Raw genomic sequence first — 56,928 nt, 5'->3', positions numbered from 1 at the left:
GAGCACGGACTCACCGACCGCGTGCTCGACGATCCGCGCGAACCCTATACGCAGCTGCTCGTCTCCTCGATCCTGCAGGTCTGAGCTCCGAAACCAAGGAAGAAGAAATCATGGCAACGCCCCTCGTCGTTTCCGAAGTCTCGAAGAGCTTCACCATGCATCTGCGCGACGGCATCAGGCTGCCGGTCGTCTCCGATGTCGCCTTCTCGGTCGCGTCTGGCGAATGCGTCGTGCTCGGCGGCCCGTCGGGTATCGGCAAGAGCTCGCTGCTCAAGATGATCTACGGCAATTATGCCGTCGACACCGGCCAGATTCTCATCCGCCACGACGGCCGCATCGTCGATCTCGCCGCCACCGATCCGCGCACCGTGCTCAAGGTGCGGCGCCATACGCTCGGCTATGTCAGCCAGTTCCTGCGCACCGTGCCGCGCGTCGCGGCGATCGACGTGGTTGCCGAGCCGCTGGTGGCGCGCGGCGAGGACGCCGGCACGGCACGGGAAAAGGCCGGCGCTCTGCTGGCCAGGCTCAACCTGCCGGAAGCCCTCTGGCAGCTTCCGCCCGCCACCTTCTCCGGCGGCGAGCAGCAGCGCGTCAACATCGCCCGCGGCTTCATCACCGAACACACGATCCTGCTTCTCGACGAACCGACAGCCTCGCTCGATGCCAGGAACCGTGCCGTCGTCGTTGGCATGATCGCGGAAAAGAAGAAGGCGGGTGTCGCCCTTCTCGGCATCTTCCACGACGAGGAAGTGCGCGAAGCGGTCGCCGACCGGATCCTCGACGTCCAGCAGTTCTCACCGAGAAAGATCGCCGCATGAGCCGCAAGCTTGGTATCGAACCCTACTTTCATGAGACGGCATCCATCAGCGATTCCACCTTCGGGCGGTATACGGAGGTCTCCGAACGGTGCCGCATCAGCGAGGCTACGTTCGGCGATTATTCCTACATCATGCAGGACGGCTCCGTCTGGTGCGCGACGATCGGCAAGTTCGTCAATATCGCCGCCGCCGTGCGCATCAACGCCACCAACCATCCGACCTGGCGGGCGACGCTGCATCATTTCACCTATCGCGCCGCCGACTACTGGCCGGACGGCGACATGGAGACCGACTTCTTCGCCTGGCGCCGTGCAAACCGGGTGACGATCGGCCACGACGTCTGGATCGGCCACGGTGCGACCATCCTGCCGGGTGTGACCGTCGGCAACGGTGCGGTGATCGGGGCCGGCGCCGTCGTGTCGAAGGATGTTGCGCCCTACACGATCGTCGGCGGCGTGCCGGCCAAGCTCATCCGCGAACGCTTTCCGAAAGAGGTCGGCGAACGGATGGACAGCCTTGCCTGGTGGGACTGGGAGCACGATCGGCTGCGTCTGGCGCTAGCCGATTTTCGCAACCTGAGCGCGGAAGATTTCCTGTCCCGCTACGGCGGCTAAACCCCCGATATAGGGGCGGAGAATTGTGACAGGACTTACACAAATGTGACACGCGAGGTTCATCAAGCGGGACTAATGCGATGCTGACCAAGGCCTGGATCGCAAGGGAAGAGCATGATGTTCGAGCTGAAGAATGTCACACGTCGTTTCGGAAAGAAGCTCGCCGTCGATTCCGTCACGCTCGCCATTCCCCAGGGCCAGATGGTCGGCATCATCGGCCGCTCCGGCGCCGGCAAGTCGACGCTGCTGCGCATGATCAACCGCCTTCAGGAGCCGAGCTCCGGCACCATTCATTTCGCCGGCGTCGCGGTCTCCGGGCTTCGCGGCCGGGCGCTGCGCAACTGGCAGCGCGACTGCGCGATGATCTTCCAGCAGTTCAACCTAGTGCCGCGCCTCGACGTTCTGACCAATGTCATGCTCGGCCGCCTCAACCACCGCTCGACGCTGATGAGCCTGCTCAACATCTTCACCCGTGAGGAACGTGTGCATGCCATCGCCGCGCTCGAACGCCTCGGCATCGAGCAGACGGCGCTGCAGGCAGCCGGCACGCTTTCCGGCGGCCAGCAGCAGCGCGTGGCAATCGCCCGGGCGCTGATGCAGAACCCGAAGATGGTTCTCGCCGACGAGCCGATCGCCTCGCTCGATCCGCTGAACGCCAAGATCGTCATGGATGCGCTGCGCGATATCAACGAGCGCGAAGGCATCACCGTCATCACCAATCTCCACACGCTCGATACCGCCCGCAGCTATTGTGAGCGCATCGTCGGCATGGCCGGCGGCCGCGTCGTCTTCGACGGCAAGCCCTCGGAGCTCACCGCCGAGGCGGTGAAGGAAATCTACGGGACGGACAAGGACGGCGCCGGCATCGACGAAACGATGACCTCGACATCCATCAATATCGCCCCCGAGCGGGCAGACAATCAATCCGCCGGCACCCAACCGCTGGCGCTGGCCGGTCTCTGAGAGAGGCGGCCGCGATCGAGCGCCCGCGTCAAGGGCACACTTCTTCGTAACGGGAAGACCGGGGACACCGGTCAATAGGAGAGACATATGTTGAAGAAAGCACTCTTTGCAGCAACGGCGCTCTTCGCGCTCGCCGGCGCTGCCCATGCTGTCGACCTCAAGGAATTCCGCATCGGCATCCTCGGCGGCGAAAACGAAACCGACCGCCTGCGCAATTATGCCTGCCTTGCCGACCACCTGAAGCAGGAATTCGGCTTCGAGAAGGTTTCGCTTTTCCCGGCTGCTGATTATGACGGCGTGATCCAGGGCCTGCTCGGCGGCACGCTCGACTTCGCCGAACTCGGCGCCTCCGGCTATGCCGCCGTCTACATCAAGGATCCGAAGGCTGTCACGCCGATCCTGACGACGCAGCAGAAGGACGGCTCGACGGGCTACTACTCGATCGGCCTCGCCCTGAAGTCCTCCGGCATCAAGTCCATCAAGGACGCCAAGGGCAAGAAGCTCGGCTATGCCGATCCGGATTCCACCTCGGGCTACCTCGTTCCGCTGACGCAGATCCCGAAGGACACCGGCATGCCGAACGACAAGTTCTTCGCCTCGACCCAGTTCAACGGCGGCCATGAGAACAACCTGCTTGCTGCCTATGACGGCAAGGTCGACATCGCCGTCGACGACTCGTCGGGCATCGGCGATTTCAAGGACGGCTACACCTCCGGCACCTTCCGCAAGGAAGTCGACAAGGGCGCCGTCGATCCGAACAAGCTGGTCGAAGTCTGGCGTTCGCCGCTGATCCCGAACGGCCCGCTCGTCGTTCGCAACGCTCTCGGTCAGGAGTGGCAGACGAAGCTTGCAGCCTTCTTCACGGCTCTGCCGGCCAAGGATCACAAGTGCTTTACCGCCGTCGAAGGCGGCGACTACCAGGGCTACTCGCCCGTCAAGCACGACTTCTACAACGCTGTCGTTGAAGTCCGCAAAGCTGCCATCGGCGGCTGATCGGATCCTTGAATGCGGGCGGCCGGGAACGGCCGCCCTTGTAACCGGACGAGGCCTTGATGACCATTGCCGACACACAGCCGCAGATGCAGAGCACCAAGGACATCGGCACCGCCTGGGACCGCATGGTCGCCAAACGGCGCTTCTACACCATCCTCGGCCTGGTCATTCTGATTGCGGCTTTCGTCAGCTCCGTCCGTTTCGCTGACGAGAGCAACGCCGGCCATTTCTTCGACCGCCTGCCGCATCTCTTCGACTTCCTGAGCTGGCTCATCCCCAAGGATTGGCATGATGTCTGGCGGGCATTGTTCGACATTGCGAGCGTCAACGACAAGGGCGGCGAGGAATTCAATTTCGACAAGGGCCGCGTCTACGTCTGGGGCGCCTTCTACATTCCCGAATATTTCGAACTGATGATCGTCACCATCAACGTGGCGCTGATCTCGACGATCATCGGTTTCGTCTTCGCCGTTCCCTTGAGCTTCTTTGCTGCCCGCAACCTGACGAATTCATGGCCGCTGCGCATCTTCTCCAAGCGGCTGATGGAGTTCCTGCGCGCCTTCCCCGAGATCGTCATTGCCGGGCTGTTTTCGGCGATCCTGTCGATCGGACCGGTCGCCGCCATCATTGCCATCAGCCTGCACACGGTCGGCGCACTCGGCAAACTTTTCTACGAAGTGGCCGAGAATATCGACATGAAGCCCGATGAGGGCATGAAAGCCGTCGGCGCCAACTGGTGGGAGCGCGTACGCTTCGCCGCCCTGCCGCAGGTGCTGCCGAATTTCACCTCCTACGCGCTCTTACGCCTCGAGATCAACGTGCGCGCCTCGACCATCATCGGCGCCGTCGGCGGCGGCGGCATCGGCGAGGAGCTGAAGCTTTCGATCTCGCGGGGATTCGGCGCCAAGACGATGGCGCTCGTCCTCCTGCTGTTCGTGACGATCGTCGCCGTCGACCAGTTCTCCGCCTGGCTGCGCCGCCGCCTTGTCGGCGAGCACGCCTTCCTCCTGCAACATTGAGGCCGCCATGACGGTGATCGACGCAAACCGCATGCACGAGATAGAGACGCGCTATCCGGAATATTTCCATCGCTCGTTCCGCCAGCGTTTCGGTGGGCTGATGATCCTTATGGCGACGCTGCTCTACGGCCTCTACGCCGCCTGGTTCTTCGACCTGTCCAAGCTCTTTGCCGAAGCGCATTGGGAGCGCGTCGGCATCTATCTCAGCCAATGGGTGAGCTACGACGTCCAGCCGGAACTCCGCATTCAGGACGACGGCTCGATCGAGGTGCGTTATCCGCGTTTCTCGCCGCTCGGCGACAATCCGCATCCGGATTGGCTGGTCAACAATCCCGACGGCAGCATCAGCGTTTCGATCAGCGGCACCAGCCGCAGCGTCACTGTCTCGAAGAGCGAGACGATCGTCACCGCGCATGGCGTCAGCGTCCCGATTGAGCTTTCCAGCGGTGCGCCGAAAGTCGTCGGACCGGTGCCCGGCTGGATGACGGTCTATGACGACAACGTGCTGGCCGATCTCGGCTTTGCCGGCAATGTCAGCATATCCGTCGACCGGGTGAAGATCCGCAAGCGTTTCATCGGCTGGGCGAATTTCATCTTCGACACGCAATCCTCCTTCTTCGACAAGCCGGTCGGCGAAGTCGTCAGCCTCATCGTCTCCGGTCCGCGCATTAAGCCCGATCAGTCCAACCTGTCGCTCGCCTTCGACGATATCTGGAACAACAGCGAATGGCAGCACGGCGACGTCTGGACCAAGCTTTTCCAGACAATCGTCATGGCGTTCCTCGGAACGCTGCTCGGCTCGCTTACCGCCTTTCCGCTCGCCTTCCTGGCAGCGCGCAACATCACGCCGAACCGGCTGCTGAACCAGATCCTGAAACGCTTCTTCGATTTCCTGCGCTCGGTCGACATGCTGATCTGGGCGCTGTTCCTGACGCGCGCCTTCGGCCCCGGCCCGCTTGCCGGCAGCGGCGCGATCTTCCTCACCGAGACCGGCACGCTCGGCAAGCTCTATTCCGAAGGATTGGAGAATATCGACAACAAGCCGCGGGAGGGCATCAAATCGACTGGTGCTCAGACGGTGCTCGTTCATCGTTATGGCATTATGCCGCAGATCGTTCCCGTCATCGTCAGCCAGACGCTCTACCAATGGGAATCGAACGTGCGCGGTGCGACCATCATCGGCGCTGTCGGTGCCGGCGGCATCGGCCTCAAACTCTGGGAGGCCATGCGCACCAACGCCAACTGGGAAAATGTCGCCTATATGGTCATCCTGATCCTGATCGTCGTCTTCCTTTTCGACACAGCCTCGAACGCGCTGCGCCACCGGCTGATGGGCACGAGAACCCACTGATCCACCCATCAAAGGCGGCGGCGGCGCTGCCGCCATCATCATTCTGTCACGGAAATCTTTTAGCCGGAGCCTGCTTGCGGTTCGCCGCCAAATCACTGCACATTGCGCTCCCCCGTTTCGAAGATCCCCAGGATAAAAGCCTTGCGCTACGCTCTCTATTTCTCGCCGCCGAAGGATCATCCCCTGACCGGCGCGGCCTCGCTCTGGCTCGGCCGCGACGCTTTCACCGGCGAGACCTATCCGGCACCGGACCATGAGCGACTGGGTGCGGCAGAGCAGTTCGAGCTGACCGCCGACCCGCGCCGCTACGGCTTTCACGCCACGATCAAGGCGCCGTTTTCGCTCGCTGCCTCCGTCACCGAGAAGGATCTCCTGGGGGTTGCCGAGGATTTTGCCCAGCGCACGCCAGCCTTCGAGATTCCGGAACTCGTGCTCGGCCAGCTCGGCCGTTTTTTTGCCCTCGTTCCCGGTTCTCTTCATCAACCTCTTCAGGATTTCGCCGCGAAGGTGGTAAGGTCGTTCGAACCGTTCCGTGCCGCGCTTTCCGAGGCCGATATGGCGCGGCGCAACCCGGATAAGCTCAGCGACAGCCAGCGCGCCCATCTGCAGCGCTGGGGTTATCCCTACGTCATGGAGGATTTCGGCTTTCACATGACGCTGACCGGCCAGGTGCCCGAAGCGCGCGCCGCGGTGATGAAAGCGATTCTGACCGAGCGTTTTGCCGATTTCACCGGCCGTCCGCTTCCGATTTCCGGCCTTGCCGTCTTCACCGAGGAGACGCGCGGTGCCCCGTTCAAAGTTCATTCCTGGCTGCCGCTTGCCGGCGCCAAACGCTGAAAGACCTGACGAGATGAGCAAAGAGACCGTGTTTTCCAATGCCCGCATCGTTCTCGAGGATGACATCCTCTCAGGATCGATCCTCATTCGCGACGGCAAGATCGCCGACATCTCCGAGGGCAGCTCGGTAGCCGGCGAAGATTTCGAAGGCGACTATGTCATTCCCGGCCTCGTCGAGCTGCACACCGATCATCTCGAAGGCCATTATCAGCCGCGTCCCGGCATACGCTGGAACAAGACCGCCGCAGTCCAGGCGCACGACGCCCAGATCGTCACCTCGGGCATCACCACGGTGTTCGACTGCCTGCGCATGGGTGCGGATGAGGACGGCGGCTTCGAACATGGCGAGATGCGTGAGATGGCCGATGCCATCCAGTCGGCGGAGAAGGAGGGCAGGCTGCGCGCCGAGCACCTGCTCCACCTGCGCTGCGAGGTCTCGGCCGACAATGTGCTCGAACATTTCGCCGATTTCGAAAACGACCGGCATGTGCGGCTCGTTTCGCTGATGGATCATGCGCCCGGCCAGCGTCAGTTCCAGACGATGGACCAATATATCTTCTACTACCAGAAGAAGCGCGGCCTGAGCGACGAGGCCTTCGCCCGTTTTGTCGCCAAGCGCCAGGCAGAGTCGGCCCGCAATTCGACGCCGCACCGCAACGCCATCGCCAAGGTCTGCGCCGAGCGCGGCATCACCGTGGCAAGCCATGACGACGCCACACTCTCCCATGTCGACGAGGCGATCGACAACGGCGTGCGCCTGGCCGAATTTCCGACCAGCTTCGATGCCGCCCGGGCATCGCACGGACATGGCATGAGCGTGCTGATGGGGGCGCCGAACATCGTGCGCGGCAAATCCCACTCCGGCAACATTGCCGCCCGCGATCTTGCCGAAATGGGCGTGCTCGACGTGCTTTCCTCCGACTACGTGCCGCTCAGCCTGCTGCACGCGCCTTTCATCCTCGCCGACGAGGTGGAGAGCATCAGCCTGCCGAGGGCGATCGCCATGGTGACGTCGACGCCCGCCCGCACCGTCAGCCTCGACGATCGCGGCCGGATCGCGACGGGACTGCGCGCCGATCTCGTCCGCGTCCACCGCGCGCATGGCGTGCCGGTGACACGCTCCGTCTGGCGCCAAGGACGCCGTGTCGCATGATGCCGCACGAACCCCATCCCGGAGCCGGAGCCGAGCGCGGCATCATGGTCGTCGTCGTCGGGCCGAGCGGCGCCGGCAAGGATACCCTGATGAACCTTGCCGCCCGGCATTTCACCGGCCGCACCGACGTTCATTTCACCCGCCGCGTCATCACCCGTCACCGTGACGCCGGCGGCGAGGATCATCTGTCCATCTCCCTCGAAGGCTTCGCCGCCATGGAGCAATCAGGCTCCTTTGCCGTCTGGTGGGAGGCGCACGGCCTGAAATATGGGATTCCCGCCGAGGTTTCGGTGGCGCTGTCCAGAGGCCATGTCGTCGTCGCCAACGGCTCGCGCTCGGCGCTTCACCGTTTCCAGGCCGCCTTCCCGCGGCTGAAGGTCATCAACGTCACCGCCCGCCCCGAAGTGCTCGTCGGCCGGCTGGAGGCGCGCGGACGCGAGACGCATGAGGATATCATGGCCCGGCTCGCCCGCGGACCGCTGACGGTGCGCGGCGAATATGACGTGACGGAACTCGACAATAGCGGCTCGCTCGAAGAGGCCAAGCAGAAGATGATCGCGATCCTCCAGGGATTGCTGGCGGAGACGCACTGACGGGAGAGGCAGGGCATGCGCGCCATCAGAGTGGTCGACTACGATCCTTCCTGGCCGCGGCTCTTTGCCGAAATCAGCGCCGAGGTGTCCATCCTGCTCGGCGACCTCGTGCTTTCCACCGATCATATCGGCAGTACGTCGGTCTCTCTTGTTTTCACGCAATTCCGGACGCAAAATCGCTGCACACTTTTGCTGGATTGCTCTTTCACCCCGGCCGGCTGGTTTCATCAGAGGCGTGACCGCCCATGGTTTCACCGATTGACTGTTGCATCCACGCGCGGAAACGCGCCAATGTCACCTCATTCCAGCGCTCTCGCGATCCGACGAAGTAATAGCCTCCAAGCCGGACATCCGTTCCGAGCAATTCGACGAGCCGCCCGGCACGCAGGTCGTCTGCAGCGATCAAACGCGTGGCAAGGGCTATTCCTTGGCCTGCGACAGCCGCGTCGACCGTCAGATTGGCCGACCACAGCCGTGGACCATTCAAAATTACTTCATGCTCGAAGCCAGCCTTGCGAAACCATTGCCGCCATTGATCGCGGCTTTCCTCGTGGATCAACGGTTGGCGCACCAGATCGTCGAGGGTGCGTATTGGCGCATTCCTGCTGATCCATTCGGGGCTTGTGACCGGAAACATGCGAGGCCTTTCCAGCAGGATCCAACGGACATTCCCTCTTGGCTCCTCCGAGTAGCGGATGTCGACATCGGCCTCATAGCGCGTGAAATCCGGTTCGAGATCGGTCGCGCGCATCACGAAATCGATCCCGGGCAACGCAAGCTGGAGCTGATTGAAGCGCGGTGTCAGCCAACGCGTTGCGAGGCCGGGCACGCACCAGATGCGCAAGACAGTGCGGTTGACTGCTGGGCGCAATTCCGCCGTCGATTTGGCAATGAGGTCGAAAGCCGTTCCCACGGTCTCGGCAAAAACCCTGCCTTCCGCCGTCAGCCTGATGCCGCGCGGTCCGGCATCGACAAGCCGCGTGCCAAGCCAGGCTTCGAGGTTACGGACGTGGCGGGATATGACGGTATGGCTGAGATTGAGATCGTCCGCGGCCCTGCGCATTGAGCCCAGCCGGCTGACAGCCTCGAAGGCGCGCACCATGGATAACGGCGGCAAACGTCCGCGTTTCTGAGCACCTTCCGGTTCATCTGCTAACGATTTCCCTCTGCGCAATCCCGTCCCCCAAAGGAAAACCAAAATCGGAATGCCGTGTACACATCCATATGCCATAGGCTTCGGAACTTGGGTGTAACGAAGAGTGGTGCACGGTGGTGCATATGGTGCACCACTAACCTATCGATTGGCAATTGCCAAATCCGACCTTTTCATAGGCGAGTCGTGTCGAATTTGCCGGCTGGTGCGACGCCTGGCCAGAAACACCGGTTGGGAGTGGTGCATCGACGTGTCCACCGGGGGCAACAAAAAGCGCCTTTCCGCCCCTTGGGACATACGCCAGCATTGTTCGCAGCAAAACCGTCCGCCTGTTGGAGATGACACACGGCAAGCCCGCTGAAGCCGGCCTTGCCTACCCCACGGACGCGGCCGGCGATCGCCACCGATCCCGAAGATCGTGGTTGTCAACCAAGCATCGGGCAGATGCTCAACAAACAGGGGAAAGCGAATGAAACTCAAGAACACGTCGACGATTGCAGCTCTGGGATTGCTGTCACTGGCGGTTGCTACGGGGCCGAGCGTGGCCAGGGACCTCACCATAGCTTCCTGGGGCGGCAACTTTCAGGATGCTCAACGAAAGATTTTTTTCCAACCCTTCGCCGAGGATACCGGCAAGCCTCTGCTCGATGAGGCCTGGGATGGCGGCATCGGTGTCCTTCAGGCGAAGGTCAAGGCTGGCAATCCTTCCTGGGATGCGGTGGAGGTCGAGGCGGATGAGCTTGCGCTCGGCTGTGCCGACGGTCTTTTTGAAAAGGTGGACTGGAGCAAGCTCGGCGGCAAGGATGCATTCCTCCCTTCCGCCGTAAGCGATTGCGGCGTCGGCTCCATCGTCTGGTCGACTGCGATCGCCTATGACGGCGCAAAGATTGCCAACGGCCCGGAATCCTGGGCCGACTTCTGGGACGTGAAGAAATTCCCCGGCAAGCGCGCCCTGCGCAAGGGGCCGAAATACACGCTCGAATCCGCGCTGATGGCCGATGGCGTGCCGGCCGATAAGGTTTACGAGGTCCTGGCGACGCCGGAAGGCATCGACCGTGCCTTTGCCAAGCTCGACGCATTGAAGCCGAGCCTGGTCTGGTGGACCTCGGGCGCCCAGCCACTGCAACTGCTTGCCTCCGGCGAGGTTGCCATGACCAGCGCCTACAACGGCCGCATCACCGGCATCAACCGCTCGGAAGGCAGGAAGTTCAAGGTTGTCTGGCCGGGCAGCATCTATGCCGTCGACAGTTGGGTCGTCCTGAAGGGCGCTGAAAACAAGGATGCGGCCTTTGACTTTGTTGCCTTCGCTAGCAAGTCGGAAAATCAGGCAAAGCTGCCGCAATATATCGCCTACGGCCTCACGAACACCGAAGCCGGCAAGACCCTGCCGCCCGATCAACTGGCCGACCTGCCGACGACCCCGACCAACATGCAGGGAGCCGTCAGCCTTGATACGGACTTCTGGATCGACAATTCGGAAGCGCTGACCAAAAGATTTGACGCCTGGCTGGCACAGTAGCGGCACGATATCGCCCCCACGGATCGCTCCTGCCGAGGATCCATGGGGGCTTCCGCCTATCCTCGTCACTTCGTCTCCTTGAGAACAGACAATCCGAACGGAGGGCCGCCGTGGCTACGCCGCGCATACGCTTTGAAAGAGTCTCCAAATCCTTTGGCACGCTTCAGGTCGTCAAAGACCTGTCGCTCGACATCGAGAGGGGCGAATTCGTCAGCCTTCTCGGACCGTCGGGTTCCGGCAAGACAACCTTGCTGATGATGGCTGCGGGTTTCGAAAACCCCACCGGTGGCAGCATCTTTCTCGACGGCCGCCGTATCGACCATCTGCCACCGTATCGGCGCGAAATGGGCGTCGTCTTCCAGAACTATGCGCTCTTTCCGCATATGTCGGTCGCCGACAACATCGCCTTTCCGCTGAAGATGCGCGGTATCGGACGCAGCGAGATCGAAGGCCGAGTAAAACGGGCGCTCGACATGGTGCAACTGTCTGCAATGAGCAGCCGAAAGCCGGCCCAGCTTTCCGGTGGTCAGCAGCAGCGTGTGGCACTTGCCCGCGCTCTGGTGTTCGAGCCGGCCGTTGTGCTGATGGACGAGCCGCTGGGGGCGCTTGACAAACAGTTGCGGGAACAGATGCAACTCGACATCCGCGCACTGCACAAGCGGCTGGAGCTGACCGTGGTGTTCGTGACCCACGATCAGGCCGAGGCGCTTACCATGTCCGATCGGATTGCAGTCTTCAATCATGGGAACATCGAGCAGATCGGCTCGCCGCGCGATATTTACGATCGCCCGCAAACGCGCGTCGTCGCCGAATTCATCGGCGAAACCAATCTGATAGAAGGAACGGTGACGGCGACGGGAAAAACCGGGGCCTCGGTCGAGCTCGCCGATGGGCGGCATCTGATCGTATCGGGCAGCGGCTCCCTCTCCGTCGGAAGCCGCGTCCATATTTCGGTCCGTCCTGAGCGGATTTCTCTTGCGGCCCGCGGGACTGGGTCTGCGACGAATGCCTTGCCGACGAAAATACTCGACAGCGTGTACCAGGGCGATCACCTGCGGGTGCAGCTTGACCACGATGCCTTCCGCTTCATAGTCCGGACCGACAGGCGATCGGCGGAGTGGGCAGCGGGCGCCGATGTGGTGGCTCATTTCGCACCGGACGATTGTTGGGTGATTGCGGCATGAGCGCGTTCCGTCAGAGCATCGGCACCTTCGCGCTTGTCCTTCCTCTTACTCTGTTCCTGGGTGTCTTCTTCATCTGGCCACTTCTGACGGTGCTTGAGCAGGCGGTGTCCGATCCGGTCGTCAGCCAAAACCTGCCCCGGACGACGGCCGCGATCTCCACCTGGAACCGTAATTCCGAGCCCTCCGACGAGATGCAGATTGCGCTTGTCGAAGACCTGAAATCGATCGACGACGATCAGAATCTGGGCGAGGTGGTTCGAAGACTCAACAGCGCCCAGCCGGGCTTCCGCACGCTGATGCGAAAGACCGTCGCCGCCGTGGAAGGCAGCGCCGAACCGACAAAACTTGGAGAGGTGGACTCGCGATGGAACGATCCCTCGTTCTGGCGGGCCATTGCCGAGGCGACCTATCCTTATACCGATCGCAATCTCCTTGCCGCAGTCGATCTTCAGCATGACGCATCGGGAGCGATCGTGGCGATGCCGGCCGGGGAGTCGGCCAATCAGGCGATCCTTCTCAGAACATTCACTGTGGCTGCTGTCGTGACCGTGGCGACATGCCTCATCGGCCTGCCATATGCGATGCTGATCGCAGCCTCCAGCGGCTGGCGGCGACAGCTCCTCCTTGTCGCGGTGCTCCTGCCGCTATGGACGTCGTTGCTGGTGCGCACCGCGGCTTGGTACATCCTCCTGCAGGACAAGGGACTTATCAATTCCTTCCTCATGTCGCTCGGCCTCATCAGCGACCCGTTGCCGCTTCTTTTCAACCGAACGGGTGTCATTATCGCCATGACGCATGTTCTGCTGCCCTTCATGGTCCTGCCGATCTACAGTGTCCTCATCGCAATTCCCCGAAATCTCATGCCCGCGGCAGCCTCTCTCGGCGCGCGGCCGATCCGGGCCTTCCTGCAAATCCTGTTGCCTCTGACATTGCGCGGTATCGCTTCCGGCGGACTGCTCGTCTTCATGGCAGCCCTCGGTTACTACATCACGCCGGCGCTCATCGGCGGGCCCAAAGACCAGATGATCAGTTCGGTGATTGCCTTCTATACCACCGGCTCCGCCAATTGGGGGATGGCCGGCGCGCTCGGAATCGTGCTGCTCGCCGCGACCATCGTGTTCTACGGCGTCTATGGCCGGCTCTCAACGAAGACGGCAGGTGCCTGACATGACAGTTCGTTTGCTTAAATTTCTGTATGGTGCGGCAACGGTGATTTTTCTGCTGGCCCCGCTTTTGGCGATCCTTCCGATCGCATTTACCTCCAGCAGTTTCCTGTCCTATCCCATCCCTTCTTTTTCGACCCGCTGGTTTGCGGAACTCGCAAACGCGGACGCCTGGCGGCGGTCCATCGTCAACAGCTTGCTGATCGGCACGGGGACCACACTGCTTTCAACCGTGCTCGGCATGCTGGCCTCACTTGCATTGCGCAGGCGCATTGTCTTCGGCTCTACACTGCGGACAATGTTCCTTCTGCCGATGGTCGTTCCGGCGGTCGTGCTCGGAGTCGGGCTTCAAATTCTGTTTGCCAAGCTCGGATTTCCGAACACCTTTGCGGCCGTCATCATAGCGCATACGGTTGTCGCCGTACCTTTCGTGCTGATCAGCATCACCGCGTCGCTTGACGGCATCGACTATCGAGTCGAACGGGCGGCGACGAGCCTGGGCGCTTCTCCAGCAAAGGTCTTCTGGAAAATAACGCTGCCGCTCGCCATGCCGGGTGTACTGTCGGGCGCGGTGCTTGCTTTTGCCACCTCGCTTGATGAAGTCGTGCTGACCCTGTTTGTCGCCGGCCCAAACCAGTTGACGCTCGCGCGCCAGATGTTCTCGTCCATTCGCGAAAACATCAGCCCGGCCATCGTTGCCGCGGCATTTCTCTTCATCCTCGGAACGATCTTTCTCGGAGGCCTGCTTGCCATCGTGCACAAACGCGCCGCCCGTTCCGCAGTCGCGGGGTGATGTTCGGCCACTGGAATGCCGCGCCCTCACGCTGAGCCGCGATGGCGCGGCTCCTGCCGATCAATCCCCGTCGCCCCGCCCAGAAACGATCTCGCGCTTGCCGACGTGGTTGGCCGGGCCGACGAGGCCTTCCTTTTCCATGCGTTCCACCAATGAGGCGGCGCGGTTATAACCGATGCCGAGGCGGCGCTGGATGTAGGAGGTGGAGCATTTCTTGTCGCGCATGACGACCTTGACCGCCTGCTCGTAGAGTTCGTTGCCATCCTCGGAGGCCATGGCGCTCTTGTCGAAAACGGCGCCGGCTTCCTCCTCTTCCGTCTCGTCCTCCTCGTCGGCGGTGACGGTGTCGAGATATTCGGGGCGCCCCTGTGTTTTCAGATGGGCGACGACCTTTTCGACCTCCAAATCCGAAACGAAGGGACCGTGGACGCGGGAAATGCGCCCGCCGCCCTGCATGTGCAGCATGTCGCCCTGACCGAGCAGCTGCTCGGCGCCCTGTTCGCCGAGGATGGTGCGGCTGTCGATCTTCGAGGTCACCTGGAAGGAAATGCGGGTCGGGAAGTTTGCCTTGATCGTGCCGGTGATGACATCGACCGATGGACGCTGTGTGGCCATGATCAGATGGATGCCGGCGGCGCGGGCCATCTGGGCGAGGCGCTGGATCGCGCCTTCGATGTCCTTGCCGGCGACCATCATCAGGTCAGCCATTTCGTCGACGATGACCACGATATAGGGCATCGGCGTCAGGTCCAGCGCCTGGCTTTCCTCGATCGGAGCACCGGTGCCCTTGTCGAAGCCGACCTGGACCATGACGTGGATGGTCTCGCCCTTTTCACGGGCCTGCGCCACGCGGTCGTTGTAACCGTCGATATTGCGCACGCCGAGGCGCGACATCTTGCGGTAGCGCTCCTCCATTTCGCGCACGGCCCATTTCAGCGCCATCACCGCCTTCTTCGGATCGGTGACGACGGGCGTCAGCAGATGCGGGATGCCGTCATAGACGGAGAGTTCGAGCATCTTCGGGTCGACCATGATCAGGCGGCACTGTTCCGGCGTCATGCGATAGAGCAGCGACAGGATCATCGTGTTGATGGCGACCGACTTGCCCGAGCCGGTGGTGCCGGCAACAAGCAGATGCGGCATCTTGGCGAGCTCGGCAATCACCGGCTCGCCGCCGATCGTCTTGCCGAGGCCGAGCGCCAGCTTGTAACCGCTCTTCTCGAAATCCTGGCTTTCGATCATCTCGCGGAAATAAACGGTTTCACGCGTCACATTCGGCAATTCGATGCCGATGACGTTGCGTCCGGGGACGACGGCGACACGGGCCGAGAGCGCCGACATCGAGCGGGCGATATCGTCGGCCAGTCCGATGACGCGCGACGACTTCACGCCTGGCGCCGGCTCGAATTCATAGAGGGTGACGACGGGGCCGGGACGGACATGGATGATCTCGCCCTTGATGCCGAAATCTTCCAGCACGCTTTCCAAGAGCCCGGCATTCTGCTCCAACGTCTCCTGCGACATGATCTCGCCGAGGCGTTCCGGCGGTTCCTGCAGCAGGGCGCGCGGCGGGAATTCATAGCCGGATGCGTCGACCCTTTCGGGCCTCACGGCCAGACGCGGCGACGGCAGAACCGCGGCCACAGGCGGCGTACGCTGCGGCGCGGGCGCTGCCGGAGGGGCTGATGCAATTTGAGGGGCTGGCGTGACCTGGGGTGCGGGTGCAATCTGCGCCTGCACGACCGGCGCCTCGACAATAATGCGCCTCGGCTTTTCCAGGGATGGGGCGGCCGGAGGACGCACGGCGACCTTTGCGGACATCGCAGCGGGCGGCGAGACCGGGCGGGAGGGCACGGGAGCGACAGCCGGCCGGCCGGGGCGCCATTCCATGATCTTGAACAGCGAAGTGATCGATTCGGGCGTGGCCTCAGCCTTCGGGAACGAGATCACGGGGGGCGCGCGAACCGGCTCGGCCTCTTCGAAGGCCATGACTTCCCAGAAGGCGAAATCCGAAATGGAGGAAAGCTCAGCGGTGGCGCGGAAGGCAGGCGCGCCGACCTCGTCAGGCAACGGTGCCTGCTGCAGTTCGACCATGTCGGGTGCCGTGGAAATTTCCTCCGGCTCCGGCAGATAGATATCGAACGGCACGTCGACGGCAACCGGCTCTATCCGTATCGCCTGCTGTGCAAGCTGCGAATCATCGCGAACGGGCTCATTCGGCGCGCGCCGTTTGCTGATCAGCGTTTCCGGCGTGCGGGTGAAACGAACATTCGGCGCGAGGGAAAAATTGCTCTGCCAAATGGGCGCTGCCGGCTTTTCTCCTGGATTTTCCTCCGGAAGCTCAGTTTCAATCCCGCTGGAAAAGTCCCCGGCGTCCGTCAAATTGGTTCTGGGAAAACGCATGCGTCCGCTACTCACTCATGCTTGGCAAATTACGACCCTACCGGGATAGAAAAGGAAGGTTAATAAGTTCCTTCCTTCCGTACCGTTCCGACACGGCTCCTGGTGGCAAATTGCTGCACTTTCAATGGCTTGCGCTAAGCGGAAAAATCTTTGCCAATTTTGGAGAGGTGGCTAAGCGCGTCGCGTCGAATCTGATTGATGCGACGTGCTTCGGGTCTTTGTTTGATGCATGTCGTTGTCCCAAAACCGCTGCGCACTTTTGGGCGACATGCATTAGTGCGCCTCGTCCCAATTGGTGGCGGCGCGCGCATCGACCCTCAGCGGCACGCGCATTTCGAGCGCCGGCATGGTGGCGTTTTCCATGACCGAGACGATGACCGGCATCGCCTTTTCGACATCGTCATCCTCGACCTCGAAGATGAGTTCGTCATGCACCTGCAGCAGCATGCGGACGCGATCGCCAAGGCCGACTTCGGCAAGCGCCGGCTCCATCCTGATCATCGCCCGGCGGATGACGTCGGCAGCCGAGCCCTGGATCGGCGCGTTGATCGCCGCACGCTCGTTGAAGGCGCGCACGGACGGATTGGACGAGCGGATTTCCGGATAGTTGATGCGGCGGCCGAAGATCGTCTCGACATAACCTTTGTCGCGCGCCATGGCCTTTCGGCTTTCCATATAGTCGCGGATGCCGGGGAAACGCTCGAAATATTTCTTGATGTAGTCGCCGGCTTCCGAACGCTCGATCGAAAGCTGATTGGCAAGGCCGAAGGCCGAGATGCCGTAGATGATGCCGAAATTGATCGCCTTGGCGCGACGACGGACCTCGCCCGGCATGCCTTCGACCGGCACGCCGAACATTTCCGACGCCGTCATGGCGTGGATGTCGACGCCGTCCTCGAAGGCTTTGGTCAGCTGCGGGATTTCGGCCACATGGGCAAGCACGCGCAGCTCGATCTGGCTGTAGTCGGCAGAGATCAGCTTGTGGCCGGGCGTCGAGATGAAGGCGGTGCGGATCTTCCGGCCTTCGGCGGTGCGCACGGGAATGTTCTGCAGGTTCGGCTCAGAGGACGACAAGCGCCCCGTGGTCGTCGATGCCAGCGAATAGGAGGTATGCACCCGCTTGGTCTCAGGGTGGACATAGCCGGGGAGCGCGTCGGTGTAGGTCGATTTCAGCTTGGTGAGCTGGCGCCAGTCGACGATCTTGCGCGGCAGCTCGAAACCGGCGGCAGCCAGATCTTCGAGCACCTGGGCGGAGGTGGACCATTGGCCGGTTTTCGTCTTGCTGCCGCCGGCAAGGCCCATCTTGCCGAACAGGATGTCGCCCAGCTGCTTCGGCGAGCCGATATTGAAACGCTCGCCGGCCAGCACGTAGATCTCGTCCTCCAGGCGCGCGGCCCCCTGGGCCAGCTCGCCGGACAGGCGCGACAGGATCTGCCGGTCGACGGTGATGCCGCGCGCTTCCATGCGCGCCAGCACCGGCAATAGCGGTCGCTCCAGCCGCTCATAGACGCTGGTCAGCCCTGCCGCCGCCAGCCGGGGCTTCAGCACCAGCCAGAGGCGCAGCGTCACGTCGGCATCTTCGGCGGCATAATGGGTGGCGCGGTCGATGGCGACCAGATCGAAGGTGACGTTCGCCTTGCCGCTGCCGGCCACGTCCTTGTAGGGGATCGGAGTATGGCCGAGGAATTTTTCCGAGAGCGGATCCATGCCATGCGCGCCGGTGCCGGCGTCGAGCACGTAGGAGATAAGCATCGTATCATCGAAACTCCGGGTCTCGATGCCGTAGCGCTTCATCAGCAGGTAATCGTATTTCAGGTTCTGGGCGACCTTGAGAACCGATTCGTCCTCCAGCAAAGCCTTCAGCCGCGGCAGGGCATCGCGCATGGGAATCTGGTTTTCGGCAAGGCCGCCGCCGAGCAGATCGCCGACGCCGTTCTTGTGGACGAGCGGCACATAGGCGGCGCGGATCTTCGTGCCGGTGGGATCGGCCGTATTGTCGGCGATCGCCATCGAGAAGCCGACGAGCTCGGCCTGCATCGCATCGAGCGAGGTCGTCTCGGTATCGAAAGCAACGAGGCCGGTCGCGCGCGCATCGGCGATCCACCGGTCGAGCGTCGCCAGGTCGCGGATCGTCACATAGGCCGTATGATCGAAGGGCAGCGTCGCAAAGGCCTCAGCCCGCGCCTTGGCAAGATCGGCGGGCGAAAAGGCGCCTTCGACGGCAGCCTTCGCCTTGGCGCGCGGCGGCACCGGCACGGATTCGCCCGAGACTTCGGGGATGCCGCCGGCAACGGGTTCGGGTTCCGCCGCACTGAGATCGGGGCCGTGGGCCGCCTCGCCCCATTCGATGTGGACGACCGCCGGTTCAATGGCGCTGGCATCGCAGTCGCAGGCTTCGGCGACCCGGCGCGTCAGGGTGGTGAATTCCATCGTTTTGAGGAAGCCGATCAGCTTCGGGCCATTCTGCGGCTCGAGCACCAGCGCGTCGAGATCGAGATCGAGCGGCACGTCGGTGCGCAACCGCACGAGGTCGCGCGAGAGCTTGGCCATGTCGATATTGGCGAGGATCGTCTCGCGGCGCTTGACCTGCTTGATCTCGGTGGCGCGCTCGAGCAGCGTGTCGAGATCGCCGTATTCCTCGAGGAGCTGGGCGGCGGTTTTCGGGCCGATGCCGGGAATGCCGGGGACATTGTCGACCGAATCACCGGTCATCGCCTGCAGGTCGATCATCTTTTCGGGCGGCACGCCCCATTTCTCGATGACATCGGGAATGCCGATCTGCTTGTCCTTCATGCTGTCATACATATGGACATTGGGGCTGACGAGCTGCATCAGATCCTTGTCGGAGGAGACGATGGTGACATCGGCGCCTGCTGCCTCGGCCTGGCGGGCGTAGGTGGCGATGATGTCGTCGGCCTCAAAACCTTCGGTCTCGATGCAGGGCAGATTGAAGGCGCGGGTCGCCTCTCTTATGAGGCCGAATTGCGGGATGAGCTCTTCCGGCGGGGCGGAGCGGTTCGCCTTGTAGGCGTCGTAGAGATCCTTGCGAAACGTCTTGGCAGAATAATCGAAGATGACGGCAAGATGTGTCGGCGTCACGCCGACATCGGTATTGCGTGCATCCCTCAAGAGCTTCCACAGCATGTTGCAGAAACCGGACACGGCGCCGATCGGCAAGCCGTCCGTCTTGCGGGTCAGCGGTGGCAATGCATGAAACGCCCGGAAGATGAATCCGGAACCATCGATTAGGAAGAGGTGATCGCCTTTTTTCATGCGTGCATGGATAGCGCGGGCATTGGACGAGGTCCATATAAAGTTCGGCGCGCAAAAAGGATTCAGCGTGCGCAGCGCCGTCTATTCCTGCTCACCAAACTGTTACCGATTTGTAACGATCGCTCTCCCTTGAAAAACCACATTCGCAGCCACAAATCCATGTCACCGGCGCTTGATCGCGCCGCGGGTCTGATTACCGGCTTGTCCCCCGCCGCGTCAGGCTTGGACAAAGGCCTTATCCCCCTCTCCGGGCCTTTGTCCCCACTTTAAAGTCGCCATGGCCAACCTCCAGGCCATGGCGACTTTTGTTTTTTCCAGCCACTCGAAATTATCGTCGCGGCTTGCATCTTATGAAGCATCGCCTGCGATTTGCTGCATTGTCTCCAGCATGGTTTTGAGCCTAACTTGCAATCATGGGATTTAACCGCATGGATTCGGGAGCCTACCTTGCCAGCCAACTGGCGAAGGGTTTTGCCCGCTCGCTGCACCAGCGCGCGGTCGGTCTGGGTTTTTCTCCGGGCCAATTCCCCATTCTGCTGGAACTCTGGGCCGAAGACGGGCTGACCCAGAAACAGCTTCTCGAGCGGGTCGATATCGAGCAGGCGACCATGGCCAATACGCTTTCGCGCATGGTCCGCGACGGATTGATCGAACGCCGTCCACATCCCTCCGACAGGCGGGCGCAACTGCTCTTCCTGACGCCGAAGGCCCGCGCCATGGAGGCCGAGGCGATCGAGATCGCGCGGGAGGCCGACCTTGCGCTGTTTAAGGGTTTTCGGGTCTTCGAGCGCGAGCTGACGCTCGAATATATCCGGCGGCTTCTGGAAAACGCCAAGGCGCTGTGAAGAAGCTCATTCGCCGGCACTGTGTGCGTGTCGCAACGAGAACACGCCGGTTTCAATCTGCGCGGTCAGGACGTTTTCGTGGGCGGCAAGCTTGACGCTCGGTTCGATATCCGGCTTGCCAAGCAAAAGGCCCTGTACTTGCGCGCAGCCTTCCTCGACGACGATCCGGCGTTGCATTTCGGTTTCCACGCCCTCCGTCACCACCGGCATGCCGAGGCTGTGGCCAAGACCAATGATGGCGCGCACGATCGAGCGCGCCGCCGCATCATGTTCCAGCAGGCCGGTGAAACTGCGGTCGACCTTGATCTTGTCGAAAGGGAATGAACGCAGGTTGGAAAGCGAGGAAAAACCGGTGCCGAAATCATCCATGACGATGTGCACGCCGAGCTTGTGCAGCCGCAGCAACATCGTCATCACCCGGTCGCGATCGCGCATGAGGGCCGCCTCGGTGATCTCGAGCTCCAGCCGGCTGGGTGCAAGCCCGGTTTCGGCGAGGATCGCCTCGATCCGCTCACAGAGGTTCGGCAGCATGAATTGCACCGGCGAGAGATTGACGGCGATCATCAACGGCAGCGGCCAGCGCACGGCCTCCCTGCAGGCCTGCTGCAACACCCATTCACCGAGTTGGACGATCGAGCCGCTTTCCTCGGCGATCGGGATGAAGATATCGGGCTCGGTCAAGCCGTGACCTGGCCGGTTCCAGCGCATCAGGGCCTCATAGCCGCCAATCTCGCCGCTCAGCGCATCGAGGATCGGCTGATAGCTGACATGGATCTGGTTGCGGATGATCGCATGGCGCAGTTCGCTTTCGATCTGGCGGCGGTTCCGTGCCGCCTTATCCATTTCCGCGTCGAAGAAACAGACCTTGCCGCGACCGTCATGCTTGGCGCGGTAAAGTGCAATATCGGCATTGTTGCAGAGTTCTTCAGCAGCAGCGCCGTCCGCCGGATAGAGTGCGATGCCGACGCTGACACCAACGGCTGTGGGGTCACGCGCCGTGTCCATCTCGGCGGCGAATTCGTCGAGTATCGCCGCCGCAAGCTTTTGCGCCGCTGCCGGCTGCTGTCCGGCGGGCTGAAGGATGGCGAATTCATCGCCGCCGAGGCGGGCGATCGTATCGCTCTCATCGGCCACGCGGCGCAGGATCGAGGCGACCTTGCCGAGAATGCGGTCGCCTTCGGCATGACCGAAGATATCGTTGACGGCTTTGAAGCGATCGAGGTCGAGATAGAAGAGGGCAACCTCGCTGTTCTTTCGTTCGGCCATCTGCAACGCCTGCCGGATGCGGGTATCGAACAATGACCTGTTCGGCAGATCGGTGAGCACGTCGTGGTGGGCGAGATGCTCGATCATCTCCTCGGCCTGCCTGCGCTCGGTGAGATCGCGCACCGCCAGCACCTCGCAATTGTGTCCGCGATAAACAATCCTGCTCGCGGTCACTTCGACGGCGATCTCCTTGCCGTTCCTGGTGTTGAGCAGCGTTTCGCCTGGCTTGTTCTGCCCAGTCCCCTGAATAGCGGTCAAAACAGCCGAGGGCGCCTTGCTGGCAAGATCGGCGAGTTTCCAGCCGGAAAGCCCCTGAAAGCGTTCATTGGCATCGATGATCCGGCCTTCCCGCAGGATCAGCAGTCCTTCCTGCGAGGCATTCGCGAGCCCCCTCAGATCCGTCAGGTGGCTTTCGATAAAGACCACCGCGAGCGCAATCAGAATGAGCGTCGTCGCCGCCGCCACGACGATCGCGGCGAGCAGGCTGGCGTCGAGCACCGTTGCCGGAACCTCTTTGCCGGGATCCGGTACGAGGGTGATGCTGGCCATCGAGATGAAATGGAGAGCGCAGATCGCGAGGACGAAGGTGATGGACGAGGCGAGGAGCCGCCTCGGTCCCTTCAATTCGAAAAAAGCGTGGAAGGCGGCGCTCGACAACAGCGCTCCTGCGAGAACCGCAGTCAGCGTCATGAAGGGATCATAAACGATTACCGCCGGCGTTTCGATCGCCTGCATGCCGGTCAGGTGCATGGAGGCGATGCCGAGCGCCATCAGAACGCCGCCGCGCACGCGAGAAAGCCTGCCGCGGCTTTCCGAAGCGACGAGGATCGCCGCCCACGAACCGGCAACCGACAAGAGGAAGGAAAGCGCCGTCAGGCCCAGCTGGTAGCCGATCGGCATGCCGCCGTCATAAGCCAGCATCGCAATGAAGTGCGTTGCCCATACGCCGGTGCCGAAAGCAAATGCCGAGGCGCCAATCCAGAGTTTGCGCCGCCCGGCATCGCATTCCTGGGCGCGGGAAAGCGGCAGCATCGCCGCCATCGCGCCGACCAGACAGACCGCTGCCGCCGCAATCACCAGCCGCCAATCGTGATTGTCCCGAATACATGCGATGACCGAAAACATCTGCCCCTCCCACAGCTGAATTCGATCAGGTTATTTAGGTTATGCTAAATAACCGTAAATTGAATTAGTATTCTCTTCTATATTATTCAGTAAATCTTCCTGATATTGATCCATGCCCCGCCGGTCTTTCGCGCCGCCGATTTTTTGTTTTTCCGCCTCGCCTGCCTTTCTGGTTTGGTCTATCGTCCGGCCGAATTTCAAAAGGAGTCGAAAATGACCGATATCAATCAGGTGCTTGCGCGCGCGGACCAGAACCTTCCATCGAGCCTCGACAAGCTATTCGAACTTCTGCGCATCCAGTCGATTTCCACTGATCCCGCCTATAAGGCCGAATGCCGAAAGGCGGCGGAATGGCTCGTCGCTTATCTTGAAGGGCTCGGCTTTACGGCCTCGGTGCGCGACACGCCTGGCCATCCGATGGTGGTCGCCCACCATGCCGGCGCTGCTTCCGATGCACCGCATGTTCTCTTTTACGGCCATTACGACGTCCAGCCGGTCGATCCGATCGAGCTGTGGGAAAACGATCCGTTCCAGCCGTCGATCAAGGATCTCGGCGAGGGTCGCAAGATTTTGACCGGCCGCGGCACCTCGGACGACAAAGGCCAGTTGATGACCTTCGTCGAGGCCTGCCGCGCCTATAAGGAGATCAACGGCGCGCTTCCCTGCCGCATCACCATTCTCTTCGAGGGCGAGGAAGAATCCGGCTCGCCATCCCTGAAGCCCTTCCTCGAAGCCAATGCCGCCGAGCTCAAGGCCGATTATGCGCTCGTCTGCGATACCGGCATGTGGGACCGCGACACGCCGGCAATCGCCGCCGCATTGCGTGGCCTCGTCGGCGAGGAAGTGATCGTGACGGCCGCCGACCGCGACCTGCATTCCGGTCTGTTCGGAGGCGCTGCGGCCAATCCGATCCATATTCTCGTCGAGGCTCTTGCCGGCCTGCATGACGTGACAGGCCGCATCACGCTCGACGGCTTCTATGACGGCGTCGAGGAAACACCCGACAATATCAAGGCGTCCTGGGAGACGCTCGGCAGGACCGCGGAGAGCTTCCTCGGCGAAGTCGGCCTTTCCATTCCGTCCGGCGAAAAGGGCCGTTCGGTGCTGGAACTCACCTGGGCGCGGCCGACCGCCGAAATCAACGGCATCTGGGGCGGATATACCGGCGAAGGCTTCAAGACGGTGATCGCCGCCAAGGCTTCGGCCAAGGTTTCGTTCCGGCTTGTCGGCACGCAGGATCCAGACGCCATCCGCAGGGCTTTCCGTAGCTATATCAGCACGAAGATTCCCGCCGATTGCTCGGTCGAGTTCCATCCGCATGGGGGCTCGCCGGCGATCCACCTTTCCTATGATTCGCCGGTTCTGACCAAGGCGAAGAACGCGCTGTCCGACGAATGGCCGAAACCCGCCATCGTCATCGGCATGGGCGGGTCGATCCCGATCGTGGGGGACTTCCAGAAGATGCTCGGCATGGAATCGCTGCTGGTCGGCTTCGGCCTCAGTGACGACCGCATCCATTCGCCGAACGAGAAATACGAGCTTGTCTCCTACCACAAGGGCATCCGCTCCTGGGTACGGATCCTGCAGGCGCTCGCCGCCTGAGAGGGAAAGGCGCGCCTTCAGGATGCGCCATGCGAAAATCGCGACAACAAAAAGGCCGGTTCGAACCGGCCTTTCGTCGTCCGCTCATCTCAGTGCCAGTTCATCCGTGGTCAAGGAGAAAGCGGTATTGCAATGAGACTGCCCGCGAAAGGTTAACGGGGCGTTAACGGCACCAACTCCAGTCGGAAACATTGGTTGCAGCTTCAGGCGCCGCGGATTTGCCGTTCAAGCTACGTTCATCGCGGACGACATATAAGCCATTGAAAGATAAGATGAATGATAGCGCCCTAACAGCTGCGGGCGATCGCTCTATCTTTTGTTTCAAGGGCACATGCCACGGAAACACGGCCAATTGCTGCCTGAAAAACGTGCCAACGAGGACTGAGAAGCGTGAAAAATCTCTTTGTTAAAATCGCAGCGGCCGGCCTGTTCATGCTGGCGCCCGCCATAGCGCAGGCTGCCGAGGGCTACTCGACGGCGAACGTCAACATGCGTGCGGGTCCGAGCACCCGATATCCTGCCGTCGCAGTCATACCGGTCGGTTCCTCGGTCGAGATCCGCGGATGCCTTTCCGACGTCAACTGGTGCGACGTCGAGTTCTACGGCGGCCGCGGCTGGGTCTCCGGCCAGTACGTGCAGGCCCTCTACCAGCAACGCCGCATCTATGTCGGTCCGCAATATTACCGTCCGCTCGGCATTCCGGTTATCCGCTTCAGCGTCGATAATTATTGGGACCGCTATTACCGCAACCGCGATTTCTATCGCGAGCGTGACCGCTGGAGCCGCGGTCCGGACTATTATTACCGCGACCGCGACAACCGGGATCGGGATCGGGATCGGGATCGGGATCGGGATAACGTAGATCGCGACGGGGATAACCTAAATCGCGAGCGGGATAACCGGGATCGCGACCGGAACTGGCGCGAGCGGGATCGCGACCGAGATTGGCGTGATGGTGACCGGGATCGGCGCGGCGTCAATCAAAGGGACGATCGGCAACGAGACGATCGGCAAAGGTACGACCGGCAAGGAGCCGACCGGAGAGGCGATGATCGCAGACCGGGCCGTAGGGATTTTGATTGCCGCCCCGGCGATCCCTCCTGCGACCAATGAAACAGAAGGGGCGGCAGCGCCGTCCTCTCTCGAGGTTTGCCAGCCAAGGCAACCATCCAAGAAAAAGCCCGGCGCTCCCATGAGGGATGCACCGGGCCTGATGTCGATCGGCGCGTGTTGAGGGGAGACGGCCGATCATGCGCGGGACGTGAGGGGTTGTCCCGCTTCTCCTTAAACAATCGCCGAGCCTATTGGTTCCACCGACCAGACGGAAGATGTTCAACGCAACGCCGAAAGCAGCGTGTGCATTTCCGCGTCACGGCCACGAGCCATCCTCAGCCGGCTTTCCTCCATCCCCGGATTTCTCCAAGGCCGGCTTCATTCAATTTTGTCGAATCGACCGTTACCGCCTGCGCAGATATGACGCCTGTGTGCGTCTGCCCGCCTCGCCGGCGAGCGCAAATCGGCGCGCGCTATGTCAGATTTGCGACAGTCATGAAAATTGGCATGGATGCGCGCAAGAGGCCGACGACAATTTGATGTGAGGGTATCGTGATGCTCTTGTGTTGCGGGGTTGTTTATTGCAATTTCGTGGCGTTGCGGATTGATCGTAATCCGTTCGAGGCTGGACCCTGATGACGCAAGACTACCTGGCTTTCCTGGGGCTTTTCGCCCCCGGGCAGCCGCCACAGATGTTACCGTTTGGCATAAACACAACCCACTCCTGCCTGTCCGCCTTACCGATGGGGCGAAGCTCAATCCTTCCGGCCAGATCTGGCGCCGCTTTCATCTGGGCGAGTGGGAATATAAGCAGGACCCGGAAACGCTCGACGATTACGAGGCCCGGCAGTTTTGAAGGCCAATGCATGTCGCAGAGAAATCTGTGGCGGTTTGGGACTTACGGCGCACCGTATCAATGCGGTTTGACGCGACGCGCTTTACCTGCGCGATCTGCTTTGATTTCCATTATTAACACCCCGTTAAATCGCCGCATTTACAGTTCAGTCGGATGATCACGGCGCCCGCAAGTGCACCGTTGTGCGAAGCCAAGCTTCGCGATCGAACATGGGGTATGACCGGTCCGCGATGGCAGGCAGAGGCAGATCAGGCGACAGAATAGAACCGTCCTTCAGCGGCCGCCCGGCACGCGACGATGACGAATTTTCGCTCGATGCCGACGATCGCATCGCCGGCAGCCGATCCCAGCGCCGCGGCGGTTCAAAACCGCCGCCGCAGCGTGCCGCCCCCCAGCGGCGGCGCGAGCCGCGGGAGCGTGACGGCGGCGACCTTTTCGGTTTCATGCGCCGCGTGATCTACTGGTGCGTCGTGCTTTTCATCTGGGCCGGCATCGGCGTTGCCGGGCTGGTGGTTTATTATGGCTCGCGCATGCCGAGCGCCAGCACATGGGCGATCCCGGAACGGCCGCCGAACGTCAAGATCACCGCCGTCGACGGCAGCGTCATCGCCAATCGCGGCGCCACCGGCGGCGAGGCGCTGTCGCTCGAAAACATGTCGCCCTATATTCCGGAAGCCGTCATCGCCATCGAGGATCGGCGTTTCTATTCGCATTTCGGCGTCGATCCGCTCGGCCTCGGCCGGGCTGTAGTGACCAACTTCACGGCCGGCCACATGGTGCAGGGTGGCTCGACACTGACACAACAGCTTGCCAAGAACCTCTTCCTCTCCCCTGAGAGGACGCTGGAACGCAAGGTGCAGGAGGTGCTGCTCTCGCTCTGGCTGGAGCAGAAATACACCAAGGACCAGATCCTTGCGATGTATCTCAACCGGGTGTTCTTCGGATCGAACGCCTATGGCGTGGAGGCGGCCTCGCGCCGCTATTTCAACAAATCGGCGCGTGACGTGAACCTCGGCGAGGCCGCGGTGCTGGCCGGCCTGCTCAAGGCGCCGTCGCGGCTTTCGCCGGCCCGCGATGCGGAAGCGGCGAATGCACGCGCACAGCTTGTGCTCGCGGCAATGCGCGAACAGGGCTTCATCACCGATTCCGAAGTCAAGACCGCGATGTCGCAGACCCCGGCTTCGGCCAAGAGTTACTGGTCGGGCGCCGGGCACTATGTCGCCGACATGGTGATGGACGAGCTGCCGGGCCTGATAGGCGACGTCAAGGAAGACGTCATCGTCGATACGACGATCGACAAATCGCTGGAAAAGAAGGCCGAGCAATCGCTGGTCGACGTGCTCGACAAGGAGGGCGGCAAGCTCGACGCCTCGCAGGCGGCCCTCGTCTCGATCGACGGCACCGGCGCGATCCGGGCGCTGGTCGGCGGCAGGGACTATGCGACGAGCCAGTTCAACCGCGCCGTCAAGGCGAAGCGCCAGCCGGGTTCCTCGTTCAAGCCCTTCGTCTATGCCGCCGCACTCGAGAAAGGGCTGACGCCCTACTCGGTGTTCAATGACGCGCCGATCCGGATCGGCGACTGGACACCGGAAAATTACGAGAAGAAATACAATGGCGAAGTGACGCTGGCGACCGCGCTTGCCAAGTCGCTGAACACGGTGGCCGCCCAGCTGGTGATGTATGACGGGCCGGATCAGGTGATCAAGCTTGCCCACCGGCTCGGCATCGAAAGCGAACTGCAGCCGAACGCCTCGATCGCGCTCGGCACGTCCGAAGTGTCGCTGATGGAACTCACTGCCTCCTATGCCGCCTTCATGAACGGCGGCTACAAGGCGACGCCGCACGTCATCCGCCGGGTGACGACCGCCGAGGGCAAGGTTCTGTACGAAAATACCTATGACAGCCCGCCGCGCGTGCTCTCCGAGCAGATCGTCGCCGAGATGGATGCAATGATGATGGGCGTCATAGACAACGGCACCGGCAAGAGCGCCAAGATCCCCGGCTGGCAGGCCGCCGGAAAGACCGGCACGACGCAGAATTCGCGCGACGCGCTCTTCGTCGGCTTCACCAGCAACCTCACCACCGGCGTCTGGTTCGGCAATGACGACGGCAAGCCGATGAAGAAGGTGACCGGCGGCGGCTTGCCCGCAAAGGCCTGGAAGGAATTCATGATCGCCGCCCACAAAGGTCTTTCGCCGGCGCCGCTCTTCGGCAACGGCCAGTTGACTGCCGATCCGAACAGTGGTCAGCCGATGGCACAGACGGCCCCCGGTGATGGACAAGGGGGTAGTGCACAGTCGGGCGGCGGGCAACCGATGACGGCGGAGGCGCCGCCGTCGACGATCGGCGGCATCATTTCCGGCGTCTTCGGCGGCAACGACAATGCAAACCGCTATCCGCAAGCGCCTGCCCGGCAGCCGGCGGCGCCCTCCGGCAACGGCCCGGTTCCGCCTGCGGACATCGCCGAAGGCGGCGGTTCCGGCTATGAGGGCATGGTGCCGCCGGGCGATGTCGGCGGGCCGCAGACGACCTCTTCCGTGCAACCGCGGCGCACGACGCTGCTCGATCTGATCATGGGCCAGTGAGATCCTTTGCTGCATGCCCGGCGCAAGGCCGATGCTCTAGATATCGACCGCTTTGCGGACATGAGGCAAGCTCTTTCCCGGCGACTGTCAAAATTGAATGCAACACATTCGTTTTGCCGGATTCCGGGCCATTTCTCGCCTTGCAGTCCAGAAAACCGCTCCTTATATACGCCGCATCACCGCAATCACGATTGCGTAATCTTAAGTAGACCCATCCCGTAAGGGGCTGTCAGGGAAATGCCTTCTCGGGGTTCCGACAGCTTGCTTCAAGGAGAGAATGACATGGCAAAAGTAATTGGTATCGACCTTGGAACGACAAATTCCTGCGTCGCAGTCATGGACGGCAAGGACGCCAAGGTTATCGAGAATGCGGAAGGTGCACGCACGACCCCTTCCATGGTGGCATTTTCCGATGATGGCGAACGCCTCGTCGGCCAGCCGGCCAAGCGCCAGGCAGTCACCAACCCGACGAACACGCTCTTTGCAGTCAAGCGCCTGATCGGCCGCCGCTACGAAGATCCGACCGTCGAGAAGGACAAGCACCTCGTTCCCTTCACCATCGTCAAGGGCGACAATGGCGATGCCTGGGTCGAAGCCAATGGCAAGGGCTATTCGCCCGCACAGATTTCCGCGATGATCCTTCAGAAGATGAAGGAAACCGCCGAATCCTATCTCGGCGAAAAGGTCGAAAAGGCCGTCATCACCGTTCCCGCCTACTTCAACGACGCGCAGCGCCAGGCAACCAAGGATGCCGGCCGCATCGCCGGTCTTGAAGTCCTGCGCATCATCAACGAGCCGACCGCTGCAGCCCTCGCCTACGGCCTCGACAAGAAGGACGGCAAGACCATCGCTGTCTACGACCTTGGCGGCGGCACCTTCGATATTTCGATCCTTGAGATCGGCGACGGCGTCTTCGAAGTGAAGTCCACCAACGGCGATACCTTCCTCGGCGGTGAAGACTTCGACATGCGTCTCGTCGAATATCTCGTCGCCGAGTTCAAGAAGGACAACGGCATCGACCTGAAGAACGACAAGCTTGCCCTGCAGCGCCTCAAGGAAGCTGCCGAAAAGGCTAAGATCGAGCTGTCGTCCTCGCAGCAGACCGAAATCAACCTGCCGTTCATCACCGCCGACGCCTCCGGTCCGAAGCATCTGACGCTGAAGCTGACCCGCGCCAAGCTCGAAAGCCTGGTCGACGATCTCGTCCAGCGCACCATCGCGCCGTGCAAGGCAGCCCTCAAGGATGCCGGCGTTACCGCCGCCGAAATCGACGAAGTGGTTCTCGTCGGCGGTATGAGCCGCATGCCGAAGGTCCAGGAAGTCGTCAAGCAGCTGTTCGGCAAGGAGCCGCACAAGGGCGTCAACCCGGATGAAGTCGTGGCGCTTGGCGCCGCCATCCAGGCCGGCGTTCTGCAGGGCGACGTCAAGGACGTGCTGCTCCTCGACGTGACGCCGCTGTCGCTCGGCATCGAAACGCTCGGCGGTGTCTTCACCCGTCTGATCGAACGCAACACGACGATCCCGACGAAGAAGAGCCAGACCTTCTCGACCGCCGAAGACAACCAGCAGGCCGTCACCATCCGCGTTTCGCAGGGCGAGCGCGAAATGGCCGCCGACAACAAGCTGCTCGGCCAGTTCGACCTCGTCGGTCTGCCGCCGTCGCCGCGCGGCATGCCGCAGATCGAAGTCACCTTCGACATCGACGCCAACGGCATCGTGCAGGTTTCGGCCAAGGACAAGGGCACCGGCAAGGAACAGCAGATCCGCATCCAGGCTTCCGGCGGCCTTTCCGACGCCGACATCGAGAAGATGGTCAAGGATGCTGAAGCCCATGCCACCGAGGACAAGAAGCGCCGCGAGGCCGTCGAAGCCCGGAACCAGGCCGAAAGCCTGATCCATTCGACAGAAAAGTCGCTGAAGGATTACGGCGACAAGGTTTCCGAGGCCGACCGCACCGCGATCTCGGATGCGATCGCCGCGCTGAAGACGGCTTCGGAAGCCTCCGAGCCGGATGCCGACGACATCAAGGCCAAGACCCAGACGCTGATGGAAGTGTCGATGAAGCTCGGCCAGGCGATCTATGAAGCACAGCAGGCCGAAGGCGGCGCTGCCGGCGATGCCTCCGCGGAAGGCGGCGACAATGTCGTCGATGCCGACTACGAGGAAATCAAGGACGACGACCGCAAGAAGTCCGCGTAATCCGCGACGGCGTGGTTATGCTTCAACACCTGATCCGGCTGCTCACCATGGCAGCCGGAAATCCATTTCCGGGGTTTAATCCTTAATGGCAAAAGCGGACTATTACGAAACTCTGGGTGTAGCCAAGACGGCGGACGAGAAAGAGCTGAAGAGCGCCTTCCGCAAACTGGCGATGAAATTCCATCCGGACAAGAACCCGGATGACAAGGACGCCGAACGCAAGTTCAAGGAAATCAACGAAGCCTACGAGATGCTCAAGGACCCGCAGAAGCGGGCGGCCTATGACCGTTATGGCCATGCGGCCTTCGAGCAGGGCGGCATGGGCGGCGGTGGCGGCGGATTTGCCGGCGGCGGCTTCTCCGACATTTTCGAGGATATCTTCGGCGAGATGATGGGTGGAGGGCGCGCGCGCCAGCGCTCGTCGGGCGGCCGCGAGCGCGGCGCCGATCTTCGCTACAACATGGAAATAACGCTGGAAGAATCTTTCTCCGGCAAGACGGCGCAGATCCGCGTTCCCACGTCGATCACCTGCGACGTCTGTTCGGGCTCTGGCGCCAAGCCCGGCACACAGCCGAAGAACTGCGGCACCTGCCAGGGATCGGGACGCGTGCGCGCGGCCCAGGGCTTCTTCTCGATCGAGCGGACCTGCCCGACCTGCCACGGCCGCGGCCAGATCATTCCCGACCCCTGCCCGAAGTGCCATGGCCAGGGCCGGGTGACGGAAGAGCGTTCGCTCTCGGTCAACATTCCCGCCGGCATCGAGGACGGTACGCGCATCCGCCTGCAGGGCGAAGGCGAAGCCGGCGCCCGCGGCGGACCGGCCGGTGACCTCTATATCTTCCTGTCCGTCAAACCGCATGAATTCTACCAGCGCGACGGAGCCGATCTCTATTGCGCCGTTCCGATCTCGATGACGACGGCCGCGCTCGGCGGCACCTTCGACGTGGCGACGCTCGACGGCACCAAGTCGCGCGTGAGCGTGCCCGAGGGCACGCAGGCCGGCAAACAGTTCCGCCTCAAGGGCAAGGGCATGCCGGTGCTGCGTTCGGCACAGACGGGCGACCTCTACATCCAGATCCAGATCGAGACACCGCAGAAGCTCACCAAGCGCCAGCGCGAACTGCTTCAGGAATTCGAGCAGCTTTCCTCCAAGGAGAACAATCCTGAATCGACGGGCTTCTTTGCCCGGATGAAGGAATTCTTCGAGGGCTGAGCGGCGATCGACACGCCTATCTCTAAAGCCGGGGACGGAAACGTCTCCGGCTTTTTGTTGCGCGAGTCCCAATTTGCGACATTCGCCGCTCGTGCCGGGAAATCTGTTCCAGAACGACACGGCGGCGCGAGGGAAGACGACTTGCATTAACGCAGCCAGATGATGCCGCTTGCAAGTTTTCCAAATGAATTCAGTCTCTGCCGTCAGCGCACAACACCGAAAACCGGAAGCGATATTCGGAAGAGACGATGCCCAGGTTCGAAGCGATAGAGCATCCTTTGCTCGACGCGACGTGCTTTAGAGCAATTGCAGCAAAAGTGCGCAGCGGTTTTGCCAGGCAAAGCGTGAAACGCTTTTGCCGGGAATAAACAAAAAGATAGAGCATTTCCGTGAATCGGAGAAAAACGGAAATGCTCTAGTGGGAACAACCAAACCAAGGGTATCGACCATGGCGCCAGCCTTTTCCTCTCAGTCCGAAGACGTCGACGTTCTCGCCGGCGCCATCTACACATGGTGCGCCGAGCGCAATATCAAGCTTCGCAGCCAGCAGGGCCTTTCGATCGCCAGCATCGCGATCGACCTCTATCATGCCGGCCACCAGACGCAGGACGACCTGCTGATGGCGCTGCACGAATGCGAGATTCACTAAAACGCGATATCGAACCTCATTCAGGTGACCTGCTTCCAGTCTCTGTCCTGATGCACGCCGTTCCCCAACCGCTGCACAGCCATATCTATCCGGACATAATTCAGGCCCGGAACAGATCGTGCTTTTCGGTGAGCCGGCGGCAGGGATCAGACGGCGGTTTCTGCCGCTTCGCCTGTCATGAGGGTGACAATGGTCTTGACCGCTTCCTTGCCTGCCGGTGAGCTCAGCTTGTCGTAGCTCAGCGCAAGCGCATAGGCGTCGGGGCTGAGTTCGATACGGCTGCCGAATTGCGATATGCCGGCTCCCTCGAAAAGAGCAGAGATATCGACATCGAGAAAAACCGCGATCTGATGCAGCTTGCTGGCGGAAACGCGGTTCGTCCCCTTTTCGTATTTCTGGATCTGCTGGAAAGTCAGTCCGAGTGCTTCGCCAAGCTCGAGCTGGGAAACACGGCGAAGAGCGCGAAACTGTCTTACGTTGCGACCAACGATAATATCAACCGGATCTGGCACTTCATCACTCTCTGATACGTAAACGGTTCGTTTACCATATCGTTTTCACGGGATAACTCAACCCTACAGTTGCAAATTTCAACCGACTTTTTTTGGACCTTACGTTACGTCAGTGGCCTCAAGGGAATGCGGCAAAAGCCCGAATATCTGGCGCTTGACGACATTGAGCGTGACCGTCGACGGTATCGGTCCAGCGATATGGGATCATCCTCTCTCAGGTTGTATTTTTAGCTGATTAGAGGGCGGCATGCTGACCGTTACATCGGAAGGATGCCGGACGCCAGGACCTCGGTCACGGGATCTGCCGGAAAATATGCCCCCGCGGTATTTCGCGCCCTGAACTTATCCCCATGTGGCCCCCAAGCCTCGCTGCGACACCACCAGGGCACGCGATCCACGGCCGTCAAGCTGTCAGCCTTGCCATCAACGCCGCTTAGGCTTAGCTGTCACGCTTCACGATTCCGGACATTCAATGCCGCACAAGGTTTCTCTTTCCCGTCTGAAGCTGACCGACTTCCGCAATTATGCGGCGGCGGCCCTTACCCTTGACGGTCGACACGCCGTGCTCACGGGAGACAACGGCGCCGGCAAGACCAATCTCATGGAGGCCGTCTCGCTGCTTTCGCCCGGCCGCGGTCTGCGCCGCGCCGCCTATGGCGATATAACCCGGGTCGGCGCGGCCGGCGGCTTTTCGATCTTCGCCGCACTCGACGGCATGGAGGGCGACGTCGAGATCGGCACCGGCATCGAAACAGGCGAGGAGACCACCACCCGCAGGCTGCGCATCAACGGCACCCCGGCAAAGACTGCCGACGAGTTGACCGACCACCTGCGCCTTCTCTGGTTGACGCCGGCGATGGACGGCCTCTTTACCGGCGCCTCTTCCGACCGGCGCCGTTTTCTCGACCGGCTGGTGCTGTCGCTCGATCCCGCCCATGGCCGCCGCGCCAGCGATTTCGAGCGCGCCATGCGCAGCCGCAACAAATTGCTGGACGAGGGCCGCTTCGATCCCTCCTGGCTCGCCGGCATCGAGGAGCAAATGGCAAGCCTCGGCATCGCCATGGCGCTCGCCCGCCAGGAGATGCTCGGCCTGCTGACCCGGCTGATCGAAGAAACGCGGGAGACTTCGCCCTTCCCTTCGGCATCGCTGCAGCTCTCGGGCTTCATGGACGGACAATTTTCGCGCCCCTCGGTCGACCTCGAGGACGATTACGCGGCGATGCTGGCAGAGAGCCGCTATCGCGATGCCGGCGCAGGGCGCACGCTCGAGGGGCCGCACCGGGCCGATCTCATCGTGCATCACCGCGAAAAGGCGATGGAGGCGGAGCGTTGTTCCACCGGCGAGCAGAAAGCATTGCTTGTCGGCCTGGTGCTTGCGCATGCGCGCCTCGTCGGCAATCTCACCGGCCATGCACCGATCCTGCTGCTGGACGAAATCGCAGCGCATCTCGACGAGAATAGACGCGCCGCGCTGTTCGATCTCATCGACGGGCTCGGCGGCCAGGCCTTCATGACCGGAACGGATCGCTCGATGTTTTCGGCGCTGGGCGACAGGGCGCAGTTTTTCACGGTGGCGGAGGGACGGGTGTTCGAATGACCGAGGCAGCTTTTCCCGACGTCGGCCGTCATGATAACATCGGTGCCATGGAACCGCTCAGCCCGGACGAAATCGCCCGTTATCACCGCCACATCCTGCTCCCCGAGATCGGGGGCGCCGGCCAGCAGAAGCTGAAAGCCGCCCGCGTGCTGGTGATCGGCGCCGGCGGCCTCGGCGCGCCGATCCTGCAATATCTGGCCGCAGCCGGCGTCGGCACGCTCGGTATCGTCGACGACGACCGGGTGTCGCTCTCCAACCTGCAGCGCCAGGTGATCCATGATTCCGGAACGATCGGCGAGTTGAAGACGGAGAGTGCTGCCTTCGCCATCGCCCGGCTCAATCCGCATGTCCGGCTGATCCGCTTCGAGGAACGCTTTTCCCCGGAGGCCGCCCGCCGTCAGCTCTCCGGCTTCGATCTGCTGATCGACGGCTCCGACAATTTCGACACGCGTTATGCCGCCGCCGATGCGGCCGAGGAAGCGCGCATTCCGCTCGTCACCGGCGCCGTCGGCCGTTTCGACGGTTCGCTGACGGTTCTCAAGCCCTATGAGAGTACCGAGGACGGAACACTCTACCCTTGTTATCGTGACCTCTTTCCGGAAGCGCCGCCGGCGGGGCTCATTCCTGCCTGCGCCGAGGCCGGCATCATCGGCGCGCTGACCGGCGTCATCGGCACGATGATGGCGATGGAAGCGATCAAGCTCATCACCGGCACCGGCGAACCACTGGTCGGACGGCTGCTGCTCTACGACGCGCTCTCGGCCCGCTTCGACACGGTCCGCTACAGAAGACGCCGCACGCGGGAGAGGCAGACCGGATGACAATCGTCCCTCTCGACCAGAGCTTCACGCGCTGGGACGAACTGCTCGCGCTCATCCTCGCCGCCTTCGCTTCCATGAACGGCAGGATCGACCCGCCATCCTCGGCGCTCAAGCTCACGACCGAGTCACTGGCCGAAAAGGCCAGGGCCGAGATCGGCCATGTCGCCATCGACGGCGAAAAGCTGATCGGCTGCCTCTTCCTGCGGCCGGAGGCCGATTGTCTCTATGTCGGCAAACTCGCCGTTCTGCCCGAAGCGCAGGGAAAGGGCATTGGCAAGCGGCTGCTGACGATTGCCGAGGAAACGGCCGCATCGCTCGACCTTCCCGCCTTGCGGCTGGAAACGCGGATCGAGCTCACGGAAAATCATACCGTCTTTGCCGCCTGGGGATTTTCCAGAACCGCCGAGAAAGCGCATCCCGGCTTTGCCGGGACGACGTTCATCGAGATGCGCAAGGCCATTGCGCCGACGATTCGCCCCGTCTAAATCAAATGCACGGCTTCAACGCCCCGGCAGCACCCGATTGGGCGGCCTGTGACCGTCGATGAAGGTGCGGATATTGATGATGACCTTGTCGCCCATATCGATGCGGCCTTCGATCGTCGCCGAACTCATATGCGGCAGCAGCACGACCTTGCCCTCATTGGCGAGTTTGACGAGCTTCGGGTTGACGGCAGGCTCGTTTTCGAAGACGTCGAGGCCGGCGCCGGCAATCCGGCCCTCCCTGAGGCATTTGATCAGCGCAGCCTCATCGACCACGTCGCCGCGCGCGGTGTTGACGAGATAGGCCGTCGGCTGCAGCAGCGCCAGACGGCGCGCCGAAATCAGGTGGAAGGTCGCCGGCGTCGACGGACAATTGATCGAAACGATGTCGACGCGGGCGAGCATCTGGTCGAGGCTTTCCCAATAGGTCGCCTCCAACTCGTCCTCGACGGCTGGATTGACGCGTTTGCGGTTGTGATAGTGGATCGACAGGCCGAACGACTTGGCGCGGCGGGCCACCGCCGTACCGATGCGGCCCATGCCGACGATGCCGATGCGCTTGCCGTGAATGCGCCGGCCGAGCATCCAGGTGGGAGACCAGCCGGCCCATTCGCCCGGCTTGTCGGTCAGCACACGCGCGCCCTCACCAAGCCTTCTCGGAACAGCGAGAATCAGCGCCATGGTCATGTCGGCGGTGTCCTCGGTCAGGACGTTCGGCGTGTTGGTGACGGTGATGCCCTTGCGCGCCGCCGCCTCGACGTCGATGTGATCGGTGCCGTTGGAGAAGCTCGCAATCAGCTTCATCTGTGGCCCCGCCTGTTCGATCAGCGCCGCGTCGATGCGGTCGGTGACGGTCGGCACCAGCACGTCGGCGGTCTTGACCGCGGCGACAAGCTCGGGAACGGAACGCGGCGCATCGTCGATGTTCAGCTCGGCGTCGAAGAGCTCGCGCATGCGGGTTTCGACGGCATCGGGCAGCTTGCGGGTGATGTAGACCTTCGGTTTTTTCTTCGCTGTCATGGCTGGCTGTGGTGCCTTGTTCAGAGGTCTTTAACCAAGAGGGGTGATAATTTTCCCATTCCGGGCATTTTCTACCAGACCCGCACGCGAAGACAAACAAAACTCGCGGTGCAGCCGGGGAATGTCAGAGCCCGGACCGCGAGCAGGCCGGGCCTGCCCGCGAATTCGAGCAAACGGAAACCTCCATGCGCAGCAAAGTTCTGAAGTCCTGCCTCGCCCTTGCCATCGCTCTGGCTACATCCATGGGAACCGTCGAATTCGCCCATGCGCAGGCGGCCAAAGGTCCAAGCGGATTGCCATTGCCGCGTTTCGTCACCCTGAAATCCAAGCGCGTCAATCTGCGCATCGGCCCGGGAACGGATTACGCCGTCTCGTGGATGTACCTGAAATCCGGCCTGCCGGTGGAAATCATCCAGGAATACGACAACTGGCGCCGCATCCGCGATGCCGACGGGACCGAAGGCTGGGTCAACCAGTCGCTGCTATCGGGTCAGCGCGCGGCGATCGCCGCCCCCTGGATGAAGACGAAAGGCAAGGGCGTCTATGTCAATCTGCGCCGCGAGGCGCTGCCCTCCGCCTCGATCGTCGCCAAGCTGGAACCCGGCGTGATGATCACGATCGGCGAATGCAACGGCGACTGGTGCCGGGCCGAAACCGAAGGTGCCTCCGGCTGGGTGGCGCAGTCGGAGATCTGGGGCGCCTATCCCGGCGAAGCCTTTAAATAAGCCCTGCCTGTTTGGCGGCCTCGGCAAGCGAGGTCATCGGGCGCGGGCCGATCTGCTGAATGACGATGCCGGCGGCCAGGCAGCCGAGCTTGCCGCAATCCTCCAGAGAGCGCCCCTGGGTGTAGCCATAGAGGAAACCGGAGGCGAAGAGGTCGCCGGCGCCCGTCGTATCGACAACTTCCCTGATCCGGATCGCATCGACGTAAAAACGCTCGTTGCCCTTCAGGATGACGGCGCCATGCTCGCTCATCGTCACGGCAGCGATCTTGCAATCGGCGGCGATCCTGTTCAGCGCCTCCTCGAAATCATCGGTCTCGTAGAGCGACAGCGCTTCCTGGCGATTGGCGAAGACGATATCGACCTTGCCGGAGCGCATCAGATCGAGGAATTCGCCGCGGTAGCGGCCGACGCAGAAACTGTCGGACAGCGTCATCGACATTTCGCGGCCGTTTTCGTGGGCGATGCGGGCACAGTCGAGAATCGCTTCCTTGGCGCGTGGCGGATCCCAGAGATAACCTTCGAAATAGGTGACCTTGGCGTCGGCGACGACGTCGGGCTCGACGTCTTCGGGGCCGAGCTCGACGCAGGCGCCGAGATAGGTGTTCATCGAACGCTCGCCGTCCTCGGTGACGAAGATCATCGAGCGCGCCGTCGGCGGGAAAGTGCCCTTGGGCCGGGTCTGATAGTGGACGCCCTGGGCGCGGATGTCGTGGGTGAAGATGTCACCGAGCTGATCGGCGGCGACATTGCCGAAATAGGCAGCCTTGCCGCCGAGGTTAGCCACGCCCGCCGCGGTATTGCCGGCGCTGCCGCCGGAGGCTTCGAGCGCCGGTCCCATGCGCGAATATAGAAGTTCGGCGCGTTCGGCATCGATGAGGTTCATCGCCGCTTTGGTGATCTGGTTGTCAATGAGGAACTGGTCGTCGCAACGGGCAATGATATCCACGATTGCGTTGCCGACTGTCAGAACATCGAATCTTGTCATGAAAAGGGAAGTCCCCGGATTTGTGATAGCCGGGGTTTGGTCTTAGCGAAATTTCCGCGGTTTGGAAGGATAAATGGGACGACGCTTCTATTTCTTCGCAAAAGTGCCGCCTATTCGTCATGTCGCTGTCATTTTCAAAATCTAGAAATACTCGCAGGAAGACCGGCATGAGCAGCTTTCAGTTGCAGCCGGGCGCACGAGGGATGACCCTTCGATCTTACCGGCGCGATGCTGACCACGGATGAACTGGCAGCTTTGTGATCCGGATATCCGGCAGGGCCGGAGCGGAAAAGCGGGCTGAGCCCGCTTTTTTTGCCTTTGGGTGCCCCGGCTGCCGGATCGGGCGGTGATGGCCTTTTCAATCCAAACAGTTTGCTGGTACTCAATAATTCCGTAAATCGATTCCGCTTTACGGAATTATGCAGGAATTCAAAGTGCTGCAGTGTCCTTTGCGCATCTGAAAAGCGCGCGACGCTGTAGATGTCGGATACTCCCCGCGCAGAGCAACCTCCCTCATGTCAGCCATCATTCTCGACGTCCTTCCCATCTTCCTCCTGATTCTCATCGGTTGGGTGATCGTCCGCAGCGGCCTGATGGCATCGAATGTCGGCGATGCGCTCGGCGAATTCGTCTTCAAGATCGCCGTGCCGCTGCTGCTCTTTCGCACCATCGCCGAGGCGGATTTTCATGGCGCCTCGCCCTTCCGGCTCTGGATCGTCTATTTTTCCGGCGTCGCCATCACCTGGACGGCCGGCCATCTCGCCGCCACGCGGCTCTTCGGCCGCGACGAACGCATCGGTGTCTTGGCCGGCGTTTCCTCGGCCTTCGCCAACAATGTCTTTATCGGACTGCCGCTGGTCGAGCGTACCGTCGGCGACGAGGGGCTGGTGGCGCTGTCGATCCTGCTTGCCGTGCATCTGCCTGTCATGATGGTCGCGGGCACGGTGCTGATGGAGCATGCCGAGCGCAAGATCGACGGCAAAAGCGACCGCAGCATGATGTTCGTGCTACGCAAGATCGCCATCAATCTCGTGCGCAACCCGCTGGTGATCGGGCTTGCGGCCGGCATGGCCGTGCATCTTTCCGGTCTCACCATGCCGACGGCGGTGGCATCGGTCGTCGGGCAGATCGCCGGCATCGCCGGTCCGGCGGCGCTGATATCGCTCGGCATGGCGCTGGAGAAATACGGCGTCTCCGGCAATGTCGGTATCGCCAGCGTCACCTCGACATGCAAGCTGCTGCTGCTGCCCGGTTGCGTGTGGGCGGCGAGCCATCTCCTCGGCCTCAGCCCCGAATGGACGGCGGCGATCGTGCTGACTTCCTCCGTACCGACGGGCGTCAACGCCTGGCTGATCGCCAACCGCTTCGGCGTCGGTCACAGCCTCGCCGCCTCGACTATCACGGTGACGACGGCGCTCGGCGCCATCACGGTCTCGCTCTGGGCCTATTTCCTCGGCGCCTAGAGCGGTTCAGCTTTTCATGGAAACGCTGAACCGCTCCAACCTCTTGTTTTGACGCAATTCCGGGAACCCGCTTCGCACTTTTCCTGGAATTGCTTTGGCGGATCTCCGCAAAACGAAAGCCCGGCTTGCGGGCCGGGCTTCCATACCATGCGATTGTCCTGCTGCGTCACTGCGTCGCGGTTTTCGGATCCGGCAGCGGCACCGGCGAATCGGCCAGCGTGTGCAGGTAGAGGATGACGTTGGCGCGATCCTGATCCTTCGCCAGACCGGCGAAGCCCATCGCAGTGCCGGGAACGTCCTTCTTCGGCGCCAGCAGGAACTTGTTGAGATATTCGAAAGTCCACTTCTCGCTGCCGCCCTTGGAGAAATCCTTCATGGGAGCGGAATAGGCGAAGCCTTCATGCGAGGCGATCGGGCGATCTACGACACCAAAGAGGTTGGGACCGACCTTGTTCGGTCCCCCTTTGGTGCCGTCATGACAGGCCTGACACTTCTTGAAGACCGTTTCACCGGCCTTGGCATCTGCAGAAGCGAGCAATTGCGCGATCGGAACGGCAACGGCAGGCGCAGCCTCACCACCAGCGGCGGGCGCCTCTTCGGCAACGATCGCGAAACCTTCCTTTTCCGGCGCTTCGGAATGGAAGATCCCTTCGGACGCGATGGAGACAGACATCAGAACGAAAATCGTCCCGAGCAGCGCCCCCACGGCCGTATTGACGTATGAATTCATCTGCAATGCTCCCCTTGCAGCCGGCAGACCATAAACCGGACCATCTTGAAATCGCGCGGAACCTATGTCTTTTGGTGGATCGTTGCAACTGTCTAAATGGTCTTGTGCGTGAGACTTTTTGACACTTTTCAGCCCGGAATAGAAGGCCCGAACAATGAGTGATTCAAATTTAGACGGCGTGCTCGTATTGATCCCGGCGCGCATGGCCTCCACTCGGCTTCCGGGCAAGCCGCTTGCCGATATTTGCGGCCTGCCGATGATCGTTCAGGTGGCGCTGCGCGCCAGGGAAGCGGCCATCGGCCGGGTCGTCGTCGCCGTGGACGATGATCAAGTGTTCGATGCCGTGGCCGCGGCCGGCTTCGAGGTCGTCATGACCAGCACGGATCATCAGTCGGGTTCCGATCGGATCTTCGAGGCGCTGACGAAAGTCGATCCGGACGGAAAGGCGAAAATCATCGTCAACGTCCAGGGCGATCTGCCGACGATCGATCCGGAAACGGTGCGCGCAGCCTTGCGCCCTCTGGAAAACGCGGCTGTCGATATCGGGACGCTGACGACCATAATCGACAATGAGGAGGACAAGACAGCGCCGCACATCGTCAAGATCGTCGGCTCGCCGCTTTCCGACGCCCGTCTGCATGCGCTCTATTTCACCCGGGCAACCGCGCCTTACGGTCAGGGGCCCCTCTACCACCATATCGGCCTTTATGCCTATCGGCGGGCAGCGCTCGAACGATTCGTCTCGCTCGGTCCGTCGACGCTCGAAAAACGCGAATCGCTGGAGCAATTGCGGGCACTGGAGGCCGGCATGCGCATCGATGCCGAGATCGTTGACACGGTTCCGCTTGGTGTCGATACTCCCGCCGACCTCGAAAAAGCGCGGCGCATCCTCTCCGCAAAGTCGAATTGACGGAACCATCATGAATATCAAGACCAACAGGATCGCCTTCCAGGGCGAGTTCGGCGCCAATTCCGACATGGCCAGCCGCGACATGTTTCCGACCATGGAGCCGCTGCCCTGCCAGACCTTCGAGGATGCGTTCACGGCGGTCGACAACGGCGACGCCGACATCGGGATGATCCCGATCGAGAACACGATTGCCGGGCGCGTCGCCGATATACACCATCTGCTGCCGGAATCGCGGCTGCACATCATCGGCGAATATTTCATGCCGATCCGTTTCCAGCTGATGGTGCTGCCCGGGGTGACCAAGGACGAGATCCGCACGGTGCACAGCCATATCCACGCGCTCGGCCAGTGCCGCAAGATCGTTCGCGCCAATAGCTGGAAGCCGGTGATCGCCGGCGATACGGCCGGGGCGGCAAAGCTCGTGAAGGAAACCGGCGACCGCTCGATGGCCGCCTTGGCACCGCGCCTTGCCGCCGATCTCTACGGTCTGGAGATCATCGCCGAGAATGTCGAGGATACTGAAAACAACGTCACCCGTTTCGTTATCCTGTCCCGTGACGAAGAATGGGCACAACGGAATTCGGCGGAAGAAAAGGTCGTCACCACCTTCGTCTTCAACGTCCGCAACATTCCGGCCGCGCTCTATAAGGCGCTTGGCGGTTTTGCCACCAACAATATCAATATGACCAAGTTGGAAAGCTACCAGCTCGGCGGAAAATTCGTGGCGACGCAGTTCTACGCCGATATCGAAGGCCATCCGAACGATCCGAACGTGCGCCGGGCATTGGAGGAACTGCGGTTCTTCTCCGAGAAAGTGAGGATTCTAGGCGTCTACAAGGGGCACGCGATGCGAGGCCTGCTTTAAACAGGCCCCGTTCTTAAACAGACCTCGTCATTCGGCGATTATTTATCCGGCTCACAGACGCGCAGGCGATGACCGTCAGGATCGAGCACGACGAAGGTCGGGCCAAAATCCAGCTCGGTCAGTTCCTGGGCGATCGGCAGGCCGCGTTGACGCCAGTCCTCATAGTGCCTGGCGACGGCATTTTCTCCCTCGACCATGAAAGCCACTTCGCCGCGGTTGCCGATGGCGGAGGGCTGCGGCTCGACCTTGCTGCGCCGCCAGAGGCCGAGCGTGAAGCCGCCCTCGAGCGGAAAAGCGACGAAATTCGGCGCTTCCACGGCCGGTTCGCGGTTCAAGAGGTTCCGGTAGAAACTGGCGCTTTCGGCCGGGTCCTTGACGTAAAGGATTATGAGATTGGGGCTGGTCATTTCGGTTCTCCCGTTGTTGTGAAATAAATCCGCGAGGGATCGCCTGCTGCCAATTCATGGCAGCAGGGTGCGACGGGGCGTAGCGATCGCAACGCCCCGTTCTCGTCGGGCAGATTGTTGGAAGGGATAGGCGACCTAAAGCGGGAAACGGTCCTCGCAGTGCGGGCCGCGTCCGTCGATGAAGCCGAGGTCGCGCTTTAGGTAATCCGGCGTTGCTTCAAGGTCGAGGCTGGTGCGGTTCCCCTTGGGAAACCGGAAAATATTGATGACCAGATGCAGCAGGCCGGAGCGCGCCGACTGGCGGACATCGGCAAAAGTTTCGGCCGAAATGACATCGGCAAAGGTGTCGCCCGTAAAGCGGTCGTTGGTCAAATGAATGGCTGGAGGCGTTACCATGATCAGTACTCCTTCCTGGTGGAATGGTACTCATAATAACCCTGCCTACTGACAGTTTCTGGCAGCAGCGTTAGTTCTCGACCGGAACGTCCTGCGTCTCACGCCACTCCTTGAGCAGTACCGTGCGGCGGCGCGGATAACGCACCTCATGCAACGCCATGTCGATAATGCGGTCGGTGCGGAAATGGCGGAAATCCTGGCGCAGTTCGCACCAGGCCATGAGGACACGCACATGCTCGAAATAACCGAGCGCAAAAGGCCAGACGCGACGGCGCGAGATTCGGCCCTGCTCGTCGCCATAATGCAGTTCGAGGATGCGCTCCAGACGGATCGCCTTGCGGATGGCCGAAACATCGGCCTTGTCCTCGTCCCGGCGTTTGGGGCCGACGAAAAGGGCTGCCGAATCGATCATCTCCCGCATATCGGCCGGCAGCACGGCGGCAATCTTGGCCAGCGCGTCGGCGCCGGCGCCGGCAAGGCGCGGCTCGGCGGCGCGAGCCACCCAGCGCGAGCCAAGCACCAATGCCTCCAGCTCTTCTTCTGAAAACATCATCGGCGGCAGCATGAACCCCGGCTTCAGCACATAACCGATGCCGGCTTCGCCTTCGATCATCGCGCCCTGCGCCTGCAGGCTGGCAATATCGCGATACAGCGTGCGCAGGCTGACGCCGGTCTCCTCAGCCAGCACCGTGCCGGTCACCGGCCGGCGGTAACGCCGGAGCGTCTGCAGCAGCGTCAGCAGCCGTTCCGAGCGGGCGACCGGCATGACGCTAGCGCTTCCACTCCACCCAGTCGCGCATCAGGCGGTGGGCGATCGCCCCTTTCGGCGGCGAGGCCTTGCCTGTCGCGCTCGGGCGTTCCAGCATCTCGATCGTTTCCTCGCGGGTGAACCAGCGGCAATCCTCGAGTTCCGTCTCGTCGCGGTTGATTTCGGTGGATTTCGCCTCGGCGTAACAGCCGATCATCAGGGAATGCGGCATCGGCCAGGGCTGCGAGGCGTGGTAGCGGATGCGGCCGGTGCGGATGCCGGATTCTTCCAGCGTTTCGCGACGCACGGCATTCTCGATGGTCTCGCCGGGTTCGACGAAGCCGGCAAGGCAGGAATACATGCCGGGCGCGAAATGCGGGCTGCGGCCGAGCAGGCAGAGGTCGCGTTTCTCGTCGATCGTCAGCATGATGACGACGGGATCGGTGCGGGGAAAGATCATGTGTTGGCAGGCGGCGCAGACACGCTTGTAGCCGCCGATGTGGATCTCCATCGCCGAGCCGCAGCGGCCGCAGAAGCGGTTGTCGCCATTCCAGCGGATGAGGCTGGCGGCCTGGGCGAATTCGCCGAGCAACACCTCGTCGATCAGCATTTCGCGAAACAGCGTGCGACCATCGGCGGGCTTGTATTGGCTGGTGAGGTCGTCGACGCCGATGCCGACGGGAACGGCAAGGCGCGGCTCGCCTGATTTACGATAACCGAGAAGCACCGTCTCATCCCAATCCGGCTGCAATTCCTGGAGCTCATAGCGGGCAAAGAGCGGATCAAGCACCTGGCCGTCATGCTTCAGCACCAGCTTATCCCCGGCGAAGGCGAAGATATGGGTGCCGTCCTTGGCCAGCGCCTTTTCGACGGACTGTTCGTCGCGATGCTCGGAATCGCGATTGAGGTCATTGGCGGCAAAGGCCGTGAGATTGCTGGGTTCCGGATGCGGCACATCCGAATCGAAAAGCGAATGACTCATGATGAAAGGGCTTCCCGCAGCTTCACTGTGAATTCATCTCTCTTTCCGTCTTCGTAGGGTTCCGCGCGCCCGAAGCCCCAGACGGGACCCGGCCAGTTGGCATCGCCTACGAAGCGGGCAATGACATGAACATGAAGCTGGCGGACGATATTGCCAAGAGCCCCGACATTGATTTTTGTCGCGCCGGTGATCTCCTTCAGGGCTTTGGAGACCAGTTCCGTCTCGAAGGCGAGCAGCACCTGGTCGAGCGGCGTCAGTTCGAAGATTTCGGTGATATCGGCCCGGCGCGGCACAAGAATGAGCCAGGGCCAGCGGGCATCCCTCGACAATCTCAGATCGCAGAGACCGGTAACCATGATGCTGACGCTATCGTTTTCCAGCCGGGGGTCGAGCACGAAACCGTTCAAAGGGCATTCTCCTCATGTTTTCCAACGACTAGCAGTTTTTTTGCATGTTGGCTTGCTTTTGATGACGATATTGCCGATATGTGCATCCGGGAGGTTGGTGGTGGACGAGCCACTCGCCAACCGGGTCAGGTCCGGAAGGAAGCAGCCCTAACGAGCCCGGCACGGGTCATCGTGCCAGCCTCCCACCTTCTCTCCACGAAGTGCCCGACGATCCGGGCGACAAGCAGGGCGATGAGCGACACCGAGCGACAATCAAAAGATGCCGCCTCGACGGGCACCGGGTACCGGGTGCTGGCTCGCAAATACCGCCCCAAGGATTTCACGGACCTGATGGTCGGCCAGGAGCCGATGGTCCGCACCCTCACCAATGCCTTCGAAACCGGCCGCATCGCCCAGGCTTACATGCTGACCGGCGTGCGCGGCGTCGGCAAGACGACGACGGCGCGCATCCTGGCGCGGGCGCTGAACTACAAGACAGCCGACATCGACAAGCCGACGATCGATCTGCGCGTGCCCGGCGAACACTGCCAGGCAATCATGGAAGGCCGGCATGTCGACGTGATCGAGATGGATGCCGCCTCCCATACCGGTATCGACGATATAAGAGAGATAATCGAGCAGGTGCGCTACCGACCGGTTTCGGCGCGCTACAAGGTCTATATCATCGACGAAGTGCACATGCTGTCGACGCAGGCCTTCAACGGCCTGTTGAAGACGCTCGAAGAGCCGCCGGAGCATGTGAAATTCATCTTCGCCACCACCGAGATCCGCAAGGTGCCGATCACCGTGCTGTCGCGCTGCCAGCGCTTCGACCTGCGCCGCATCAGCGCCTCCGATCTTGTCGGGCTGTTTTCAACTATCGCCGCCAAGGAAGGCATCGAGGCGGAAGCGGACGCGCTGGCGATGATTGCGCGTGCTGCCGAAGGCTCAGCGCGCGACGGCCTGTCGCTGCTTGACCAGGCGATCGCCCATGGCGCCGGCGCCGTGCAGGCGGAAGCCGTGCGCGGCATGCTCGGACTTGCCGACCGTGCCCGGATCGTCGATCTCTTCCAGCACGTCATCAAAGGCGACGTGGCCGCCGCACTCGGCGAGTTCCAGAGCCAGTACGAGGCCGGCGCCAATCCGGTGGTGGTGCTGACCGACCTTGCCGATTTCACCCATCTGGTGACGCGGCTGAAATATGTGCCGGATGCGGCAAACGACCCGTCGCTCAGCGAGATCGAACGCACCAAGGCGGCGGAATTCGCCAAGGGTGTTGCGGTGACGACGCTGTCGCGCATCTGGCAGATGCTGCTGAAGGGCATTCCGGAAACGGAAGGCTCGTCGCGGACGGCAGGAGCAGCCGAGATGGTGCTGATCCGACTTGCACATGCCGCACACCTGCCAGCGCCCGAGGATGCGGCGCGGCGGCTTGCCGAATTTTCCGGCGACAATGCCGGTCCGCGGCCCTCCCCTTCGCCTTCCGGCAACGGCGGCGGCAGCGGAACGCGGGTCCCCTATCAGAGCAGTGTCGCGGCGCGCGCACCCGAGCCGACACCACGGCCACTACCCTCAGGGCCGACGGCGATGCTGCGCGCCGTGCCCAATCCCGAACCGCAGAATATCGGCCGTACCGAGGCAAAGCCTGCAGAGGCTCCGAAGCCGCTCGTGCGTGTCAATTCGATCGGCGACATCGTCGACCTCGCGGGCGAGAAGCGCGATGTCAAATTGAAAGCACTGGTGCGCAACTTCGTGCGGCCGGTGCGGCTCGAGCCGGGCCGGCTGGACGTGAACCTCACCGAGGGCGCCCCGAACACGCTGCTTAACGAACTCGCCGTCAAGCTCAAGGAATGGACCGGAATCCACTGGATCGTCAGCACCAGCCGCGAAGAGGGCGGGCCGACGATGGTGGAGGCGGAAGCCAAGGCACAGGAACAGCGCGTCAGCGATGCGCGTCAAGATCCCGATGTCGCGGCGATCCTGGCGCATTTTCCGGGCGCCAAGATCATCGACGTGCGCGTGCGGGCGCCCGAACCGGACGAGGAAGGCGAGGCGACGCCGCCGGCTGCCGCCGAATCCGAGGAAGGTGACATCCTGCCCGGCGACGACATAGAATTCTAAAAGTTCAACAAGGAGCGAGACGATGCGCGACATCATGGGCATGATGGGCAAAGTCAAGGAAATGCAGGCCAAGATGGAGCAGATGCAGGCGGAGATCGCCGAGCTCACGGCCGAAGGCAAGGCGGGCGGCGGCCTCGTCGCCGTCGTCATGTCAGGCAAGGGCGAGCTGAAGAGCCTGAAGATCGACCCGTCGCTGTTCAAGGAAGACGATGTCGAGATCCTTGAGGACCTGATCGTCGCCGCTCACAAGGACGCCAAGGACAAGGCCGAGGCGCTCGCCGCCGAAAAGACCAAGGCTCTGACCGCCGGCCTTCCGATCCCGCCGGGCTTCAAGCTGCCGTTCTGAGACGGGCGCACCTATTCAAGGCCCAAAGTCCGATCTAGCGCGCTTCGTCGCTCTCGGATTCCAACATAGCCCGCAGTTTGTAGTGAATTGGGGCGGCGAGATATCGCGCCCGATCTGCCGCCCGAAGCCGTCGACCGAAAGTCTCCATCAGCTCCGGCATGGTGATCTTGGCTCCGTGAAAGGGCGTGCATTCCACCGACATTCCGGCCTTGGCCACGCCGCTCCGGATGACACGGCAATAGATGCCGGGACGGGCGGCGGCGGTATAACGTTTGACGAATTTCGGATCGGCCATCCTGGCGGCAAACGTGGCGCAGGGGATGCGGCACGCGGTGACTTCGAGGACGAGAGCGCCGATCACGAAGCGGTCACCGACGGCGACATCGCGATTGTCGAGATCCGAGATCACCATGTTTTCGCCGAAAGTGCCGGGCTCGTATGGCCGACCGAGCTCGCTGCTCCACCAGTCGAGCGTCAGCGATCCCTCGACATAAACAGCCTGATCGACACCGCCATGGTGTTTGCGGTTGCAGATGGCATCGCCGACCAGACCTTCGGCATCGATCATCACCGCACCGTTGACGGCATGTTTGAAGATGCCGGTCTTGTAGCTCTTGCCCGGCAGTCTTTCCGGATTGCCGGTGCACAGCGCCAGGATTTTCATGGGATGGCCAATCCTTCCGCGATTCCGTTTCCGTTCCATATCAGTTAAGAACGGCGCATGGCAAAACGAGTCACCGGCCCCGAAATCGAAAAACTCATCCAGCTTCTGGCGAAGGTGCCGGGCCTCGGGCCGCGCTCGGCGCGCCGGGCGGCACTGCATCTGATCAAGAAGAAGGACCAGTTGCTCGGCCCGCTGTCGAATGCGATGGGCGAGGCCTATGACAAGGTGAAGATTTGCTCGCGCTGCGGCAACGTCGATACGGTCGATCCCTGCACCGTCTGCACCGACACGCAGCGCGATCAATCCGTCATCATCGTCGTCGAGGACGTATCGGATCTCTGGGCACTGGAGCGCGCGGGCGCGATGAACGCCGCCTATCACGTCCTCGGCGGCACGCTGTCACCGCTCGACGGGGTCGGGCCCGACGATCTCAACATTCGCGGGCTGATCGACCGGGTCGGCGAAGGCGGTATCCGCGAGCTGATCATCGCCGTCAACGCCACCGTCGAGGGGCAGACGACGGCGCATTATATCACCGACCAGTTGCAGGGGCTGGACGTGAAGATCACCCGGCTGGCGCATGGTGTGCCTGTTGGCGGCGAGCTCGACTACCTCGACGAGGGAACGCTCGCGGCGGCCCTTCGGGCGCGGACAGTGATATGAGGGGTTTGCCTATGCCGAAAGATGTTCCACGGCGGCTATTCGCACTCGCCCTAGCGACCGCCCTCCTCCCCCTCTCCGCCCTCGCAGCCCCTTCGAAAGCCGATGTCGAAGCGCAGTTCGAGACATGGGTACGGAAAGACCTCTGGCCGGAAGCGAAGGCGGGCGGGATTTCCGAGAAGACCTTCCAGGCTGCCTTTTCCGGCATCACGCTGAACTGGAACCTGCCCGATCTTGCCCCGCCCGGCTTCCCGCCGCCGAAGGAGCAGAAGCAGACGCAGGCCGAATTTTCCTCGCCCGGTCCCTATTTCAACGAGGACCGGCTGAAGAAGCTTGCCGCAACGGGGCGCGGCTTTGCGGCGCAATACGGTTCAACGCTGAAACGCATCGAGAAGACCTATGGCGTGCCCGGCTCGATCGTGCTGGCCATCTGGGGCCGGGAGACAGGCTTCGGTGCGGCGAAGATCCCGAACTCGGCAATCGAGGTGTTGGCGACCAAGGCCTTCATGTCGACGCGCAAGGAGATGTTCCGTACCGAGCTGGTGGCCGCACTCCATATTCTCGATGGCGGTGATGTCGCACCGGCCGATTTCAAGGGGTCGTGGGCGGGCGCACTCGGCCAGCCGCAATTCATGCCGACCAGCTATCTGAAATATGCCGTGGATTTCGATGGCGACGGCCATCGCAACATCTGGACCTCGGTGCCCGATACGCTCGCCTCGATCGCCAATTTCCTGGTCAAGAAGGGCTGGCAGCGCGACCGCGACTGGGGCTTCGAGGTGTCGATCCCGGAGGCGGTTTCCTGCGCGCAGGAGGGGCCCGATCTGGCAAAGCCGCTGTCGCACTGGGCCTCGCTCGGCATCGACCGCATCTCCGGCAAGGGGTTTCCCTCCAGCGAGATGAAGGCTGAAGGCATGATGCTGGTGCCGGCCGGCCGCGACGGGCCGGAATTCATCGTCACGCCGAATTTCTACATCATCAAGGAATATAATAATTCCGATCTCTACGCGCTCTATATCGGCAATCTCGCCGATCGGATCGCCTATAATGGCGGCGCCTTTGAGGGCAGATGGGGCGATGTCGGCAAGATGTTGCGCTCGGATGTCGCCGCCATGCAGAAGGCGCTGGAACGGCAGGGCTATGATGTCGGCGGTTCCGATGGTCTGCCAGGCTACAAGACGCGGCGTTCGATCGGCCAGTGGCAGGCCAAGAACGGCATGAAGCCGACATGTTTTCCCGAAGCGACGATGAAGGGCAAGCTGAAGTAACCGGCTTCAGAGACTGCGCTTCAGCCCTTCATGGCTGGCCACAAAACCGAGCTTCTCGTAGAAGCGGATTGAATCCGCCCGCGTCTTGTCCGATGTCAGCTGCACGAGGCCGCAGCCACGCTCGACGCATTGGGCGATCGCCCATGCGATGAATTCAGAGCCGAGGCCCGAGCCGCGAAGGTCGCTGGCAACACGCACGCTTTCGATCTGACCGCGCCACATGCCTGTTCTCGAAAGGCCGGGAAGAAAGCTCAGCTGCAGGCAGCCGACGACACGATCGGCCGCGTCGGTTGCGACGGCCAGCAGCTGATTGGCGTCCGCCTCGATCGCCGCGAAGGCCGAGAGATACCGTGCGTCCACGGGATCGGTAACGATCTCCCTGGCGCCGCCGAGATCGTCATCGGCCAGAAGCCGGACGATGGCGGCAAGATCGGATTGGCGGGCGAGCCTGAACCTGTACATGGCCGTTCTCAATGATGCAGATCGATCGGCGCCTTGTGGAAGACGTCGTTATCAGGCGGAATAGCCTGGCGTTCGATCATGCGGTGAACATGCGGCAAACCTTCGCCGCGGTGAAGCGCGCGAAGCCTGTCGATGTTTTCGGCATCGGCCTGCGTGCGCCGCTGGTTGTGTCTTATATATTCGACCCAGGTCGACGTATGGTAGGTCTCCGTCCAGAGCCCGGGATTTTCGAGATCGCGCATCAGCGCCCAATTGCGGGCGCCGTCGCGGATGCGGATGCGGCGGCGCTCACCCATCAGCGTCATGAATTCGGCAAGGTCGGTATCGGCGATCTCGTAGTCGACAAGGATGACGATCGGGCCACTGCGCGGCGTGATGTCGAGGCTCAGGGCCGGCTCGATGAAGCGGTTCAGCGGATCGAGGTTGAGCGAAGCGAAGGCCGGCATGGAAAAACGCAGGCCGATCGCGATGCCGAGCAGCATGACGACCGATGACATCAGCAGCGCATCGGCAACGCCATAACGATCGGCGGCAACGCCCCACAGCCAGCTGCCGCCGGCAATGCCGCCGAAGGTGACGGTCTGGTAGAGCGACAGCGCCCGGCCGACCACCCAGCGCGGCGTCGAAAGCTGGACGATGGTGTTGAACAGCGAAAGTGCGGAGACCCAGCAGGCGCCGGAGACGAGCAGCCCGGCGGAGGTGAGGACGGCACTCGGGCTCACGGCGGCGATGACGGCGCTCAGCGCGAAGCCGGCAAAGGCCATGCGGATGATCGTCTCGCTGGAAAGCACCTGGCGAAGCCTCGCATTCATCACCGCGCCGCCGATCGCGCCGATGCCGAAGGCGCCGAGCATGAAACCATAGGTCAGCGGCCCGCCGGCAACGAGATCGAGGGCAACGACCGGCAGCAGCGCCAGGATCGAGCTGGCGCCGATGCCGAAGAGCAGGCCCCTGACGAGGACCTTTTCGAGATTGGGCGACATCGAGATATAGCGCAGGCCGGAAAAGATGGCGCTGCCGAGCGCCTCCCGCGGCAGGGTCGAGACCGGCGTGGCCGGCCGCCAGCGCAGCAGGGCATAGATCAAGGCGAAGTAACTCACCGTGTTCACCGCAAAGGCCGCGGCCGCGCCGGCAGCGGCGACGATGACGCCGCCGATCGCCGGGCCGACGCTGCGGGTGATGTTGAAGCCCATGCTGTTCAGGGTGACGGCGCCCGGCAGATCGGCGCGCGGCACCATGTCGCCGACCGAGGCCTGCCAGGAGGGATTGTTGAGCGCCGTGCCGCAGCCGATCAGGAAGGTGAAGAAGAGCAGCAACCAGGGTGTGATCCAGCCGAGAAGGGCCGAGGCCGTCAGCAGCGCCGAAACCGTGAGCATCATGCATTGCGCCGTCAGCATGACCCGGCGACGGTCATAATTATCGGCCAGCGCGCCCGATATCAGCGAAAACAGCATGATCGGCAGCGCCGTCGAGGTCTGCACCAGCGCGACCATGTCCTCCGAGGCGGTAATGGTCGTCATCATCCAGGCAGCGCCCACCGCCTGGATCAGGCCGCCGAAATTCGAGGAAAGGCTCGCGAACCAGATGGTGCGGTAGGTATCGTGCCGCAAAGGCGCCAATGTCGAGGAAGTGTAGGCCACGATTTCTCCCGCTTTTGTTATTGCGCCCCAGCGGCAATATATGCGCAAGACCGGCGCTGGCCATAGGCCTGTTCACGCGCGGCAAGCGAATTGGCGGAATCGGTCGCGGACCTTGCAATTTCGGAAAAACCCGACTATATGCCTCTCAAATTCTTGATCGCTTGATGAAGAGTGGGCCGCAAGGACCCGCTCTTTTTTATTAGCGCGATCGCCCGAACAGCTTGAAATTGCGAGGAGCGCACCGCTTGTCGGACATGACAAACGCAGACAACGAACTTGAGCCGCGGCTGATTACCGAAACCGGGCTCGACCAGCGTCTTGCCGATATCATCGAACCCGTCCTCGTCGGCCTGGGCTTCCGGCTTATCCGCGTCCGCATGCTGAACCAGAACGGCGCGACGATGCAGGTCATGGCCGAACGCAACGACGGCACGATGACGGTTCAGGACTGCGAAGAAATCTCGATGGCGATTTCTCCCGTCCTCGATGTGGAAGATCCGATCGATAAAGAGTATCATCTCGAGGTGTCTTCGCCCGGCATCGATCGTCCGATGGTGCGGAAATCCGATTTCGTCCGCTGGCAGGGCCACCTTGTGAAATGCGAGACGTCGATCTTGATCGACAATCGCAAGCGCTTCCGCGGCAAGATCGTCGAAGCAGGCGCAGATGGTTTCACGCTCGAGCGTGACCAGGTCGCCTATGGGGAAGAGCAGAAGGTCACCATTCCCTTTACGGCGCTCAGCGATGCGAAGCTCATTCTGACCGACGACCTGATCCGCGATGCGTTGCGCGCCGACAAGCTGGCAAAAGCACAGGCCGCCAACCAGAACGAAGCGGACGACCAAGAATAACCGATCAACAGACCGCTCCAGGGACGGGAACCCTGGAGTAAAGACGGAGAAACAAGACAATGGCAGTCAGTGCGAACCGGCTCGAACTTCTGCAGATCGCAGATGCAGTGGCGCGCGAAAAGGTCATCGACCGCGAGATCGTGCTGGCCGCAATGGCCGACGCTATCCAGAAGGCGGCACGCTCCCGTTACGGCACCGAGTCCAACATCCGGGCCGACATCAATCCGAAGACCGGCGAAATCCGCCTGCAGCGCCTGCTCGAAGTCGTCGACAAGGCCGAGGATTATTCGACGCAGATCCCGCTGGAGCTGGCCCGCGACCGCAATCCGGACGCCGCACTCGGCGACTTCATCGCCGACCCGCTGCCGCCGATGGATTTCGGCCGCATTGCCGCCCAGTCCGCCAAGCAGGTGATCGTGCAGAAGGTGCGTGAAGCCGAGCGCGACCGCCAGTTCGACGAATTCAAGGATCGCGTCGGCGAAATCGTAAACGGTACCGTCAAGCGCGTCGAATATGGCAACGTCATCGTCGATCTCGGCCGCGGCGAAGGTATCATCCGCCGCGACGAAATGATCCCGCGCGAAAACGTGCGCTATGGCGATCGCGTCCGTGCCTATGTCTATGATGTCCGTCGCGAGCAGCGCGGCCCGCAGATCTTCCTGTCGCGCACGCATCCGCAGTTCATGGTGAAGCTGTTCACCATGGAAGTGCCAGAAATCTACGACGGTATCATCCAGGTGAAGTCGGTCGCCCGCGATCCGGGTTCGCGCGCCAAGATCGCGGTGATCTCGAACGACAGCTCGATCGATCCGGTCGGCGCCTGCGTCGGTATGCGCGGTTCGCGCGTCCAGGCCGTCGTCGGCGAGCTCCAGGGCGAGAAGATCGATATCATTCCGTGGAGCCAGGACCCGGCGACCTTCGTCGTCAACGCCCTGCAGCCGGCCGAAGTCGCCAAGGTCGTTCTCGACGAGGATGCCGAGCGCATCGAAGTCGTCGTTCCCGACGAGCAGCTGTCGCTTGCGATCGGCCGCCGCGGCCAGAACGTCCGGCTGGCCTCGCAGCTGACCGGCTGGGACATCGACATCATGACGGAGGCCGAGGAATCGGAACGCCGCCAGAAGGAATTCAACGAGCGCACCAACCTGTTCATGGATTCGCTCGACGTCGACGAGATGGTCGGCCAGGTTCTGGCCTCCGAAGGTTTTGCCGCGGTTGAAGAACTGGCCTATGTCGATCTCGACGAAATCTCCTCGATCGACGGTTTCGACGAGGAGACGGCGCAGGAAATCCAGCAGCGCGCCCGCGAATTCCTCGAGCGTCTCGAAGCCGAGATGGACGAGAAGCGCAAGGCGCTCGGCGTCCAGGACGAGCTGCGTGAAATCGACGGCATGACCGCCCAGATGATGGTGGCGCTCGGCGAAGACGGCATCAAGACGATCGAAGACTTTGCCGGTTGTGCGGCCGACGATCTCGTCGGCTGGACGGAGCGCAAGAACGGCGAAACGAAGAAGTTCGAGGGTCTGTTCTCGAAATTCGACGTCTCGCGCGTCGAGGCGGAACAGATGATCGTCCAGGCCCGCCTCTCGGCCGGCTGGATTACCGAAGAGGACCTGGCGAAGGGGACCGAAGAAGAGGTCACCGAAGCCGAACAAGAAGCATGATGACCGTGCATGAGCCGGACGCTCTCCCTGATGAGGACGACGATCTTGCAGGTTATGACGTGAACGGACGCATGTGCATCGTGACGCGCGAAAGCGGATCGCCGGAAGAGTTGATCCGCTTCGTTGCCGCTCCCGATGGAACTATTGTCGCCGACCTGAAGCGCGAGCTTCCGGGACGCGGATGCTGGGTGAAGATCGACCGGTCGCTGGTCGACCGGGCGGTGGCGAAGAAGCTCTTCGCCCGCGCACTGAAAATGGATGTGAAGGCGGCGGACGATCTCGGCGCGAGCGTCGATCGGCTGCTCGCGGCGCAATTGATGCAGATGATGAACATGGCGCGGAAAGCCGGCCAGTTCGTCAGCGGGTCCGCGAAAGTGGATGCCGCGGTCAGAAGCGGAGCAGCCCTTGCGGTGTTCCACTCGACTGACGCAGCGGACGACGGCGTCCGGAAAATCGACCAGGCCCGCAAGGCCTGGCACCTCGGAATGGAGACCGAGGAGGAGATACCTTCCTTCCGTCTCTTCTCGGAGAGCGAAATGGAAGGCCTGATGGGCCAGAATGCTTTTATCCATGCCGCAGTGCTTGCAGGGCAGGCGGGTGAGGGTGTAGTGAAGCGCGCAAAGATGCTCGAACAGTACCGTATTGGCGGTCAGTCCCGGGCAGCGGGCGGCGCTGGCCGGCAAAAACAATGAGGTGGTCACCGGCATCGGCCGGTCCCATTCTCATTGATCGACAGTATTGAACGACAGGGTCTGATCTAGTCATCGCTCCCTGTCCGAAGGAACGGGAACGAATGACCGATAGTAACGACGACAAGACAATCAGCGTGACGGGCAAAAAGACGCTTACCCTGAAACCATCGGGGATGAGCCAGGGCACCGTTCGCCAGGATATGGGTCGAGGTCGCACCAAAGCGGTCGTCGTCGAGACCCGTAAGCGGCGCCCGATGCGCCCGGAAGACGAAAAGCCGATCACACCTGTCGCTCCCGCGCCCGTCCGCGCAG

Annotated in this window: 52 protein-coding genes, 1 other RNA gene and 3 pseudogenes (2 of these 56 cut by a window edge); 39 read left to right on the top strand and 17 right to left on the bottom strand. The window is 61.9% G+C overall.

The window, feature by feature from the left end:
- The 11 genes and pseudogenes from phnK to ACMUVN_RS22760 all read left to right on the top strand — a co-directional run.
- Positions 1-84 carry the 3' end of a phosphonate C-P lyase system protein PhnK gene (gene phnK / locus ACMUVN_RS22810; protein ID WP_028756929.1) on the top strand. The gene continues 693 nt to the left of window position 1, outside the view, so 84 of the gene's 777 nt are visible here — the last part of the coding sequence; the start codon falls outside the window, past its left edge; the stop codon is at positions 82-84.
- 26 nt (positions 85-110) lie between these two features.
- Positions 111-818 carry a phosphonate C-P lyase system protein PhnL gene (gene phnL / locus ACMUVN_RS22805; RefSeq protein WP_028756930.1) on the top strand — a complete coding sequence of 236 codons (708 nt, stop codon included), beginning with the start codon at positions 111-113 and terminating at the stop codon, positions 816-818.
- Positions 815-1,432, top strand: a complete 618-nt coding sequence (locus ACMUVN_RS22800) for a DapH/DapD/GlmU-related protein (protein ID WP_414815474.1) — start codon at positions 815-817, stop codon at positions 1,430-1,432. Before phnL ends, ACMUVN_RS22800 begins: the two co-directional genes overlap by 4 nt.
- 117 nt (positions 1,433-1,549) lie before the next feature.
- Positions 1,550-2,395: a phosphonate ABC transporter ATP-binding protein gene (gene phnC / locus ACMUVN_RS22795; protein ID WP_414815473.1), complete on the top strand. Its 846-nt coding sequence runs from the start codon at positions 1,550-1,552 to the stop codon at positions 2,393-2,395.
- An 87-nt stretch (positions 2,396-2,482) separates the two neighbouring features.
- On the top strand, positions 2,483-3,388 hold the full coding sequence (phnD, locus tag ACMUVN_RS22790) for a phosphonate ABC transporter substrate-binding protein (protein ID WP_028756932.1): 906 nt from the start codon (positions 2,483-2,485) through the stop codon (positions 3,386-3,388).
- A gap of 59 nt (positions 3,389-3,447) precedes the next feature.
- Positions 3,448-4,407, top strand: coding sequence for a phosphonate ABC transporter, permease protein PhnE (phnE, locus tag ACMUVN_RS22785; RefSeq protein WP_047617408.1), 960 nt, complete (start codon positions 3,448-3,450; stop codon positions 4,405-4,407).
- A 7-nt stretch (positions 4,408-4,414) separates the two neighbouring features.
- Positions 4,415-5,758 (top strand): phosphonate ABC transporter, permease protein PhnE, encoded by a 1,344-nt coding sequence (phnE, locus tag ACMUVN_RS22780; RefSeq protein ID WP_414815472.1) that lies wholly within the window; start codon positions 4,415-4,417, stop codon positions 5,756-5,758.
- Positions 5,759-5,899: 141 nt separating this feature from the next.
- Entirely contained in the window at positions 5,900-6,595 is a 696-nt protein-coding gene (locus ACMUVN_RS22775) for a DUF1045 domain-containing protein (RefSeq protein WP_414815471.1), read from the top strand.
- 13 nt (positions 6,596-6,608) lie between these two features.
- The gene (locus tag ACMUVN_RS22770) at positions 6,609-7,748 is read left to right on the top strand and encodes an alpha-D-ribose 1-methylphosphonate 5-triphosphate diphosphatase (protein ID WP_047617404.1); all 1,140 of its coding nucleotides are present in this window, start codon (positions 6,609-6,611) and stop codon (positions 7,746-7,748) included.
- Positions 7,748-8,341: a phosphonate metabolism protein/1,5-bisphosphokinase (PRPP-forming) PhnN gene (gene phnN / locus ACMUVN_RS22765; protein ID WP_414815511.1), complete on the top strand. Its 594-nt coding sequence runs from the start codon at positions 7,748-7,750 to the stop codon at positions 8,339-8,341. Before ACMUVN_RS22770 ends, phnN begins: the two co-directional genes overlap by 1 nt.
- 15 nt (positions 8,342-8,356) lie before the next feature.
- A pseudogene (locus ACMUVN_RS22760) lies at positions 8,357-8,485 on the top strand (GrpB family protein); the annotation flags it as partial.
- Between the two features lie 61 nt (positions 8,486-8,546).
- On the opposite strand, the gene ACMUVN_RS22755 reads toward ACMUVN_RS22760, so the two are convergent.
- Positions 8,547-9,254 (bottom strand): LysR substrate-binding domain-containing protein, encoded by a 708-nt coding sequence (locus ACMUVN_RS22755; protein ID WP_348649674.1) that lies wholly within the window; start codon positions 9,252-9,254, stop codon positions 8,547-8,549.
- Positions 9,255-9,281: 27 nt separating this feature from the next.
- A pseudogene (locus ACMUVN_RS22750) lies at positions 9,282-9,443 on the bottom strand (helix-turn-helix domain-containing protein); the annotation flags it as partial.
- Between the two features lie 520 nt (positions 9,444-9,963).
- On the opposite strand from ACMUVN_RS22750, the gene ACMUVN_RS22745 reads away from it, so the two are divergent.
- From ACMUVN_RS22745 to ACMUVN_RS22730, 4 genes are all read left to right on the top strand, one after another.
- Entirely contained in the window at positions 9,964-11,013 is a 1,050-nt protein-coding gene (locus tag ACMUVN_RS22745; protein ID WP_047617401.1) for an ABC transporter substrate-binding protein, read from the top strand.
- A gap of 110 nt (positions 11,014-11,123) precedes the next feature.
- The gene (locus ACMUVN_RS22740) at positions 11,124-12,197 is read left to right on the top strand and encodes an ABC transporter ATP-binding protein (protein ID WP_028758152.1); all 1,074 of its coding nucleotides are present in this window, start codon (positions 11,124-11,126) and stop codon (positions 12,195-12,197) included.
- Positions 12,194-13,363, top strand: coding sequence for an ABC transporter permease (locus ACMUVN_RS22735; RefSeq protein WP_414815470.1), 1,170 nt, complete (start codon positions 12,194-12,196; stop codon positions 13,361-13,363). The genes ACMUVN_RS22740 and ACMUVN_RS22735 overlap by 4 nt, the downstream gene beginning before the upstream one ends.
- Position 13,364: 1 nt before the next feature.
- Complete coding sequence (locus ACMUVN_RS22730) at positions 13,365-14,153, top strand: ABC transporter permease (RefSeq protein ID WP_028758150.1); 789 nt, start codon at positions 13,365-13,367, stop codon at positions 14,151-14,153.
- A 60-nt stretch (positions 14,154-14,213) separates the two neighbouring features.
- Here the strand turns inward: ACMUVN_RS22730 and ACMUVN_RS22725 are convergent, their stop codons facing one another.
- Positions 14,214-16,556, bottom strand: coding sequence for a DNA translocase FtsK (locus tag ACMUVN_RS22725; protein ID WP_414815469.1), 2,343 nt, complete (start codon positions 16,554-16,556; stop codon positions 14,214-14,216).
- Positions 16,557-16,829: 273 nt separating this feature from the next.
- Positions 16,830-19,829: a DNA polymerase I gene (gene polA, locus ACMUVN_RS22720; RefSeq protein WP_414815468.1), complete on the bottom strand. Its 3,000-nt coding sequence runs from the start codon at positions 19,827-19,829 to the stop codon at positions 16,830-16,832.
- 428 nt (positions 19,830-20,257) lie between these two features.
- Here polA and ACMUVN_RS22715 point away from each other — a divergent pair, with 428 nt between their 5' ends.
- Positions 20,258-20,674 (top strand): MarR family winged helix-turn-helix transcriptional regulator, encoded by a 417-nt coding sequence (locus ACMUVN_RS22715; RefSeq protein ID WP_028755688.1) that lies wholly within the window; start codon positions 20,258-20,260, stop codon positions 20,672-20,674.
- Positions 20,675-20,680: 6 nt separating this feature from the next.
- On the opposite strand, the gene ACMUVN_RS22710 is transcribed toward ACMUVN_RS22715, so the two are convergent.
- On the bottom strand, positions 20,681-23,065 hold the full coding sequence (locus ACMUVN_RS22710; RefSeq protein ID WP_414815467.1) for an EAL domain-containing protein: 2,385 nt from the start codon (positions 23,063-23,065) through the stop codon (positions 20,681-20,683).
- 213 nt (positions 23,066-23,278) lie between these two features.
- Between ACMUVN_RS22710 and ACMUVN_RS22705 the strand changes: the two genes are divergently transcribed.
- The 7 genes and pseudogenes from ACMUVN_RS22705 (at position 23,279) to ACMUVN_RS22675 (ending at position 33,222) form a co-directional block, all read left to right on the top strand.
- Positions 23,279-24,667, top strand: a complete 1,389-nt coding sequence (locus tag ACMUVN_RS22705; RefSeq protein WP_028755686.1) for a M20/M25/M40 family metallo-hydrolase — start codon at positions 23,279-23,281, stop codon at positions 24,665-24,667.
- 390 nt (positions 24,668-25,057) lie between these two features.
- On the top strand, positions 25,058-25,780 hold the full coding sequence (locus ACMUVN_RS22700) for an SH3 domain-containing protein (protein WP_028755685.1): 723 nt from the start codon (positions 25,058-25,060) through the stop codon (positions 25,778-25,780).
- 575 nt (positions 25,781-26,355) lie between these two features.
- Positions 26,356-26,576: pseudogene (locus ACMUVN_RS22695) on the top strand (hypothetical protein).
- 230 nt (positions 26,577-26,806) lie between these two features.
- Positions 26,807-29,161, top strand: coding sequence for a transglycosylase domain-containing protein (locus ACMUVN_RS22690; protein ID WP_414815466.1), 2,355 nt, complete (start codon positions 26,807-26,809; stop codon positions 29,159-29,161).
- 282 nt (positions 29,162-29,443) lie between these two features.
- Complete coding sequence (gene dnaK / locus ACMUVN_RS22685; protein WP_028755682.1) at positions 29,444-31,360, top strand: molecular chaperone DnaK; 1,917 nt, start codon at positions 29,444-29,446, stop codon at positions 31,358-31,360.
- Positions 31,361-31,445: 85 nt separating this feature from the next.
- Complete coding sequence (gene dnaJ / locus ACMUVN_RS22680; protein ID WP_028755681.1) at positions 31,446-32,573, top strand: molecular chaperone DnaJ; 1,128 nt, start codon at positions 31,446-31,448, stop codon at positions 32,571-32,573.
- A 448-nt stretch (positions 32,574-33,021) separates the two neighbouring features.
- Complete coding sequence (locus ACMUVN_RS22675; RefSeq protein WP_003544370.1) at positions 33,022-33,222, top strand: hypothetical protein; 201 nt, start codon at positions 33,022-33,024, stop codon at positions 33,220-33,222.
- 146 nt (positions 33,223-33,368) lie between these two features.
- On the opposite strand, the gene ACMUVN_RS22670 is transcribed toward ACMUVN_RS22675, so the two are convergent.
- Positions 33,369-33,734, bottom strand: coding sequence for a helix-turn-helix domain-containing protein (locus tag ACMUVN_RS22670; RefSeq protein ID WP_028755680.1), 366 nt, complete (start codon positions 33,732-33,734; stop codon positions 33,369-33,371).
- Between the two features lie 472 nt (positions 33,735-34,206).
- Between ACMUVN_RS22670 and recF the strand changes: the two genes are divergently transcribed.
- From recF to ACMUVN_RS22655, 3 genes are read left to right on the top strand one after another with little or no spacing between them, the layout of a single operon-like run.
- A complete protein-coding gene (recF, locus tag ACMUVN_RS22665) occupies positions 34,207-35,331 on the top strand; it encodes a DNA replication/repair protein RecF (protein ID WP_028755679.1) in 1,125 nt (374 codons plus the stop codon).
- Positions 35,328-36,152, top strand: a complete 825-nt coding sequence (locus ACMUVN_RS22660) for a molybdopterin-synthase adenylyltransferase MoeB (RefSeq protein WP_132573923.1) — start codon at positions 35,328-35,330, stop codon at positions 36,150-36,152. Before recF ends, ACMUVN_RS22660 begins: the two co-directional genes overlap by 4 nt.
- Positions 36,149-36,637, top strand: coding sequence for a GNAT family N-acetyltransferase (locus ACMUVN_RS22655; RefSeq protein ID WP_414815465.1), 489 nt, complete (start codon positions 36,149-36,151; stop codon positions 36,635-36,637). Before ACMUVN_RS22660 ends, ACMUVN_RS22655 begins: the two co-directional genes overlap by 4 nt.
- Before the next feature lie 15 nt (positions 36,638-36,652).
- Here the strand turns inward: ACMUVN_RS22655 and ACMUVN_RS22650 are convergent, their stop codons facing one another.
- Positions 36,653-37,654, bottom strand: coding sequence for a 2-hydroxyacid dehydrogenase (locus ACMUVN_RS22650; RefSeq protein ID WP_097544477.1), 1,002 nt, complete (start codon positions 37,652-37,654; stop codon positions 36,653-36,655).
- 185 nt (positions 37,655-37,839) lie between these two features.
- Here ACMUVN_RS22650 and ACMUVN_RS22645 point away from each other — a divergent pair, with 185 nt between their 5' ends.
- A complete protein-coding gene (locus ACMUVN_RS22645) occupies positions 37,840-38,379 on the top strand; it encodes an SH3 domain-containing protein (protein WP_028755675.1) in 540 nt (179 codons plus the stop codon).
- Here the strand turns inward: ACMUVN_RS22645 and ACMUVN_RS22640 are convergent.
- On the bottom strand, positions 38,372-39,364 hold the full coding sequence (locus ACMUVN_RS22640; RefSeq protein ID WP_028755674.1) for an adenosine kinase: 993 nt from the start codon (positions 39,362-39,364) through the stop codon (positions 38,372-38,374). The two genes, ACMUVN_RS22645 and ACMUVN_RS22640, sit on opposite strands and share 8 nt — an antisense overlap.
- A gap of 515 nt (positions 39,365-39,879) precedes the next feature.
- Between ACMUVN_RS22640 and ACMUVN_RS22635 the strand changes: the two genes are divergently transcribed.
- Entirely contained in the window at positions 39,880-40,827 is a 948-nt protein-coding gene (locus ACMUVN_RS22635; protein ID WP_414815464.1) for an AEC family transporter, read from the top strand.
- A 166-nt stretch (positions 40,828-40,993) separates the two neighbouring features.
- Here ACMUVN_RS22635 and ACMUVN_RS22630 read toward each other — a convergent pair whose 3' ends face one another.
- Complete coding sequence (locus ACMUVN_RS22630) at positions 40,994-41,557, bottom strand: c-type cytochrome (RefSeq protein WP_028755672.1); 564 nt, start codon at positions 41,555-41,557, stop codon at positions 40,994-40,996.
- A gap of 154 nt (positions 41,558-41,711) precedes the next feature.
- Here ACMUVN_RS22630 and ACMUVN_RS22625 point away from each other — a divergent pair, with 154 nt between their 5' ends.
- Both ACMUVN_RS22625 and ACMUVN_RS22620 read left to right on the top strand, forming a co-directional pair.
- A complete protein-coding gene (locus ACMUVN_RS22625; protein WP_047617381.1) occupies positions 41,712-42,467 on the top strand; it encodes a 3-deoxy-manno-octulosonate cytidylyltransferase in 756 nt (251 codons plus the stop codon).
- A 10-nt stretch (positions 42,468-42,477) separates the two neighbouring features.
- Positions 42,478-43,332, top strand: a complete 855-nt coding sequence (locus tag ACMUVN_RS22620) for a prephenate dehydratase (RefSeq protein WP_414815463.1) — start codon at positions 42,478-42,480, stop codon at positions 43,330-43,332.
- Positions 43,333-43,370: 38 nt separating this feature from the next.
- On the opposite strand, the gene ACMUVN_RS22615 is transcribed toward ACMUVN_RS22620, so the two are convergent.
- The 5 genes from ACMUVN_RS22615 to ACMUVN_RS22595 all read right to left on the bottom strand — a co-directional run bounded on the left by ACMUVN_RS22615 (position 43,371) and on the right by ACMUVN_RS22595 (position 46,272).
- Positions 43,371-43,739, bottom strand: coding sequence for a VOC family protein (locus tag ACMUVN_RS22615; protein WP_017962745.1), 369 nt, complete (start codon positions 43,737-43,739; stop codon positions 43,371-43,373).
- A 135-nt stretch (positions 43,740-43,874) separates the two neighbouring features.
- Positions 43,875-44,135: a hypothetical protein gene (locus ACMUVN_RS22610; protein WP_028755669.1), complete on the bottom strand. Its 261-nt coding sequence runs from the start codon at positions 44,133-44,135 to the stop codon at positions 43,875-43,877.
- A 70-nt stretch (positions 44,136-44,205) separates the two neighbouring features.
- Complete coding sequence (locus ACMUVN_RS22605; RefSeq protein WP_028755668.1) at positions 44,206-44,901, bottom strand: helix-turn-helix transcriptional regulator; 696 nt, start codon at positions 44,899-44,901, stop codon at positions 44,206-44,208.
- Between the two features lie 4 nt (positions 44,902-44,905).
- Entirely contained in the window at positions 44,906-45,865 is a 960-nt protein-coding gene (gene nudC / locus ACMUVN_RS22600; RefSeq protein WP_028755667.1) for an NAD(+) diphosphatase, read from the bottom strand.
- A complete protein-coding gene (locus tag ACMUVN_RS22595) occupies positions 45,862-46,272 on the bottom strand; it encodes an HIT domain-containing protein (protein WP_047617373.1) in 411 nt (136 codons plus the stop codon). The genes nudC and ACMUVN_RS22595 overlap by 4 nt, the downstream gene beginning before the upstream one ends.
- Before the next feature lie 89 nt (positions 46,273-46,361).
- On the opposite strand from ACMUVN_RS22595, the gene ffs reads away from it, so the two are divergent.
- From ffs to ACMUVN_RS22580, 3 genes are all read left to right on the top strand, one after another.
- Positions 46,362-46,458, top strand: an RNA gene (ffs, locus tag ACMUVN_RS22590) — signal recognition particle sRNA small type.
- Between the two features lie 45 nt (positions 46,459-46,503).
- The gene (locus ACMUVN_RS22585; RefSeq protein ID WP_097544480.1) at positions 46,504-48,372 is read left to right on the top strand and encodes a DNA polymerase III subunit gamma/tau; all 1,869 of its coding nucleotides are present in this window, start codon (positions 46,504-46,506) and stop codon (positions 48,370-48,372) included.
- 22 nt (positions 48,373-48,394) lie between these two features.
- A complete protein-coding gene (locus ACMUVN_RS22580) occupies positions 48,395-48,718 on the top strand; it encodes a YbaB/EbfC family nucleoid-associated protein (RefSeq protein WP_063473528.1) in 324 nt (107 codons plus the stop codon).
- 34 nt (positions 48,719-48,752) lie between these two features.
- Here the strand turns inward: ACMUVN_RS22580 and ACMUVN_RS22575 are convergent, their stop codons facing one another.
- On the bottom strand, positions 48,753-49,382 hold the full coding sequence (locus tag ACMUVN_RS22575; protein WP_174824510.1) for an MOSC domain-containing protein: 630 nt from the start codon (positions 49,380-49,382) through the stop codon (positions 48,753-48,755).
- Between the two features lie 57 nt (positions 49,383-49,439).
- Between ACMUVN_RS22575 and recR the strand changes: the two genes are divergently transcribed.
- Both recR and ACMUVN_RS22565 read left to right on the top strand, forming a co-directional pair.
- The gene (gene recR, locus ACMUVN_RS22570; RefSeq protein ID WP_047617368.1) at positions 49,440-50,045 is read left to right on the top strand and encodes a recombination mediator RecR; all 606 of its coding nucleotides are present in this window, start codon (positions 49,440-49,442) and stop codon (positions 50,043-50,045) included.
- A gap of 11 nt (positions 50,046-50,056) precedes the next feature.
- Positions 50,057-51,310 carry a lytic murein transglycosylase gene (locus ACMUVN_RS22565; RefSeq protein ID WP_088930315.1) on the top strand — a complete coding sequence of 418 codons (1,254 nt, stop codon included), beginning with the start codon at positions 50,057-50,059 and terminating at the stop codon, positions 51,308-51,310.
- 6 nt (positions 51,311-51,316) lie between these two features.
- Here the strand turns inward: ACMUVN_RS22565 and ACMUVN_RS22560 are convergent, their stop codons facing one another.
- Positions 51,317-51,772 (bottom strand): GNAT family N-acetyltransferase, encoded by a 456-nt coding sequence (locus tag ACMUVN_RS22560; RefSeq protein ID WP_047617364.1) that lies wholly within the window; start codon positions 51,770-51,772, stop codon positions 51,317-51,319.
- Positions 51,773-51,780: 8 nt separating this feature from the next.
- Positions 51,781-53,460: an MFS transporter gene (locus tag ACMUVN_RS22555; RefSeq protein WP_176707318.1), complete on the bottom strand. Its 1,680-nt coding sequence runs from the start codon at positions 53,458-53,460 to the stop codon at positions 51,781-51,783.
- A gap of 197 nt (positions 53,461-53,657) precedes the next feature.
- Between ACMUVN_RS22555 and rimP the strand changes: the two genes are divergently transcribed.
- The 4 genes from rimP to infB form a co-directional block, all read left to right on the top strand.
- Positions 53,658-54,263, top strand: coding sequence for a ribosome maturation factor RimP (gene rimP / locus ACMUVN_RS22550; protein ID WP_047617361.1), 606 nt, complete (start codon positions 53,658-53,660; stop codon positions 54,261-54,263).
- Between the two features lie 59 nt (positions 54,264-54,322).
- Positions 54,323-55,924: a transcription termination factor NusA gene (gene nusA, locus ACMUVN_RS22545; RefSeq protein WP_047617359.1), complete on the top strand. Its 1,602-nt coding sequence runs from the start codon at positions 54,323-54,325 to the stop codon at positions 55,922-55,924.
- Positions 55,921-56,616 (top strand): RNA-binding protein, encoded by a 696-nt coding sequence (locus tag ACMUVN_RS22540; RefSeq protein WP_127431377.1) that lies wholly within the window; start codon positions 55,921-55,923, stop codon positions 56,614-56,616. The genes nusA and ACMUVN_RS22540 overlap by 4 nt, the downstream gene beginning before the upstream one ends.
- Positions 56,617-56,717: 101 nt before the next feature.
- On the top strand, positions 56,718-56,928 hold the start of the coding sequence (gene infB, locus ACMUVN_RS22535) for a translation initiation factor IF-2 (protein WP_097544483.1). 2,540 nt of this gene lie beyond the right edge of the window; 211 of the gene's 2,751 nt are visible here — the first part of the coding sequence; the start codon lies at positions 56,718-56,720; the stop codon falls past the right edge of the window.

The organism is Rhizobium sp. IY2 (genome assembly GCF_047532935.1).
Classification (GTDB): Bacteria; Pseudomonadota; Alphaproteobacteria; order Rhizobiales; family Rhizobiaceae; genus Rhizobium; species Rhizobium anhuiense.
This window is presented reverse-complemented; position numbering and strand designations above follow the sequence as displayed.

Bases quoted from the DNA above. Each gene is read 5' to 3' on its own strand.
- phnL (WP_028756930.1), top strand. From the start codon at position 111: ATGGCAACGCCCCTCGTCGTTTCCGAAGTCTCGAAGAGCTTCACCATG.
- ACMUVN_RS22800 (WP_414815474.1), top strand. From the start codon at position 815: ATGAGCCGCAAGCTTGGTATCGAACCCTACTTTCATGAGACGGCATCC.
- phnC (WP_414815473.1), top strand. From the start codon at position 1,550: ATGTTCGAGCTGAAGAATGTCACACGTCGTTTCGGAAAGAAGCTCGCC.
- phnD (WP_028756932.1), top strand. From the start codon at position 2,483: ATGTTGAAGAAAGCACTCTTTGCAGCAACGGCGCTCTTCGCGCTCGCC.
- phnE (WP_047617408.1), top strand. From the start codon at position 3,448: ATGACCATTGCCGACACACAGCCGCAGATGCAGAGCACCAAGGACATC.
- phnE (WP_414815472.1), top strand. From the start codon at position 4,415: ATGACGGTGATCGACGCAAACCGCATGCACGAGATAGAGACGCGCTAT.
- ACMUVN_RS22770 (WP_047617404.1), top strand. From the start codon at position 6,609: ATGAGCAAAGAGACCGTGTTTTCCAATGCCCGCATCGTTCTCGAGGAT.
- phnN (WP_414815511.1), top strand. From the start codon at position 7,748: ATGCCGCACGAACCCCATCCCGGAGCCGGAGCCGAGCGCGGCATCATG.
- ACMUVN_RS22745 (WP_047617401.1), top strand. From the start codon at position 9,964: ATGAAACTCAAGAACACGTCGACGATTGCAGCTCTGGGATTGCTGTCA.
- ACMUVN_RS22735 (WP_414815470.1), top strand. From the start codon at position 12,194: ATGAGCGCGTTCCGTCAGAGCATCGGCACCTTCGCGCTTGTCCTTCCT.
- ACMUVN_RS22730 (WP_028758150.1), top strand. From the start codon at position 13,365: ATGACAGTTCGTTTGCTTAAATTTCTGTATGGTGCGGCAACGGTGATT.
- ACMUVN_RS22725 (WP_414815469.1), bottom strand. From the start codon at position 16,556: ATGCGTTTTCCCAGAACCAATTTGACGGACGCCGGGGACTTTTCCAGC.
- polA (WP_414815468.1), bottom strand. From the start codon at position 19,829: ATGAAAAAAGGCGATCACCTCTTCCTAATCGATGGTTCCGGATTCATC.
- ACMUVN_RS22715 (WP_028755688.1), top strand. From the start codon at position 20,258: ATGGATTCGGGAGCCTACCTTGCCAGCCAACTGGCGAAGGGTTTTGCC.
- ACMUVN_RS22710 (WP_414815467.1), bottom strand. From the start codon at position 23,065: ATGTTTTCGGTCATCGCATGTATTCGGGACAATCACGATTGGCGGCTG.
- ACMUVN_RS22705 (WP_028755686.1), top strand. From the start codon at position 23,279: ATGACCGATATCAATCAGGTGCTTGCGCGCGCGGACCAGAACCTTCCA.
- ACMUVN_RS22690 (WP_414815466.1), top strand. From the start codon at position 26,807: ATGGCAGGCAGAGGCAGATCAGGCGACAGAATAGAACCGTCCTTCAGC.
- dnaK (WP_028755682.1), top strand. From the start codon at position 29,444: ATGGCAAAAGTAATTGGTATCGACCTTGGAACGACAAATTCCTGCGTC.
- dnaJ (WP_028755681.1), top strand. From the start codon at position 31,446: ATGGCAAAAGCGGACTATTACGAAACTCTGGGTGTAGCCAAGACGGCG.
- ACMUVN_RS22675 (WP_003544370.1), top strand. From the start codon at position 33,022: ATGGCGCCAGCCTTTTCCTCTCAGTCCGAAGACGTCGACGTTCTCGCC.
- recF (WP_028755679.1), top strand. From the start codon at position 34,207: ATGCCGCACAAGGTTTCTCTTTCCCGTCTGAAGCTGACCGACTTCCGC.
- ACMUVN_RS22660 (WP_132573923.1), top strand. From the start codon at position 35,328: ATGACCGAGGCAGCTTTTCCCGACGTCGGCCGTCATGATAACATCGGT.
- ACMUVN_RS22655 (WP_414815465.1), top strand. From the start codon at position 36,149: ATGACAATCGTCCCTCTCGACCAGAGCTTCACGCGCTGGGACGAACTG.
- ACMUVN_RS22650 (WP_097544477.1), bottom strand. From the start codon at position 37,654: ATGACAGCGAAGAAAAAACCGAAGGTCTACATCACCCGCAAGCTGCCC.
- ACMUVN_RS22645 (WP_028755675.1), top strand. From the start codon at position 37,840: ATGCGCAGCAAAGTTCTGAAGTCCTGCCTCGCCCTTGCCATCGCTCTG.
- ACMUVN_RS22640 (WP_028755674.1), bottom strand. From the start codon at position 39,364: ATGACAAGATTCGATGTTCTGACAGTCGGCAACGCAATCGTGGATATC.
- ACMUVN_RS22635 (WP_414815464.1), top strand. From the start codon at position 39,880: ATGTCAGCCATCATTCTCGACGTCCTTCCCATCTTCCTCCTGATTCTC.
- ACMUVN_RS22630 (WP_028755672.1), bottom strand. From the start codon at position 41,557: ATGAATTCATACGTCAATACGGCCGTGGGGGCGCTGCTCGGGACGATT.
- ACMUVN_RS22625 (WP_047617381.1), top strand. From the start codon at position 41,712: ATGAGTGATTCAAATTTAGACGGCGTGCTCGTATTGATCCCGGCGCGC.
- ACMUVN_RS22620 (WP_414815463.1), top strand. From the start codon at position 42,478: ATGAATATCAAGACCAACAGGATCGCCTTCCAGGGCGAGTTCGGCGCC.
- ACMUVN_RS22615 (WP_017962745.1), bottom strand. From the start codon at position 43,739: ATGACCAGCCCCAATCTCATAATCCTTTACGTCAAGGACCCGGCCGAA.
- ACMUVN_RS22610 (WP_028755669.1), bottom strand. From the start codon at position 44,135: ATGGTAACGCCTCCAGCCATTCATTTGACCAACGACCGCTTTACGGGC.
- ACMUVN_RS22605 (WP_028755668.1), bottom strand. From the start codon at position 44,901: ATGCCGGTCGCCCGCTCGGAACGGCTGCTGACGCTGCTGCAGACGCTC.
- nudC (WP_028755667.1), bottom strand. From the start codon at position 45,865: ATGAGTCATTCGCTTTTCGATTCGGATGTGCCGCATCCGGAACCCAGC.
- ACMUVN_RS22585 (WP_097544480.1), top strand. From the start codon at position 46,504: ATGAGCGACACCGAGCGACAATCAAAAGATGCCGCCTCGACGGGCACC.
- ACMUVN_RS22580 (WP_063473528.1), top strand. From the start codon at position 48,395: ATGCGCGACATCATGGGCATGATGGGCAAAGTCAAGGAAATGCAGGCC.
- ACMUVN_RS22575 (WP_174824510.1), bottom strand. From the start codon at position 49,382: ATGAAAATCCTGGCGCTGTGCACCGGCAATCCGGAAAGACTGCCGGGC.
- recR (WP_047617368.1), top strand. From the start codon at position 49,440: ATGGCAAAACGAGTCACCGGCCCCGAAATCGAAAAACTCATCCAGCTT.
- ACMUVN_RS22565 (WP_088930315.1), top strand. From the start codon at position 50,057: ATGCCGAAAGATGTTCCACGGCGGCTATTCGCACTCGCCCTAGCGACC.
- ACMUVN_RS22560 (WP_047617364.1), bottom strand. From the start codon at position 51,772: ATGTACAGGTTCAGGCTCGCCCGCCAATCCGATCTTGCCGCCATCGTC.
- nusA (WP_047617359.1), top strand. From the start codon at position 54,323: ATGGCAGTCAGTGCGAACCGGCTCGAACTTCTGCAGATCGCAGATGCA.
- ACMUVN_RS22540 (WP_127431377.1), top strand. From the start codon at position 55,921: ATGATGACCGTGCATGAGCCGGACGCTCTCCCTGATGAGGACGACGAT.